53 protein-coding genes, 1 pseudogene and 1 riboswitch (2 of these 55 cut by a window edge) are annotated in these 57,671 nt (G+C 47.6%); of the genes and pseudogenes, 17 read left to right on the forward strand and 37 right to left on the reverse strand.

From position 1 onward, the window contains the following. Positions 1-430 carry the 5' portion of a sugar phosphate isomerase/epimerase family protein gene (locus tag DCC85_RS21910; RefSeq protein ID WP_108467474.1) on the reverse strand. The gene continues 398 nt to the left of window position 1, outside the view, so the window shows 430 of its 828 coding nt (coding positions 1-430); the start codon lies at positions 428-430; the stop codon falls past the left edge of the window. 283 nt (positions 431-713) lie between these two features. Between DCC85_RS21910 and DCC85_RS21915 the strand changes: the two genes are divergently transcribed. The 7 genes and pseudogenes from DCC85_RS21915 (at position 714) to DCC85_RS21945 (ending at position 3,929) form a co-directional block, all read left to right on the forward strand. Beyond that, positions 714-1,154: a GNAT family N-acetyltransferase gene (locus DCC85_RS21915; protein WP_108467475.1), complete on the forward strand. Its 441-nt coding sequence runs from the start codon at positions 714-716 to the stop codon at positions 1,152-1,154. A gap of 166 nt (positions 1,155-1,320) precedes the next feature. Continuing rightward, a pseudogene (locus tag DCC85_RS23505) lies at positions 1,321-1,500 on the forward strand (glycosyltransferase family 2 protein); the annotation flags it as partial. 110 nt (positions 1,501-1,610) lie between these two features. Further along, the gene (locus DCC85_RS21925; protein ID WP_108467476.1) at positions 1,611-1,856 is read left to right on the forward strand and encodes a spore gernimation protein GerQ; all 246 of its coding nucleotides are present in this window, start codon (positions 1,611-1,613) and stop codon (positions 1,854-1,856) included. 14 nt (positions 1,857-1,870) lie between these two features. Then, on the forward strand, positions 1,871-2,257 hold the full coding sequence (locus DCC85_RS21930; protein WP_108467477.1) for a spore coat protein: 387 nt from the start codon (positions 1,871-1,873) through the stop codon (positions 2,255-2,257). After that, the gene (locus DCC85_RS21935; protein WP_108467478.1) at positions 2,254-3,390 is read left to right on the forward strand and encodes a zinc-dependent alcohol dehydrogenase; all 1,137 of its coding nucleotides are present in this window, start codon (positions 2,254-2,256) and stop codon (positions 3,388-3,390) included. Before DCC85_RS21930 ends, DCC85_RS21935 begins: the two co-directional genes overlap by 4 nt. 31 nt (positions 3,391-3,421) lie before the next feature. Further along, positions 3,422-3,628: a hypothetical protein gene (locus tag DCC85_RS21940; protein WP_108467479.1), complete on the forward strand. Its 207-nt coding sequence runs from the start codon at positions 3,422-3,424 to the stop codon at positions 3,626-3,628. Positions 3,629-3,632: 4 nt separating this feature from the next. Next, complete coding sequence (locus DCC85_RS21945) at positions 3,633-3,929, forward strand: spore coat protein (protein ID WP_108467480.1); 297 nt, start codon at positions 3,633-3,635, stop codon at positions 3,927-3,929. A gap of 76 nt (positions 3,930-4,005) precedes the next feature. Here the strand turns inward: DCC85_RS21945 and DCC85_RS21950 are convergent, their stop codons facing one another. From DCC85_RS21950 to DCC85_RS21990, 9 genes are all read right to left on the reverse strand, one after another. Beyond that, positions 4,006-4,833: a TIGR02452 family protein gene (locus DCC85_RS21950; RefSeq protein ID WP_108467481.1), complete on the reverse strand. Its 828-nt coding sequence runs from the start codon at positions 4,831-4,833 to the stop codon at positions 4,006-4,008. Continuing rightward, positions 4,830-5,396, reverse strand: a complete 567-nt coding sequence (locus tag DCC85_RS21955; RefSeq protein ID WP_108467482.1) for a riboflavin biosynthesis intermediates N-glycosidase — start codon at positions 5,394-5,396, stop codon at positions 4,830-4,832. The genes DCC85_RS21950 and DCC85_RS21955 overlap by 4 nt, the downstream gene beginning before the upstream one ends. After that, on the reverse strand, positions 5,393-6,286 hold the full coding sequence (locus DCC85_RS21960; protein ID WP_108467483.1) for an NUDIX hydrolase: 894 nt from the start codon (positions 6,284-6,286) through the stop codon (positions 5,393-5,395). The genes DCC85_RS21955 and DCC85_RS21960 overlap by 4 nt, the downstream gene beginning before the upstream one ends. 189 nt (positions 6,287-6,475) lie before the next feature. Continuing rightward, on the reverse strand, positions 6,476-9,502 hold the full coding sequence (locus DCC85_RS21965) for an ATP-binding response regulator (RefSeq protein ID WP_234414273.1): 3,027 nt from the start codon (positions 9,500-9,502) through the stop codon (positions 6,476-6,478). A 353-nt stretch (positions 9,503-9,855) separates the two neighbouring features. Next, positions 9,856-11,178: a metal-dependent hydrolase family protein gene (locus tag DCC85_RS21970; protein WP_108467485.1), complete on the reverse strand. Its 1,323-nt coding sequence runs from the start codon at positions 11,176-11,178 to the stop codon at positions 9,856-9,858. 159 nt (positions 11,179-11,337) lie between these two features. Then, on the reverse strand, positions 11,338-11,946 hold the full coding sequence (locus DCC85_RS21975) for a TetR/AcrR family transcriptional regulator (RefSeq protein WP_234414274.1): 609 nt from the start codon (positions 11,944-11,946) through the stop codon (positions 11,338-11,340). A gap of 310 nt (positions 11,947-12,256) precedes the next feature. After that, on the reverse strand, positions 12,257-13,177 hold the full coding sequence (locus DCC85_RS21980; protein WP_108467487.1) for an SMI1/KNR4 family protein: 921 nt from the start codon (positions 13,175-13,177) through the stop codon (positions 12,257-12,259). A 64-nt stretch (positions 13,178-13,241) separates the two neighbouring features. After that, positions 13,242-13,544, reverse strand: a complete 303-nt coding sequence (locus tag DCC85_RS21985; RefSeq protein ID WP_108467488.1) for an ankyrin repeat domain-containing protein — start codon at positions 13,542-13,544, stop codon at positions 13,242-13,244. 5 nt (positions 13,545-13,549) lie between these two features. Then, the gene (locus DCC85_RS21990; protein WP_108467489.1) at positions 13,550-14,077 is read right to left on the reverse strand and encodes a GNAT family N-acetyltransferase; all 528 of its coding nucleotides are present in this window, start codon (positions 14,075-14,077) and stop codon (positions 13,550-13,552) included. Between the two features lie 291 nt (positions 14,078-14,368). On the opposite strand from DCC85_RS21990, the gene DCC85_RS21995 reads away from it, so the two are divergent. After that, positions 14,369-15,334, forward strand: coding sequence for a LacI family DNA-binding transcriptional regulator (locus tag DCC85_RS21995; RefSeq protein ID WP_108467490.1), 966 nt, complete (start codon positions 14,369-14,371; stop codon positions 15,332-15,334). A 74-nt stretch (positions 15,335-15,408) separates the two neighbouring features. Here DCC85_RS21995 and DCC85_RS22000 read toward each other — a convergent pair whose 3' ends face one another. Then, the gene (locus DCC85_RS22000; RefSeq protein ID WP_108467491.1) at positions 15,409-15,786 is read right to left on the reverse strand and encodes a DMT family transporter; all 378 of its coding nucleotides are present in this window, start codon (positions 15,784-15,786) and stop codon (positions 15,409-15,411) included. Next, positions 15,786-16,343 carry a TetR/AcrR family transcriptional regulator gene (locus DCC85_RS22005; RefSeq protein WP_234414493.1) on the reverse strand — a complete coding sequence of 186 codons (558 nt, stop codon included), beginning with the start codon at positions 16,341-16,343 and terminating at the stop codon, positions 15,786-15,788. The genes DCC85_RS22000 and DCC85_RS22005 overlap by 1 nt, the downstream gene beginning before the upstream one ends. A 140-nt stretch (positions 16,344-16,483) precedes the next feature. On the opposite strand from DCC85_RS22005, the gene DCC85_RS22010 reads away from it, so the two are divergent. Beyond that, on the forward strand, positions 16,484-17,989 hold the full coding sequence (locus DCC85_RS22010; protein WP_108467493.1) for an alpha/beta hydrolase family protein: 1,506 nt from the start codon (positions 16,484-16,486) through the stop codon (positions 17,987-17,989). 64 nt (positions 17,990-18,053) lie between these two features. Here the strand turns inward: DCC85_RS22010 and DCC85_RS22015 are convergent, their stop codons facing one another. The 4 genes from DCC85_RS22015 to DCC85_RS22030 form a co-directional block, all read right to left on the reverse strand. Next, on the reverse strand, positions 18,054-20,162 hold the full coding sequence (locus tag DCC85_RS22015; protein WP_108467494.1) for a TerD family protein: 2,109 nt from the start codon (positions 20,160-20,162) through the stop codon (positions 18,054-18,056). Positions 20,163-20,503: 341 nt separating this feature from the next. Continuing rightward, a complete protein-coding gene (locus DCC85_RS22020; RefSeq protein WP_108467495.1) occupies positions 20,504-21,214 on the reverse strand; it encodes an SDR family oxidoreductase in 711 nt (236 codons plus the stop codon). A 24-nt stretch (positions 21,215-21,238) separates the two neighbouring features. Next, positions 21,239-21,799 carry an NAD(P)H-dependent oxidoreductase gene (locus DCC85_RS22025; protein ID WP_108467496.1) on the reverse strand — a complete coding sequence of 187 codons (561 nt, stop codon included), beginning with the start codon at positions 21,797-21,799 and terminating at the stop codon, positions 21,239-21,241. A gap of 78 nt (positions 21,800-21,877) precedes the next feature. Further along, positions 21,878-22,456, reverse strand: coding sequence for a TetR/AcrR family transcriptional regulator (locus DCC85_RS22030; protein ID WP_108467497.1), 579 nt, complete (start codon positions 22,454-22,456; stop codon positions 21,878-21,880). Positions 22,457-22,573: 117 nt separating this feature from the next. Here DCC85_RS22030 and DCC85_RS22035 point away from each other — a divergent pair, with 117 nt between their 5' ends. The 3 genes from DCC85_RS22035 (at position 22,574) to DCC85_RS22045 (ending at position 25,611) form a co-directional block, all read left to right on the forward strand. After that, positions 22,574-23,461, forward strand: coding sequence for a LysR family transcriptional regulator (locus DCC85_RS22035; protein WP_108467498.1), 888 nt, complete (start codon positions 22,574-22,576; stop codon positions 23,459-23,461). A gap of 101 nt (positions 23,462-23,562) precedes the next feature. Beyond that, positions 23,563-24,504 (forward strand): NAD(P)H-binding protein, encoded by a 942-nt coding sequence (locus tag DCC85_RS22040; protein WP_108467499.1) that lies wholly within the window; start codon positions 23,563-23,565, stop codon positions 24,502-24,504. Positions 24,505-24,708: 204 nt separating this feature from the next. Beyond that, positions 24,709-25,611, forward strand: coding sequence for an AraC family transcriptional regulator (locus tag DCC85_RS22045; protein ID WP_108467500.1), 903 nt, complete (start codon positions 24,709-24,711; stop codon positions 25,609-25,611). 171 nt (positions 25,612-25,782) lie between these two features. Here the strand turns inward: DCC85_RS22045 and DCC85_RS22050 are convergent, their stop codons facing one another. Continuing rightward, positions 25,783-26,985 (reverse strand): oxalate decarboxylase family bicupin, encoded by a 1,203-nt coding sequence (locus DCC85_RS22050; protein WP_108467501.1) that lies wholly within the window; start codon positions 26,983-26,985, stop codon positions 25,783-25,785. Between the two features lie 189 nt (positions 26,986-27,174). Between DCC85_RS22050 and DCC85_RS22055 the strand changes: the two genes are divergently transcribed. After that, positions 27,175-28,053, forward strand: a complete 879-nt coding sequence (locus DCC85_RS22055) for a hypothetical protein (RefSeq protein WP_234414275.1) — start codon at positions 27,175-27,177, stop codon at positions 28,051-28,053. A gap of 295 nt (positions 28,054-28,348) precedes the next feature. Here the strand turns inward: DCC85_RS22055 and DCC85_RS22060 are convergent, their stop codons facing one another. The 7 genes from DCC85_RS22060 to DCC85_RS22090 all read right to left on the reverse strand — a co-directional run bounded on the left by DCC85_RS22060 (position 28,349) and on the right by DCC85_RS22090 (position 37,084). After that, the gene (locus DCC85_RS22060; protein WP_108467502.1) at positions 28,349-29,251 is read right to left on the reverse strand and encodes a methyl-accepting chemotaxis protein; all 903 of its coding nucleotides are present in this window, start codon (positions 29,249-29,251) and stop codon (positions 28,349-28,351) included. Positions 29,252-29,499: 248 nt separating this feature from the next. Further along, positions 29,500-30,135 (reverse strand): type 1 glutamine amidotransferase family protein, encoded by a 636-nt coding sequence (locus DCC85_RS22065; RefSeq protein WP_108467503.1) that lies wholly within the window; start codon positions 30,133-30,135, stop codon positions 29,500-29,502. A 74-nt stretch (positions 30,136-30,209) separates the two neighbouring features. Then, on the reverse strand, positions 30,210-31,172 hold the full coding sequence (locus tag DCC85_RS22070) for a helix-turn-helix transcriptional regulator (RefSeq protein WP_108467504.1): 963 nt from the start codon (positions 31,170-31,172) through the stop codon (positions 30,210-30,212). A 212-nt stretch (positions 31,173-31,384) separates the two neighbouring features. After that, positions 31,385-32,755 (reverse strand): amino acid permease, encoded by a 1,371-nt coding sequence (locus DCC85_RS22075; RefSeq protein WP_108467505.1) that lies wholly within the window; start codon positions 32,753-32,755, stop codon positions 31,385-31,387. A gap of 134 nt (positions 32,756-32,889) precedes the next feature. Further along, a riboswitch (glycine riboswitch) is annotated at positions 32,890-32,969 on the reverse strand. 339 nt (positions 32,970-33,308) lie between these two features. After that, positions 33,309-34,730: an L-arabinose isomerase gene (araA, locus tag DCC85_RS22080; RefSeq protein ID WP_108467506.1), complete on the reverse strand. Its 1,422-nt coding sequence runs from the start codon at positions 34,728-34,730 to the stop codon at positions 33,309-33,311. 40 nt (positions 34,731-34,770) lie between these two features. After that, positions 34,771-35,466 carry an L-ribulose-5-phosphate 4-epimerase gene (locus DCC85_RS22085; protein WP_108467507.1) on the reverse strand — a complete coding sequence of 232 codons (696 nt, stop codon included), beginning with the start codon at positions 35,464-35,466 and terminating at the stop codon, positions 34,771-34,773. Between the two features lies 1 nt (position 35,467). Further along, a complete protein-coding gene (locus DCC85_RS22090; RefSeq protein WP_108467508.1) occupies positions 35,468-37,084 on the reverse strand; it encodes a xylulokinase in 1,617 nt (538 codons plus the stop codon). Positions 37,085-37,521: 437 nt separating this feature from the next. Between DCC85_RS22090 and DCC85_RS22095 the strand changes: the two genes are divergently transcribed. Next, positions 37,522-38,610 (forward strand): GntR family transcriptional regulator, encoded by a 1,089-nt coding sequence (locus tag DCC85_RS22095; protein WP_108467509.1) that lies wholly within the window; start codon positions 37,522-37,524, stop codon positions 38,608-38,610. Between the two features lie 61 nt (positions 38,611-38,671). Here DCC85_RS22095 and DCC85_RS22100 read toward each other — a convergent pair whose 3' ends face one another. Continuing rightward, complete coding sequence (locus DCC85_RS22100; RefSeq protein ID WP_108467510.1) at positions 38,672-39,277, reverse strand: uracil-DNA glycosylase; 606 nt, start codon at positions 39,275-39,277, stop codon at positions 38,672-38,674. Between the two features lie 264 nt (positions 39,278-39,541). Here DCC85_RS22100 and DCC85_RS22105 point away from each other — a divergent pair, with 264 nt between their 5' ends. Beyond that, positions 39,542-40,327: a DUF817 domain-containing protein gene (locus tag DCC85_RS22105; RefSeq protein WP_108467511.1), complete on the forward strand. Its 786-nt coding sequence runs from the start codon at positions 39,542-39,544 to the stop codon at positions 40,325-40,327. A gap of 207 nt (positions 40,328-40,534) precedes the next feature. Here DCC85_RS22105 and DCC85_RS22110 read toward each other — a convergent pair whose 3' ends face one another. From DCC85_RS22110 to DCC85_RS22145, 8 genes are all read right to left on the reverse strand, one after another. Beyond that, positions 40,535-41,674 (reverse strand): 5-methyltetrahydropteroyltriglutamate--homocysteine S-methyltransferase, encoded by a 1,140-nt coding sequence (locus tag DCC85_RS22110; protein ID WP_108467512.1) that lies wholly within the window; start codon positions 41,672-41,674, stop codon positions 40,535-40,537. A gap of 227 nt (positions 41,675-41,901) precedes the next feature. Continuing rightward, positions 41,902-43,164, reverse strand: a complete 1,263-nt coding sequence (locus DCC85_RS22115; RefSeq protein WP_108467513.1) for a hypothetical protein — start codon at positions 43,162-43,164, stop codon at positions 41,902-41,904. Continuing rightward, positions 43,161-44,060: an ABC transporter ATP-binding protein gene (locus DCC85_RS22120; RefSeq protein WP_108467514.1), complete on the reverse strand. Its 900-nt coding sequence runs from the start codon at positions 44,058-44,060 to the stop codon at positions 43,161-43,163. The genes DCC85_RS22115 and DCC85_RS22120 overlap by 4 nt, the downstream gene beginning before the upstream one ends. A 28-nt stretch (positions 44,061-44,088) precedes the next feature. Continuing rightward, positions 44,089-44,895 carry a hypothetical protein gene (locus DCC85_RS22125; RefSeq protein ID WP_108467515.1) on the reverse strand — a complete coding sequence of 269 codons (807 nt, stop codon included), beginning with the start codon at positions 44,893-44,895 and terminating at the stop codon, positions 44,089-44,091. A 1-nt stretch (position 44,896) separates the two neighbouring features. Continuing rightward, positions 44,897-45,475, reverse strand: coding sequence for an RNA polymerase sigma factor (locus DCC85_RS22130; protein ID WP_159081951.1), 579 nt, complete (start codon positions 45,473-45,475; stop codon positions 44,897-44,899). 219 nt (positions 45,476-45,694) lie between these two features. Next, complete coding sequence (locus DCC85_RS22135; protein WP_108467517.1) at positions 45,695-46,873, reverse strand: aminotransferase-like domain-containing protein; 1,179 nt, start codon at positions 46,871-46,873, stop codon at positions 45,695-45,697. Positions 46,874-47,128: 255 nt separating this feature from the next. Next, the gene (locus DCC85_RS22140; protein ID WP_108467518.1) at positions 47,129-48,244 is read right to left on the reverse strand and encodes a hypothetical protein; all 1,116 of its coding nucleotides are present in this window, start codon (positions 48,242-48,244) and stop codon (positions 47,129-47,131) included. A 113-nt stretch (positions 48,245-48,357) separates the two neighbouring features. After that, entirely contained in the window at positions 48,358-49,137 is a 780-nt protein-coding gene (locus DCC85_RS22145) for a hypothetical protein (RefSeq protein WP_108467519.1), read from the reverse strand. 316 nt (positions 49,138-49,453) lie between these two features. Here DCC85_RS22145 and DCC85_RS22150 point away from each other — a divergent pair, with 316 nt between their 5' ends. Continuing rightward, positions 49,454-50,323 (forward strand): hypothetical protein, encoded by an 870-nt coding sequence (locus DCC85_RS22150; RefSeq protein ID WP_108467520.1) that lies wholly within the window; start codon positions 49,454-49,456, stop codon positions 50,321-50,323. A gap of 151 nt (positions 50,324-50,474) precedes the next feature. Here DCC85_RS22150 and DCC85_RS22155 read toward each other — a convergent pair whose 3' ends face one another. Beyond that, positions 50,475-51,002 carry a hypothetical protein gene (locus tag DCC85_RS22155; protein WP_108467521.1) on the reverse strand — a complete coding sequence of 176 codons (528 nt, stop codon included), beginning with the start codon at positions 51,000-51,002 and terminating at the stop codon, positions 50,475-50,477. Between the two features lie 320 nt (positions 51,003-51,322). Between DCC85_RS22155 and wsfD the strand changes: the two genes are divergently transcribed. Further along, positions 51,323-53,395, forward strand: coding sequence for a glycan biosynthesis hexose transferase WsfD (gene wsfD, locus DCC85_RS22160; RefSeq protein WP_108467522.1), 2,073 nt, complete (start codon positions 51,323-51,325; stop codon positions 53,393-53,395). Between the two features lie 88 nt (positions 53,396-53,483). On the opposite strand, the gene DCC85_RS22165 is transcribed toward wsfD, so the two are convergent. The 3 genes from DCC85_RS22165 to DCC85_RS22175 form a co-directional block, all read right to left on the reverse strand. Further along, the gene (locus DCC85_RS22165) at positions 53,484-55,709 is read right to left on the reverse strand and encodes a glycoside hydrolase family 3 protein (RefSeq protein WP_108467523.1); all 2,226 of its coding nucleotides are present in this window, start codon (positions 55,707-55,709) and stop codon (positions 53,484-53,486) included. Between the two features lie 16 nt (positions 55,710-55,725). After that, positions 55,726-57,009 (reverse strand): MFS transporter, encoded by a 1,284-nt coding sequence (locus DCC85_RS22170; protein WP_108467524.1) that lies wholly within the window; start codon positions 57,007-57,009, stop codon positions 55,726-55,728. A gap of 202 nt (positions 57,010-57,211) precedes the next feature. Further along, positions 57,212-57,671, reverse strand: the 3' end of a protein-coding gene (locus tag DCC85_RS22175) for a GH39 family glycosyl hydrolase (RefSeq protein ID WP_108467525.1). 2,075 nt of this gene lie beyond the right edge of the window; the window shows 460 of its 2,535 coding nt (coding positions 2,076-2,535); its start codon lies off the right edge, out of view — the gene reads right to left on this strand; the stop codon is at positions 57,212-57,214.

Raw genomic sequence — 57,671 nt, forward strand, 5'->3', positions numbered from 1 at the left:
TCACTCCCTCCTGCTGAGCCACCCGGGACAGCTGGTAGATAGAGTCGCTCGCATACTTCCAGGACTCCTCAGGAGACAGATGAAAGTCGCCTATACCGGAAGTCACCAACATCATGTCCGTATTAAGCTCCAAAGCGGCGTATAGATTTTCTATAAAATAATCAATGCTCTTCTGGCGCAGCTGCGGGTCCGACGATGCGATATTGTAAGGATACACGCACTGCTCGGGCGTATAGCAGACCACCCTCATGCCCCTTGCTTTAAGCTCTTGCTTTATTCGCCTTAACCGATTGAGACCCCCCCGGTACACATAGAAATGAGGCTCACCTGCCCACAGCTCAATCTGGTCAACTTCCAACCTTGTCATGGAATCGAGAAAATGCTCGAACGGAAAATACCTGTACGTAATATTCATACCTGCTATTTTCATCGTTTCACCCCCTCACATGAAAGCGCTTTTAATTGTTATGCCTTGTATTATAATTAAAGAATACAAAAAATTCAATTTATTTTTTTCTGACATCCCTGGGCCCATGCCCACACCTTTAACGCAAGAAGGGATTGAATGCATGAAAGCAAGGATGTTAGTCTATATTCATACGAGTCACGAAAGGAGAGATGTAGTATGAGCATGCGTCCAGGAAGATTATTAGAGAGGTCCAAAATGTAGGGAAGTCTATGTGGATTTCCCGGATCTGGGAGGAATCCAATAAGTGCTTACGCTTCAAACCATCAACCAAGCCAATTGGGAAGCCTGTGCCCGGCTTCAATTGAAACCAGAACAAAACGAGTACATGGTATCCAACCTTTATTCCATCGCGGAGTGTCAGTTTTTAGACGGATTTTTAGCTAAAGGTATTTACAATGACGATGTCATAATCGGTTTTACGATGTTCGGGGTAGACCCGGATGACGGGAATTACTGGATTTATCGGTTTATGATCGATGAGAGATTTCAAGGCCAAGGCCATGGCTACCGTGCTATGCTGCTGGTTATAGATGAAATTAGGAAAGCCTGTAATCGAACTGGTGTGATCAGGATTGGATATGATCCAGACAATGAACCCGCCAGGAAGCTATATCAGAAATCCGGCTTCATGGAAGATGGGATATCCCCTTGGGGAGAAATGCTTGCAACATATAGATTTGTCTAGTCAGTAAGTAACATAAAAATCCCGCTTACGCCTTCTCCTTTATAGGACCTGCGCTAAGCGGGATTTCCTGTGCAAAGATGCCGTTACCCTATCTCCCCGTTTACATATCATAGAGTAGGATCAATCTATCATCATAAATAAGGGGGAGAGGCGCTGTGATAAAAGACTCGCCAAATTCGATGATGACGATTATTATGATGCCCCCGGCTATCTGGCAGAGAGCTGAAGAACTATGAAGAAGACTCGTGCCGACATTGTAGGCAAGCGGGCCCGCTATATGTATTTGAGGCGCTCAAAACAGCTGCTTCTTCGTTATCCCCGTCAGGCCAATCGCTATGTCTGCTTGTTCATGTCCATCCTTTTGCGAGAGACCCCGCAGCCCCTTGAGCCTTCGCATAATTTATAATAGCTGGGAGAAGCTATCCCTAACCATAATACGAAAGGGGTTGTTTCCCTATGAACCCGCAATTGCTGGCACCCCATGAAGCGATGGACCTTCATGAAATACTTAATTTCAAGACGCTTTGTCTGGCTAAGTCCAAGCTGATGCAGGGCCTCGTGTTCGACCAGGATCTGAAGAACTTGATGCAAAAGGATGTTGAACAGTCGATTCAAGCCATTGCGGATCTCCAGGCAGTCTATGCAAAGGCGCCCTTCCATGCGCCCGTCCCTCAAAGCCGTCCAACGCCGATATTAAATTAAAGGGGAAGCTATAGATGAATAACGATTACCTAGATCCCATTAATGCGTTAAATATGCCTGAGCTAGCCGATACAACCCTTGCCATGGACTTTCTGATCCGTGCCAAAGAAGGGGTTAGAAATACAGCGATTGCCTTAACCGAAGCGGCTTCTCCGGATGCAAGAACCCTGCTGCGCAATCAGCTGAGACAGGGCATCCAGATGCATCAGGAAATCTCCGACCTCATGATGCGCAAGAAATGGTTCCATCCCTATGAGCTTCGTGAGCAGTACCAGCTGGATCAGCTCTCTGCGAAGAATACCGTCATGATCGCCCAGATGAATCTGTTCCCAGAAGATACGCGGCGCAAAGGGATGTTTGACCGGACACCAGATGAGCATAGGGAGGGAGCTGAAGCATGAAGGCAGTTACCTATCAGGGGATCAAGAATATTGCCGTTAAGGACGTGCCGGACCCTAAGATTAAGAAGCCGGACGACATGATTGTGAAATTGACCAGCACCGCAATTTGCGGTTCCGACCTTCACCTGATTCACGGCATGATCCCTAACCTTGGAGAGGATTATGTAATTGGGCATGAGCCCATGGGAATTGTAGAGGAAGTAGGCCCCGGTGTTACCAAGCTGAAGAAGGGCGACCGGGTCATCATTCCCTTCAATGTAGCCTGCGGTGAATGCTTCTACTGCAAGAATCAGCTGGAAAGCCAGTGTGAACATTCAAATGATAACGGGGAGATGGGCGGATTCTTCGGGTACTCGGGATCAACGGGCGGCTACCCTGGCGGGCAGGCCGAATATTTACGCGTCCCCTTCGCGAACTTCACCCACTTCAAAATTCCCGAGAGCTGTGAAGAACCGGATGAGAAGCTCTGCTTGATATCCGATGCGATGACGACCGCCTTCTGGTCCATTGATAACGCCGGAGTAAAAAAAGGAGATACGGTCATTGTACTAGGCTGCGGCCCGGTGGGGCTGCTGGCTCAGAAGTTCGCCTGGCTAAAGGGGGCCAAGCGGGTCATCGCTGTGGATTATGTAGATTACCGGCTTCAGCATGCAAAGCGTACGAACAACGTGGAGATCGTCAATTTTGAACAGCATGACCATACCGGGAACTACCTCAAGGAGATCACCAAGGGCGGGGCAGATGTCGTCATTGATGCCGTGGGCATGGATGGGAAAATGACCGACCTTGAATTCCTCGCCAGCGGCCTAAAGCTGCAAGGAGGCACGATGAGCCCAGTGGTCATCGCCTCCCAGGCGGTCCGCAAGGGGGGCACCATCCAAATTACCGGTGTATATGGCGGGCGATATAACGGATTTCCCCTGGGGGATATTATGCAGCGCAATATTAATATCCGTTCCGGACAAGCTCCGGTCATTCACTACATGCCGCACATGTATGAGCTGATCACCTCCGGCAAAGTCAACCCGGGCGATATCGTCACCCATGTCATTCCGCTTAGTGAAGCAGAGCGCGGTTATGAGGTGTTTGACACCAAGACGGACAATTGCATCAAGGTTATTCTTAAGCCATAAGAACGGATTGGACACTAGGAGGAACAAACCGATGAATACAAACTACGGCATGCATGAGACGCTGGAGGTTCATGAGATGGCCGCCTTCAAAACCGTCAGCATAACCAAATCCAAGACAATGCAAATCTTGGTATCAGACCCTGAGCTCAGGGACATCTTAAAGCATGACGTTCAGATATCCACCCAGCAGCTTCAGGAGCTGGGCCGGCTGCTATCTAACTCACAGCAAAGGGGATAAGCGAATGAACCCAATCCTGGAACGGCTCACAGGAGTAAATACACTAACAGATGAGGTCATAGCGATGGACTTTCTGCTGAATGCCAAGAGCGGGGTTAGAAATTACGCCATGGCCGTCACAGAATGTGCATCGCCTGAAATTAAGCAAGTGCTGGTCAAACAGCTGGAGGAGGCGATCGACTCCCACGAAATGATAACCGCCTATTTGGAGAAGCGGGGACTATATCACCCGTATCACATCAACGAACAAATTCAGTTGGATCTGCAAAATATACAAACCGCGCTGAATATTCCATCCTGAATGCAGTTAATCCTGCACTGGACAGCTGCTCCCTATCTTGATCAGGGAGCGGCTTATATTATCCAAAACGACTGCTTTATCCTTGGAACACCTGATTAAAGGCACGGATGGTTTTACCGTCCTTGGAAGTATCCAATACCGCAAACTTGACCTCCCCAAATAAGGCTCCCATGCCTTCTTCCTCTAGCAGCTCCTTCCACCACCCGGCCACCTTCACCGGATCATTGCGGAACACCCCACAACCGTATGCCCCCAAGATGAGATGCTTGTCACCCTTCTGTGCAAACAGAGCAAGAGCCAGACGCATCCGGTCCTTCATCACCCGCTCAGCCTGCTTCGGGTCTTCTCCTTTGAGCAGCACCTGTCCATAGTTCACAGCAGGCAGCGTCAATACAGAGGCCGTAACCGGCTCTGGCAGGAGGGCGAATTTCTCATCGCGAAAAAAAACGACGTCCGGCGAATAGATCGCATGATCGGTATACATCATGGAACGGCAAGCACGGTTAGCCTTATAGTAGCGCTCATTGAGCAGCTGCGTGTTATAAAGGCCACTGGAGGCGGCAAGGCTTTCCTCCTGGGCCATAGCTCCGTTCAGGAATCCGCCGCCCGGATTTTTGGCACTCGCAAAGTTCAGTACTCCAACCTGCTGTTTACCCGCCTTTGCGAAATCGAGAATCGCCTTGACCGTGGCCTCATTAGCCACAGCATATCCTGCCTTAAGCTCGGATTGAGGCCACTCAGGCCACTTCCGCACCAGCGCCTCCCCTTGCTCTGGCGTAAACAGCTGGCTGCCCTCTTCCGATCGCTGCTGCGCCTCTGCAATACTCACTCTTCGCCCCATATATTCATAGAAGCCTTGCTGCTGAATCCGCAAAGTCTCCTGTGCAATTTCCTTCCGATTCATTGCTCCTTCTCTCCTCTCATTAGCAGCTCGTCACGTGCTTCCGTAAGCGCGAATCCGAGCAAATTGCGCCCCCGCCATTTCATCGGATTCTCTGCATCGGGATTCGCCCCGCCCATCCCAATGCCCCAGATGCGGTCCCGAGGGCTAGCCTCGACAAGAATCCGTTTCTTCGTCGACCTCAGAAACTCCCCAAGCTGCGTGTTCTGCGAGAACTTCGCCAGGCTGGCTCGCTTCACAATTCCATAGCATTCCTTCTGCCAGATGGCCTGGTCAAAGTTCTTGACCGCACGGCCGAAGGCCTTCATCTGCTTGGGGTGCTTCGCCGCCAAAATCTCGGTCAGCATCTCCCCGTCCCCGAAAAGGCGCGCCTTCTCAGCCATCATAAATTGCTCCGCGCAAGAGTACTCTACGCCTTCAATCACAAACGGGCTCATCCACCACTGGCTGAGACAGCTCTTACCGATGCTCCCGTCGCTTGCCGGAGTATGACCCCAGAAGAACAGAAACTTGAACGTCTGCCCCCCTTGGTATGCCTTGCGTAAATCTTCAAGATTATAGATCATCCGTATACCTCCAAATTCCTCCGATACAAGCGGGAAGGGCGATGGCCCGCATTCTCGGTATAATGATCGGTTTCCTTGACCAAATCAGCCACCTTACGCCGAAAAGCTGCCTTCAGCAGCTCCCTATCCAGAATCACCTCGTAAACCTGCTGCAGTTCTGTCAAAGTGAACAGCTTCGGCATCAAGTGAAGCGCGATGTCGGTATAGTTCACCTTCCCCCGCAGCCGCTCTATGGCATATGCGATGATCTTCGCATGATCAAAGGCCAGCCCGTCATTGGATACAATAGTGTAGGCTGCCGATGTCAAGCTTTGCTTCACCGTCATCGTTCGCTCTACCACTGCCGTCAGCTCTTCGTGTTCAGAGCTCAGCTTCAGCTCATACTCCAGCTTCTTGATATAGCCGTCCTCATCCAGCTCCTTCAGCTCCCGCAGCAGCCGGAAGGATACCTTGAACCAGGCGGCCTCAGCCGCATCATCCCCCGCCTTCACCTGCACATCCTTGCTGTTAATCAGCGCCATGTAGCTGCAGCTCATGACCCAGGTGCGGGGATCGCGCCCAATGTCACTGAACGTATAAAGCTGTTCCAGATAGACGTTATCCACGCCGGTCTCCTCCCGCAGCTCTCTGGCTGCGGCCTGCTCGGTTGTCTCATCCGGCCGGACGAACCCGCCCGGCAGCGCCCACTTGCCCAGGAAGGGGTGCCCTCCCCGCCGGATGAGCAGCATGCGCAGCTCCTTCTCCGGGAGCTTCCGGTAATTGTCCTCATCTGCATCCGTCACTGTGAAAATGACCATATCTGTGGCCACCGAAGGCCGCTCATAATCTCCTGGCTGGTACCGCTCCAGGAACTCGCGTTCTGTTAATCCGTCCCGATCCTGCATATCCACCTTAATTACCACCAACCTATCTATCTAATCTTAGTATTATTATGATAATAACAATTTGTTAATATCAAATTATCAGAAAAGGATGCAGAAAGCAAGGAATATCAGCCTGTAATTAAAAAAATAGGAAAGAAAGCCCAAGTTCCCCGTCCGAAGCCGGGAATATTGGGCTTTCCTCAAAACGATCCTTTTTTATTCGGTTGTCCCCTTACGCGGGATGACGAAGGACACGGTTGTCCCTTCCCCTGGGCTGCTTATAATAGACAGGCCTTGACCATACAGCTGCTGTATTCTCCGGTTCGTGTTGGCCAGTCCAATGCCGCCTTTTCCTCTCAGTGAAGGGTCTAAGCAACGAGCAACCTGCGTCGGGTCCATCCCCTTGCCATTATCACTAACTTCCACTAATATATGCCCGTCCTGCCGGGTAATCGTTAGACGAACCGTGCCGCCCTTAGTCTTGCTTAACAGTCCATGCTTCACAGCATTCTCCACCAAGGGTTGAATGGAGAGCGGGGGAAGCAGCAGCCTTAAATCAGGCTCTACATCCCACACCACGGACAACCGCTGGCCGAACCGCACCTTCTCAATATACAGATAAGCTTCAACGAGCTCGAGCTCATGGGACAAATCAACCAACTCGCCCGTATTCAGGTAATCGAAGCTAATCCGTAAGAAGGATGTAAATGCCTCGCCCAGCTTACGCATGCTCTCCGTATCAATATCACTCAAAGCCATTAATGAATTCAGCGTATTGAACAGAAAATGAGGCTGAATTTGCGCCTGCAAATAAGCAGCTTCAATACGCAGGCGCTCATTCATAGATTGCTTCATATTGACTAACGCCGCAATTCGATATTTTAACTCAAGGGCATCAACAGGCTTCGTGACATAGTCGTTCGCTCCTGCAGAGAACCCGGTGTATATATCGATCGGCTGACTGCGCGCAGTCAGCAGCAATACGGGCAGCTCCGACATCGAATACTGCTCTCTTACTCTTTGGGTTAACTCATATCCCGACATATTCGGCATCATTACATCCGCTATAAGCAAATCCCACTGCTGGGTCTCAAGCAGCTCCAGTGCTTCTCCGCCCGACTGAGCCGTAATCACGGTGTAAGGCTCACTGGAGAGAATGCTGACCAGCACCTTCAGGTTAATTGGGTCATCGTCCACGGCAAGAATCCTTGCCTGGCCGTCTTCCAGAAGCGGAGGAATTGCCGCAGCTGCTGCTTCCATGTTTCCCGTAGAGAATGTGGAATAAACTAATCCACCTAAGTCATCCTTCGCTGCCTTTACTTCTTCCTGCACCATAGGAGCCGAGGACGAGTCGCTAGCTGGATCGCTGCCTGCTAAGGGTAAATTGAAGCTGAATACTGAGCCCTCTCCTAAGGTGGAATGAGCCACTAAGGTTCCCCCATGCAATTCAACGAGCTGTTTACAGATGCTAAGCCCAAGTCCAATTCCCTGCCCATCATTAAGACCATAGCTTCCTTGTTCATATGGAAGAAATACTCGCTCCAGCGTAGCCTTGTCCATGCCAACCCCAGTATCGGCAACATGGATATAGGCTTGACCTTGCCGAAGTTCCATCGATACTGAGATCGTCCCCTCCTCCGTATATTTAAGCGCATTGTGCAGCAGATTATACAGAATTTGTACAAGTCTTTTCTCATCTGCCCATACAGGAGGCGTTGTTTCAGCAATATCCATCTGCAAGTTAACGGCTTTATGATCCGTCATAAATTGCAGCATTGCGATAATCCCGGGCACGATAGACTGAACCTGAAGAGGACTTTGCTGCAGCTGGATGCGATGCTCCTGCAGCCGAACAACATCCAGGAGATCACCAATCAGATAGGACATCCGCCTGCTGATCGTAATCAGCAGCTGCATCTCCTCCAGACTGCTCTTTTGCAGCTTATCCTTCTCTTTAGCTACCACATTATAAGCAATATTCATAATCCCATGCAGGGGGGTCTGAAGCTCATGTGACGTATTAGCTAGGAACTCGTCCTTAATCTTATCTGCCTTCTGCAGCTGATGGTTCAGCTCCACGTTCTCTCTTGAATTCTGGAAATATCTCTTAAACCAATAGGAAGAGAAGCCGGTTATGGCCACTACAAGATCAATCGGATAATAGACCGTCGTTACATCGTTAGAAGACTCTGCAATCCCCCATATAAAATTGGAGCAATAGCCTGCAGATGTCACCAGCAGGAACGAGACGCCGCGTTCGAGCTGCTTCCCAAAAATAATAGATCCGGACAAATATAGGAACCAACCAAAAGATAAATAATTTACAAGGTCGAATAGATATATATGTACAATTTCATTCACTAGAGAAACCGGTACAACCATTAGCAGCACTGTAAAAGCAGCAACCAACCAAGTATACCTCCGTAGCCATCTTTGCTGTGAGGACGACGGGATAAACTTCAAAAACAGCATTAGAATCAGCAGATTCTGCCATAGGAGGCTAATCAGCTTAATCTTGATTGCCCATGTATAATTGATCGGCAGCCAAAGCAAAAGTACGTTATCGTGATTGATGAGCGTAGATATACTGATCATTAGCAGCAGCAGCATGGTGATCAACAGGATGCGCTCTTTCGGATTGAAGAAATAGAGAATGCAGGCATAGATTCCATGCAGCAGCAGCACTAGAAATATGAATAGCTGAAATCCGATAGAATACCAGCGCACATAGTCAATCGATGCCTGCGAGCCAAAGCGCACAGGCGTTACAATGCCGCCCTTGTAGGGGCTGTCAAAATTCGCTGCCCGGACCAACAGTTCAATTTCAGAAGTCCCTACTTTATCATAGGAGGCTGTATATGAGGAACTACTAGGTTTATATCCCTGATCCTTAGGGGCAACCTTTCCTTGGCCTCCCATAGGTTCTCCGTTAATTTCAATGTCTGAGGACGCCTGTAAACCCTTGAACCAAAAGGCAACTGGCTCCTTTAAAGGGTCTATGAGTACACGTATTCGATATGTTCCGTACCCATAAGAGTTGCCGGGTACCTGATTGAGTTCGCTTCCCCAGCCTCCCGGAACTTGAATGGTCCGGGACTCGCTCTGCTTCTGAGAAATCTCCTGCCGGGTAATGAGCTCATTCGGGTAGAATTCCCACTCCCCATTCACATAGAAGGCCGGAGAATTCTCAAGGTCCGTGCCGCGAAGATTCAAAACACCGCCGACGGCATGAGGCTGGTTCATTATAGGGAACATTTGAGACCAGACCCATCTCATGCCAGTCAAAGCCCCTAGAACCACCAGCAGTAGGATTACATATTTGTATCGCCTTATAAAATGAATTCGCCTAGTTATCTCCCTGTTAGACATAATACGAGGTTCCTTTGGTCGTTAGAATGATGTTGTCTTTATTGTGACTAAGCTCACACAGCCGCAATTCGTCCTCAAATTGTACCAGGGTTTGGGCGAATATTATACCTCTTAAAGAATAAAAATAGGCAAAAGCAGAGCCGGCACATATTTAATACTTTAATATCTGTTATTTTCAGAACAAGCGACGAGAAGATGATGACCAATCATTCACTTCACCCCTACATTTACCAGACCGAATTTAGAATATCATCTACTTCTTTTATTCTAGTGACAGAGGGGGTCTCGATGAGATTTCCGTTGACCATAACCATCTTCACATCCGATAAGGCTTCAATGTTCTCAAGCGGATTCTGCTCCAAGACGATCAGATCCGCGTTCTTCCCCATATCCACAGTACCTGTCATATGATCGATTCCTAAAATCTCCGCGTTGGATTTGGTTACAAAATGAATGACCTGCTTCGTATTTAAGGAGGTCTGTCTAAGATAATGATCCAACTCCCGCCATATGTCATAGTGAGTCACGAGTGACATGGCGGCATCGGTGCCTATCCCTATTTTGATATTATGTTCAATGGCTTGTCGGAGGCCCTTCAACATAGATCCATACACAAGTCTGGAATTCTCCTTCACCGTGCTGTTGACCTTCGATACACTGGTGTCCAAGGCGACCAATGGATAAGCGGCTTGCAAGGTTGGGATGAGCGCCGTATAGCCATTCAGGGCATTAGGGTTATTTTTGAACAAGCTGATGATTTCCTCATCCATTTCGGAACCATGCTCGATCGTATCAACCCCTCCCTTAAGAGCGACTCTTACGCCTTCGGTGCTTTCCACATGGGCGGCCACGCGCATCCCAATCTTATGGGCTTCATCACAAATCGCTGCGACCTCTTCCACCGTCATCTGCAAGCGGCCAGCTTCGCCGACCATCTTGGCATCGGTAATTCCACCAGTCACGCAGATCTTGATCAGATCGACCCCGTTTTTTACATTGATGCGCACATTTCTTCGTGCTTCCCAAGGGGAGTCTCCCACTAAAGCGAGGAATGGGGCGCCGTGCCCGCCGGTTACGCTCAGGAAATACCCGGATACAAGAAGATTCGGGCCTATAAAGGCGTCCGCCTTAATTTCATCCCGCAGTTGAACATCCAAATGGAAAAATTCCCCGACACTGCGCATTGTGGTCACACCAGCATGCAGCGCAGTAAGCGCATTTCTCTTCATACGTTTCTTCAGTATGCTTCTGCCGAATCTAGTATCAAGCAGCCAGTTAAAGGCAAACTTCAGTGTGTTCTCACTTGCAGACAAAGTGAACGGTTTACCATCGGCAAAAAGATGGACGTGAGCATTGATCAGTCCCGGCATAACGAATTTGCCCGTTAAGTCGAGGACTTGAACGCCTTGCGGAAGCGTGATCTCGTGGTCTTTCCCAATCTCCTGAATGAGCCCCTTCTCGTTTACCACGATTGTCATGTTGCTTTCCGGATTTCGGTTCATGTCCCCATGAATTACTGTGCAGTTTCGCAGCGCATATCCTGAATTCATTGTAAATTCCTCCTTATGATGAATAAGTGTTTTAATACTGAATTAACGATTCATTTTTGGGTCAAAAAAATTTTACTTGGCTATTTCTTTTATTTTTTTGCGTACAAACCAAGTCCGGTAAACCTGATTTGCACGCTTGTTACCCTGCGAAAGAGTCCGCTACTCATTCAAGCTCTTCACACCATAGAGTCTGTAAACGTTCAACGCCTCAAATATTCGTCTTCGACTCTCCTCGCTCATGTCCCTCTTCAGCAAATCCAGGATCATGTCGATAAGGCTCGTCGATATAATGTTCGACAGTATGATGTTTTCCTCGGCCCCAATTTCGTACCTTTTGTAATGATCCTTCAGATACGGCCTCTTGGTCTCAACCATTAAAGCAATGAGCTCTTCTTTGGCGTGACTGTAAGTGGTTCCCTTACTTTTCTCGAAAATAATAACAATCTGCTTGCTGTACTTTGTCAGTAGGTCAATCTGCTCCTGTAACAAAGCGGAATTCTTCTCGCTATCCGTCTCGTCGAAAAAGGTCTGATTGCTAAAGTGAATCGACTCGACTAGGAGATTTTTTAAGTAATCCACCAGAGATGGCGGTACGACAGCGTAGAACAACTCATTCTTGTTTTTAAAATAGGTATAGATGTTGCCTACAGAAATGTTGATTTCATTTGCGATATCGCTCATCTTGGCATCCAGGTAGCCTTTCTCAAAGAAAACCTTCAAAGCCGCATATTCAATTTTTCTTCTGACCTCATCCTTTTTGGCCTGCAATGGGAACGACTCCTCAATATTGAATGAACAATTCATTATTAATTTATTCTTATTCGGTATGTTTGTCAACCCGGTCAAAGCATGACCAAACCATCGCCTTAAGTGATGCGCTCGAAAATATCAATTTCTCTGTACTACGGAAGCAATACTCCCGATTAGGGCCTTACCTAGGGCAGCTTTAAGACCACCTGATCAAGCATCGTGACAGGTGGTCTTTGACTTATAGCCGCATGGCGGAGGCAGCATCTTTGCCCCTGCGTCTATGCACGTTTCTTTTACCATATTTGATCTGCCAGAGGACTAAGACAGACTATGCCTTCTCTTCCACCAATCCGTGAATAAAGGCGCCGAAGCTTGTGGCAAGCTTTGTCACTTGCTGGTTCTTACTCTTGTCTACGTGAACCACCTCGGGCTCGCCGTCATTTCCAGCCGGCCGGTAATCCAGCATAACCACCTCTGAAGCTGAAGGACATTCACAGATTACTACACCAAATTCAGGGAAGTCCCCGTTCTCAATGATGGCGCGGCTTCCCGCTTCTCCACACAGCGACTTGCGCTTCTCTCTTCCAATCCCTAAGATGCTAGAAATCTCGACATAAGCTCCTTCTCCGGTAGGGAAATATCTCTTGCGGGGAATCCCTCCGTTATGCTGTTTCATCATATCAATATAGGAAGCTGGGAGCTTGAACACCAAGGACTCCTGCACTGCATCAATAAGCTCCTCGGTCGGCGGACTAAAGACATACTGCTCTAATGCCTCCGCGCTATCCTCCCAGAAACCTGTGGGATCTAGGTCGGCGGCGGACGTGGCTGATCTTGGCGCCTGCTCTGGCTGGGCCTGAGGCTCTACACTTGCTGGCTCTGCAGAGGGCTCTGGCTGAGGCATTTTACTGCGGATGTCCTCCAGAAACTCCAGGGTATCCTCATCCCCGGGTTCCAGCTTGTCCGCCATTTCAAATGCCCTTAAAGCATCCTCATAGCGTTCCAAATAGTAATAAGCAAGCCCTATGCGGTAGTGCCATAGTGGGTCGTCCTTGCCCTCTTCGGCGATCGTCAGGAACTGCTCGACTGCCTCATCGTACCGTTCAAGATTATTCAAAGCTCTGCCCAGATGGCTGTTCAGCACATAATCCCTGTCTACTGCCAGGATCTCCTTGATGGCATCTACGATCTGTTCGAATTCATCTTCTTCATGCCACTTTTCCAGCTGATTCAACAGCTCCTCTTGCATGTATGCCGCCTCCCACTTTTAACCTTTTTGGGAATTATACCATGTATGAGGAGGAGGTTGAAAATCACAAAGATCCCATCAGCTGGAGAATCCCCTTATTCGCACAGCCTGCTGCTAACTCCAGCGGCGTCCTGCCGTCTCTGTCTTGTGCATGAATACTGGCTCCATGCTGATTTCTGCCATCCGGGTTCGCTCCATGATTGAGTAGAAACTCGATACCGACAGCATTGCCGTAATCGGCAAAGCTGTGCAGGGGTGGGAAGGCCGTTCCTTCCTCTTTCACCCCTTCAGCCCTGCTCCAAAATGCCAGCTCCAGCGGAGTTTGCAATAGCGCACGCTTCCCTACGCTGGCGCCCTTCTCTGCCAAATAAGTCAGTTTTCCTCGGTTTGCTTTGCCTTCCAGTCTGAAGCCAGAATCCCCATAAAGTAGGTATTATGATAATTCCCTTCAAGGAAGGCATGCTGCCTTAACTGACCTTCCACGATAAATCCAACCTTTTTATACAAACTAATCGCTCGTTCGTTTATACCTCTTGTTGTTAAATATATTTTATTTAGGCGCAGTTGCTTGAAACCAATGTCAATCACCTGTTCCAAAGCAGATTTACCATAACCTTGACCACGAGCTTCAGGTGCTAACAAGATGCCAAGACTTGCCCTACCATGTTCATATTCTATATCTTGAAGGAAAACCCAACCGATCAGCCGCTTTTCTTTATTTTTAATGGCTAACACAAGGTCTCCGTTTTGCCGTTTTTCCTCCACATGATTTACAGTTTGTTCATAGGTTAATGGAGTTCTTCCAACCATTGAAATGGAGACAGGGTCGTTCAACCAGCCATGAAGTTCCTTAACATATTCCATTTCAAATGCATGCAGCGTTACTTCTTTATCCATCATTTTAGCCCTCTTTCTTCATTTATTTATAGTAAATGCTTTATTCATTATAAACATCAAATAAATAGTCAAAAGGATCGCTTTCCCTTTCTGCTAACTTCTTTTGATCATATAGTGAAATGGCAAACGATGCTGATATTATAATAGTAGTACACATCAAGATTAAGCTCAGTATGCCCCATAAAAAAAACATCCAAGTTCCTCCTCCTTTTTTCTTGCTCTCTCTAATGAAAGCTTAATGTATGGAAAGCATTTCAGAGCAAACCTAAAATTTTGGAGAGGAGAAAGGAAGTCATGGCAAACATAAAAGATATAGCAAAGATGGCCGGAGTTTCAGTTACAACTGTATCTCGTGTAATAAATAATCAGCCCTATGTAAGTTTGGAAAAAAGGGAGGCCGTTCTGCGGGCCATTGAGGCTAGCAAATATGAAAAAAATATAAATGCTGTCCATTTGATAAAAGGGAAAACCTTTCTTATAGGTGTTGCTATCCCATTTTCAAACCATCCATATTTTGCTTTGATTGTCGAGGGAATCGCAAATGAGGCATTGAAGAATAACTATAAGCTGGTCCTTTTCCAAACAAATTACGAAGAATATAGAGAAAAAGAAGCATTAGATATGTTAAAACAAAAACAAATCGATGCTTTAATTATTTGTTCAAGAATTTGTCAATGGGACACCATAGATGCTTATATAGATTACGGCCCAATCATCTTTTGTGAAGATACAACAGATAAGAAAGCATCTTCAGTTTATATGAATCATTATAAAAGTTTCACCAAAGCTTTAGATTATTTGCATTATAAAGGTCATAAGAAGATTGGCATCTGCGTAGGAAGAAGAAATGGAACCAACGGAGAACAGAGACTATTAGCCTACAGAGATTTTTTGAATAAAATCAACGAACCTTTTGAATCTAAATATATTTTCTCTGGTTATTATGATTTCGAAGACGGGGAAGAGATTGTGCAAGGATTAATATCTATGAATAATCCCCCTTCAGCCCTTTTGGTTTCAAGTGACCAAGTAGCTGCAGGCATCGTTACATGTAGTAAGGAAAGAGGAATTTCAATACCGCATGAACTAGCCATTATAGGATTTGATAATCAGCCAATAGCTAAAGTGATGAATATTACTACAATTGAAGTTCCTTTAGTGGAGATGGGCAGAAAACTGTTCCTTCGCGCCATCAGCAATCAGAAAAGTATTTCATATGAAGAAATAACCGTGAAATTAGTTGAACGATCAACGGTATAGTAAAAATGGAGGAATAAATCAGCCCCTTGCGAATAAGAGGCTGGCTGTTTCCTCCGTAGTCAATCTGTGTTCGGTCAAATTCCCTTCACTTCCGCAGCGCTGGGGGCCTCCCCAGCATCACTTGCTTCCCCGTGTCCGGCACCGAACAGGTTCAGCACGACAACTCCAATCACAATGAGAGCGATACCGATGATGCTGCCTGTGTTGATCTTCTCCTTCCAGATCATGACCGAGATGATCGTGGTGGCTACCGCACCTACGCCGGACCAAATCGCGTAAGTCATATTCAACGGAAGGGTCTTCATCGTCAGTGAAATAAAGAAGAACGAAATGATGAACGCAACGATCGTAAACAGGCTTGGATACAGCCGGGTAAAGCCCTCCGAAGCCTTAAGCATCGAGGTTCCAATCAATTCACTAATGATGGATATGGCCAGGAATAGGTATGCCATTATTCATTCTCCTCCAATCTTCTCTTTAGTTCCTCAACAATCTTCTGTCTGAGCTCTGGATGAGGCGGGGCTAGCCCAAACATCTCTGCGAACCAAAGTCCGTCCAAGGCCAGCCGGATCATCGTAGATTTAACAGGGTCTATTGCATCATCTTCAATCAGGGCTTGCATCTTGAAATACTGCTCCTGAAGCACTTGCAGCAGCTCCGGGTTCGCAAAATGCGCAGCCGAGAGGGCGGTATACAGATCACCCACCTCAGAATCGCAGGATAGAGACGCGTCCATATACGCCCTCGTCCATTTTCCCATCGTACGGGGATCTTCCTCCGCCTTCTGGTGAAATTCCTCTAAGAAGCGATTCGACAAGTGTTCAACCATCCCTTGAAGAAGGGCCTCCTTGCTTGGGAAATGATACAGCAATCCTCCCTTGCTGATTCCCGCCTTCTTAGCCACAGCCTCCAGCGTTAACTTCTCCACGCCCTCTTCATGGACAATTTGGGAGACAGCCTTCAGGATGAGCTCCTTCTTTATCTCTGCTTTGGTTGAGCTCACATTCATCACCACCTTGATCTTATTGTACCGTCTGGACGGTTTTATTTGCAAGCTAGTTTAAACCAAACTTAAACAGAACCTCCCGTTCGATTTAACCTTAGCCCCTTATGATGAAGGAAACTAAAGAGAACAAGGGAGAGAAACACATGAGGACATTAGAAATACTGCTCGTTGCTTCCTGCATTGCCTTACTGGCTGTATTGTTGATTCGCAAGGAGGCGAATCGGATTGCCGGTGTAGCTGCCGGTGTCGCCTGCGGCGGGCTGCTTGCCGGACAGCTGCTGATTGAGGGATACAGGTGGAAGATGATTCCGGCTTATCTTGTAGCCTTTCTGCTAATCATCACTGCCCTATTCAGGCGTAGAAGGGCCCGGAAACCGCTTCGCTACACGATCACAGGGGTCCTAGTTCTGCTGTTAACTGGATCGGTGGCTTTATCGATGGTGCTGCCGGTCTTTAATCTGCCAAAGCCTTCGGGGGAATTCAAGGTAGGAACGGAAGCGTTCCATTTCATGGACACCAGCCGGGATGAGACGTATACAGAGGACAAGAACGACAAACGTGAGCTTATCGTTCAAATATGGTACCCTGCCGCAAAGTCTGGCGGAAGCGCCGAAGAAAGCACTCTGTTCCCTCAGGATCAGAAGCTCTTTCAGGCTTATATGCAGGCTTATTCCAGCTATTTTGGCCTTCCTGCCCCTTTGCTTGATTATTGGAAATACAACCGTTCGAGTTCGTATGAAGGCGCAGATGTGCTGCCCGCAAAGTCACCTTACCCGGTTGTGCTGTTGTCGCACGGCATGGGAGTCGGCCGGATCTTGCATACATCCCAGGCCGAGAATCTTGCCAGTCACGGGTATATCGTGGTCGCTGTAGATCATACCTACAGCACCCTCGCTACCGCATTCCCGGACGGCCGGGTGACCGGACTTCTTACGAAGCCGTCCCAGGATCAGCTGTATGAAGACAGCCGATCTATTCTGCAGATGTGGAACAAGGATATCTCCTTTGTCGTCGATCAGCTGGAGAAGATAAATGGAGGAATCATCGCAAGCAGGTTCAAGGGAAAGCTGGATATGAACCATATCGGCATCATGGGCCATTCCTTTGGAGGAGCGGCAGCCTTTGAAGCTGTGAATTCGGACCCGAGAATCAAGGCCGGGGTGAATATGGACGGGACGCTGTATGAATCCGGAGACCGGAGCCCTCTTAAGAAACCGTTCATGTTTATGGAATCGGAAGAGTTCATGAAGGTTAACGAGGATCAGGCTAAATACCGCAAGACCCCGATCACGGATGAGGAATTACAGAAACTCAAATTTACGCGCCAGCAATTCAGCACTGTCTTAGCCCACCGGGAAAGGGAGCTAAAGGTCATGGATCACGTCATGCAGCAGGAAGGCAGCGCGGTTATTTATATCGAAGGGGCCAAGCACTTTAATTTCACCGATCTCCAGCTGTACTCCCCGCTGATCAATCTTACCGGGATGACAGGCAGCATCCAGGGAACAAGAGGGGCCGAGGTCGTCAACCGTTATGTGCTGGAGTTCTTCAATGAACATTTGCGGGGTATGAAGAGCAAGCTTCTACGTGGCCCGAGCGGGGATTACCCAGAGGTCAAATATCCGGGTAACCCGATCTTCCAGGACTGAATAGCAATATCAAAAAGGAGCAGCACGAAGCTGCTCCTTGTCCATGTGCAAATAACCTATGCGCTCACACCAAATATTCGGCCAAAATCTGCTCGATATCGAAGGGAGTCACTCCTTGTTCCACGGAGAACACAGACTCTGCCTGATCCGCTGTCTCTACAAGCTCGCCTCTTGCCTTGGCATGAAGGAGGAACAGCTCATAGAGATCCGGCTTCCGCAAGGCTGTCATAGCCTTGCCCATTAAGACCATCCCCTTCTGGTTGCCCTCCACATTATTGTAATAGTGAGGATGTCTCGTCAAAGAAAGGTCTGTCCAGATGATCGTGCGTTCCACGAGATCAAGGATCACGGGGATCGCAATCTGCGTATCGGCAGTAACATCGATTTTATTCTCCACGGTCGAAGGCTCGAAGATCTCGCCGGAACCGGGCTTCTTACGCATCATCCACCCCACAAAGCACTCCGGCAGATCGCAGTATGGCTGAGTGGTGTAGGACAGAAGGGATGCCACAATATAACGGCCTCCGTAGTCAACAATCGAAGGAAGATGCAGATCAATGAACTCGCACGCCCCATATGGAGCGGCTACGATATCTCCACTGTGCACGGCCTTGTACTTGGAGGACCTCAAGTTGGTATAAGAAATATGCTCTACATACTGCCAGTTCGCATCATACATCACGGCAGACAGATCAATATCGACCCGTCCTGTAGACTTGCCGTCAACCATTCCTTCCTTCCACCAGCTGAAGAACCGGATGGTATCCCCTTCCGGCATGGGCAGCCGGCTTCCCCGGGCAAGGGTACGCAGCGCCTTGCTTGCCGATCTCTGGGAGAACGGAACCAAGTAACGCTTCAAGCGGGTATCGATGTAAGTCTTCCCTAGCGAGGGAAGTGCCGAGAATCTCCGGACCAGCACTTCGTCGCAAAGCTCCACCACACTTTGGCAGACCGCTGCATCGACCTTTGGCAGTGTATTCGGAATGGCGAACGCCTTGGCGACATTGCCTTTAGGGAAAAAGACCCTCAGATCATCCGCCTCCTGTCGGCGGGCAAAATGCTCCTTCACCTGCAGCAGCACAGGCGTCGATACCTGGTCCGCGACCTCGCCAAATGCCAGCACTACATATTCTGCGTCCTCAGTCGAGCGCAGCAGCTGATCCAGTCTCCTTGCAAATTCGCCCGGACGCTGTGCCAGCAAATCCATCAAGGCCCAGGTATTGTTGTACTTGAAGGCGAGCTCGACGCTGCCATTAAAGGTCGTAAGCGGCTTACGATTGCGCAGAATATCGAAGGCTTCCTCACAGCGCTTATACCGCTGTCCGTATTCAGAAGGATGCAGAATCTCACCGAGCCTGATCCAGCGCCCCCTATATCTCAGCATATCTTCTGTGATCGGATAGCACTGCTCCAAGAGTCCAAGCAGCAGCCGTCTCTCCGGACGCTTAAATTTGCGGAAGCGCACCGCCTCAGCCAAGCTCACATCGCCGCCCGACCAGGCGGCAGCCAGACGAAGCACATCCGTTGCGGTGTTGAAGTACCGCCCAATCAGTGCCATATTGGCCTTACCGTGCTTCAATAATGAACCCACCACGAACCCCACATTCTCCTTGAACGGAATCTCTGAAGGGAGAATCTCATGAAGCAAATCCGGATCACAAGCCTCGATGGCCGCATCAATATCATTCTTATCCGTCTCTGAGATCGAGCCCTTAGCCTCGATAAGCCGCCCGATCAAGATACGGAACTCTGCCTCCGTTCCCAGATCAATTACTTTGAGGTTGAGGTTGGCCCGGTCCGGCAACGGAGGTCTGTCTGCCGCCTTCTGCTCAGGCAGCTCCAGCGTGAGATAGTGATAGATCGCATTCAAATAAAGGTCTACATCCTCTTCCTGCATCACCTGCAGCGGGAAATCAGGATACATCGGCTCATACTTCACATGAGCGCCTACCATCACCTTCAGATCAGATACCAGCTGTCCATACATGGCCTCGAACTGTTCCCTGGATAAGGTGCGGACAGCATGCATCAAGGCGTGTGAGAAGGTGTAGCCAAGCTGCTCTATATTTTTTAGGGCTGTAGCCAAATAAGCGCGTGAGATCCTTCCACCGCCCTGCCCTGGATCTACAACCAGCTTATTTGCTCTTCTTATAAAAATCGTGTTCATCATCATAAAGACTCCAGGAAAGCAATATCCCTATTCTTGGAATAGTGGTTAGAAGGAAGGAATATTATAGCCTGGATGCCTCCTCTCATGGATAGACATCCCTCAGGAAAGCTGCGACCCTAAGTTCGCCAGTTTGAGTTAGAAGGAAGGATCGCAAGTAGTAGCCTGAAGGTGAAGGTTCAGCGTTCATCATTCGTTGTGCGGCTGAACCTTTGATGTGTCTATCTTCTCACGCCCGCCAGCTAGCGAACAGGGCAGAAGTATTACGAACTGGTAAAATGTTCATTAGGGGAAGGCGTGTCGCTTATCTCAAGTATTCAATTATAAATGAATTATGAACGATCTCATTACCACGGAAGCTGGTCATCCATGTAATAAAAGCCGCCTGTAGGGCCATCTGCAGGCAGGGTCGCCAGGCGAACCGCTGTTACCGCCCCTTCTTCGGCAGACAGTTCTGCCCGTTCTCCTCCCATCCGGGTTCGGACAAGCCCGGGATGTACGGAATTTACCTTCAGATTCGTTCCTGCTGCTCTTTGCGCCCAGTAGGCCGTCAGCATATTTAAGGCCGCCTTGGAAGCAGCATAAGCCGGGGTAGCAATTCGCTGAGCCTGCTCATTAGATAGCTGGAACTGGATAGATCCCAGGGCGCTGCTCTGATTGACAATTCTGCCCGCTTCACTCTTCAGAAGCAGCGGCAGTAGCGTTTCTGTAATGAAGAAGGGCGCGAACGTATTCACCTCAAACGTGTCTCTGAAAACATCGCCATCATAGTCGGATTTCTCGGCCCAAATCCCTGCATTGTTAACTAGAATATCCAATCGGCCATAGGTATCCTCGATGAATTCAGCCGCTGCTGTAACATGCGCCGCGTTCGTCACCTCAAGCTCTACACCGCTCGCCTGAATCCCTTCCTGCCGCAGCTTGGCTGCGGCTTCATCAGCCGCTGCCTTTGTACGCGCAGCCACCAGCACCGTAATGCCTTTCTGTCCCAATTGTCTAGCCACTTCAAGCCCGATGCCTTTACTTGCACCCGTTATCAAAGCAATTTGGTCTGTCATCGCTTCACACCTCCATATTGTTAGTTATTTGTTAATCGTAATCAGATCGGCCGTCTGAACATGCCGTACAGCTGCTAAATGCTGAACATATGCTGCTTTGCTCTCGGCGATTTGCTCATCTGTAATGTGGTTCGCATTATGGACGGCGAAGGGCGGAAGGTAATGTGCACTTACATAGTTGGCAAGGGCCTCCATCGGCTTCGCAATATCCCGGATCGTGAACAGGTTGAAGCCACCGGGCTGATAGGAGGCCGCAGTGCCTGCCGTCGAGATCGCAATGCCGATCTCCTTGCCTTGCAAATGCTCCCCGCCGGGTCCATAAGCCCAGCCGTAGGCCAACACCTCGTCGAACCACTGCTTGAGAAGAGGCGGTGTGCTGTACCAGTACAACGGATATTGAAAAATAATGCGATCATGCTCATCCAACAGCTGCTGCTCACGGGTGATATCTATTCCCTTGTCCGGATACACCTCATACAGCACATGTACCGTTGTGTCCGGCCGCCCCTTCATGCTTTCTGCCAAAGCCCGGTTGATTCGTGAGCTCTGTAAATCAGGATGAGCCACAATAATAAGAGTTTTCATACAAATCTCTCCTTTAAATAATTGTTATTTGTTATATATGAGAATGATCATTCTAAAATAACGAAAAAAATTTGTTTTTTATCTATCTAGCATACGCAGCGTTAATTGGACAACCCGCTCAAGCTTATCCTTCTTAACTGAAGTCCGAGCCATCGCCCTGATCCCTGCCGAGACGCTGTGGAGATACTCCGCAAGCTCCCTGGCCTCGTACTCCGTGGTGAATTCGCCGCTTTCCTGTCCCCACACTACAATCTCTGTGAACAGTTCTTCCAGCTGGGTAAAGGACCCTGTAGCCTTGGCATCTACCTCTTCATCCCGAGCCGCCAGTTCAACGGCTGAATTGATGAACATACAGCCGGGCGGACCGCCCTGTTCACCGTTGATATTGAAGTTGAAAACAAACCGTAGCGCTTCTGCAGCTGTCTGGGAATGCTTAACCCCTGCCGCTAGTTTGGCGTTCATCCGGTCCCCGAATCGGTCAATCGTCTTGAGGAACAAGGTGTGCTTATCGGTAAAAGTATCATACAGGCTTCTCCGATGAATCCCCATATGCTCAACAAGCTCATTCATTGAAGTCTTCTCATACCCTTGCTCCCAGAACAGCTTCATGGCCTTATCCAGTACTTCGTTCTCTTCAAATTCTTTGCTTCTGGCCATATACATTCCCTCCTGAGCCCATGATAGCATAATTGAGAACGATCAGTAAAGAATTGTTTTTACCAATCATTCTCATTTGCGCTATAATAAGAACAAGCTATTTCCCCGGAGGTTAAGATGAATATTAAGCGGGTCAAATACTTTATTGATCTAGTAGAATGCAAAAATTTCACAGAGACCGCCAGAAAGAATTACGTATCGCAGACGACCATCAGCCAGCAAATTGCTGCACTCGAAAGTGAGTTCGGCATTCAGCTGATCGACAGAAAGCAAATTCCTATTGAGCCGACCAAAGCCGGCTGGCTGTTCTATGGTGAAGCCATTGTGCTTTGGAAGCAGTATAATCATATGCAATCGAGCATAGAGAATTTTCAGAAAAATAACACCCAAACCTTGAATATCGAATATGCCGGCATGACAGACCTTCAAAGCCTGCTCAAATTAATCCCTGCATTCAAAGAAAATCACCCAAATATCAAGCTCGAATTAAATAAAGTGCTGCTGAAGGATATCGCAGAATATCTTCAGAAAAGAGTCTATGATGTGGCCATCGCCTTCGACTCGGAGTTTCAAGGGAAGGAAGACATATCAACCTATACCCTATACAGTGGACGATACTGCGCGGTTGTAAGCCACCAGCATCCCCTCTATCGCCAAGAATCCATTTCCAAGGATGAATTATATAAATATCCGCTTGTTATGCTGAACCCTACGGTTATTGGCAGCTCCTATCATCTAATGATTGAGCATGCGATTGCTGATGGCTATCAGCCGAACATCCTCCGAACCGCGGACGATATCGAGACAGAGCTGTTCTATATCATGACAGAGGATTTGATCGGCTTTTTCCCGGATAACTATCATCTCACCCATCTGAGGGAAGAAATCCGGCTCATTCCGATCGAGGACTCACATCATACCTTTAAAATTGAAGCCGGTTTTTTGAAGAGCAATACCAATCCGGCCCTGCAATCCTTTCTTCATCAGCTGCGAAATTCGATTTAGCAATGGTCCATAAGTTATATGCATTAGATTTTGTTATTTATTTCACATATTATATAGATGTAATCATTATGCGATAGATTCTAGCAAGGAGTGAAAATGTCATGGGTAAATTATTGTTAACAGGTGTAGACGGTAATCTGGGTCAGCAAGCGGCAAAATATTTGTTAGAACTCGTGGATAAAGACCAAATTATTTTCTGTGCCTATGATCCAGCATCCCTTAAAGAGTATGCAGACCAAGGAATTGAGACGCATGTGACCAATTTTAACTCGATAGACGGTCTTGCTGAAGCCTTTGCCAAGGCGGACAAGCTTGCTTTAATCTCCATGCCTTTTGTGGGTGCCAAGCGTCAAAATGCCCATAAAAACGTAGTAGATGCTGCCAAACAGGCCGGTGTTAAGCAGATCATCTATACTTCCCTGGTCAACGCTGCCGATGAATCCAATCCGAGCGTCGAGAAGCTCGACCATGTTTTTACGGAAGAGTATATCCAAAGTGCCCAATTAGACTATATTTTCCTTCGCAACTCCCAATACGCAGAAGCCATGATTACAAATTACTTCACCTATGTGAAGGGTGACGGCGTGTTAAAGAACAACCAAGGCGACGGGAAGATGGCCTATATCTCGCGGAAAGACTGCGCCAAGGCCGTTGCTTATGCCCTGGCATCGAGCGATTATCATGCATCCATCTTGAATATCAATGGTCCTGAACTCATGACGATTGCTGATTTTATTGAGATTGGCAACAAGGTTACGGGCAACCATGTCACCTACAGAGCGATTACGGATGATGAGAACTACGCCGTATTTGATGCGATGGGAGTTCCTAGAACAACAGACGGCAAGTTTAAGGAGGGCTCCGAGGCGCCTTTCTCCTCAGAGGGCATGGTTACATTCGGCCAAGCCATCCGTTTGGGCAAAATGGACAACTTCACCGATGACTTCAAGAAGCTGACGGGTCAAGATCCTCTGACCGTGAAATATATGTTTGAGCATGCCGATGATTTCCAAGTTGGCGAACGCCACTCCAAAGATAACTAATTCCTAGCAGCAAGCTGCCCTTCTGTGGTTAGATAAGACTAACCAGGAGGTGCAGCTTTTTTATGTACAGCTAGAGCAAAGTCTGGCTCTCCACGAATTAAGAACCTGCCGGGTGGGTGATCTGACGCAGGTAAAAAATGCAACTCAGATCAAGTCTACGGGAAAGCGCTTTGATATGATCAAGTCGAAAGGAGGAGAGCTTTCATGTACGAATGGAATGAACTGGTGCAGCATATGGTCGACTGGGTGGAAGCCAATCTGTTCGAAACCGCGTCTCTGCTGAAAATGTCCGATCAGCTAGGCTACTCGCCCTACTATTGCTCTAGACAATTTAACGAGCTGACGGGGGTGACCCTGCGGGAATACATCTGGACGCGAAAGATCAGCCGTGCTGCCTTGGAGCTCCGCGACACGGATGATCGCGTGTTGGACATTGCCGTGAAGTACGGTTTCTCATCACAGGAGGCTTTTACAAGAGCCTTTGTGAAGGCCTTCAAGGTTACCCCGGCAGCTTACCGAAGAGCACCCCGGCCTATTCCACTAGCCATTCGGCAGGAAGTGTTCTCGCCTTATCACTACTGGATCAAGGAGCGTGGTAAGATGGACAGAATGAAATTGCAGCCCGCAGAGGTCAAGGTGGAGTTCATTCCAGCACATAAATTCATCGGCATTTGGGATTTAGGCTCTCAAAACTACGGAAGCTTCTGGAACAATGGGCATGATTGCGATGAGATCAGCGGAACTCTGGAGAGCATGTCCAACCTGGCACTCCCCGGTCAATTGGGGCAGACTGCCGGATGGTTCTATCAGGACGGGCAAAAGGGATACTTGTACGGAATCCCCGTGGCCCCTGATTATAATGGACCTATTCCGGAAGGAATGGAGTGCCGGGAGATCCCGGAATCCGAGTACCTGGTGTTTTTCCATCCTCCCTTTGATTATCTCAAGGATAATGGTGCTGTCATGAGAACGGTGGAGGATTTAGCCTGGGGCTTCTCCCCTGAGACGATGGGGTACGCCTGGGATGAGGAGACCAAGCAGGACTATCAGCGGCATTTCCCTGAAGGATATGGCTATGCCGTGCTGCGTCCGGTGAAAAAGCTATAATGCGGTGTTAAATGATGGGCCCCGCCCAGCCTCCAAAAGGAACTAACTAGGCCTAGTTAACTTGGCTGTCCCTAGCCGATCCTATAAACACAGTACCAACCTTTCGCTCCTAGGTGATGCGGTTCCCCGTACACCTAGGAGCGAATTGCTGTTGCCCCGGTGGAAGAACGTTCAAGGACAGTAAGGGGGCATCCCTGAATACCTTACAACCGGCCACTTCTCCTTCCGCAGAGCGTTCATAACTTCCGCCCCTACTTGAAGATTATCCTGTACTAATTGATGGGGCGTGAGCGCCATCCATTGATTCAGGGATACATCTTCGAAGCGGTCGCTCTTAAACATCTCCAGAAACCACAAGCTTTGGTCGCCTGTGTTCTGAATGTAATGTCCGTAAGCAAACGGGACATAACCCACGTCCCCGGCACGATAATCAAAGGTCCGGGCCGTACCGTTCGCTGCAAACACCGTCATGCGCCCCATCCCGGAGAGGTAATACTGCCACTCATCATTGTTGGGATGCCAGTGCATTTCTCTCATTCCGCCCGGCTTGATCTCAACCAAGGCAGCAGCGATCTGGGTTGAAATAGGGAAGTTCGTAGAATCAACGATCCGCACCGTCCCGCCCGGAGTGACGATCGGCTTCTGGGCGAACAGCCGGTGGGAGAAGGTTCTCGGTACCGTACCATAGGGGTCCGGGACTTGCTGGCTCTCAAGCGGACCAGGCACATCTGCCTGAAATATATACCGCTGCTCTAAAGGAATATGAGCAAATGCCCCTTCAGGCACACCAAAGTTGGCCGCTAATACATCCTTCGGCGTATGTGCGAACCAGTCAGAGATAGATAGAGTATTAAGGTCTGAGAAGCTGCCATCATCAAAAACAAGCAAAAATTCGCAGCCCTCTTCCAAGCCCTGAATCGAATGTGGGACACCAGGAGGAAAATACCACAGATCGCCAACGCCAACATCGGCTATAAAGTTCCGTCCATTCTGGTCAACAGCCGTAATCCGCGCCTTACCCACAAGCATGATGGACCATTCCGCTTGCTGGTGCCAATGCAGCTCACGTACTCCCCCAGGCGTAAGCGCCATGTTCACCCCGGCCAGCGTAGTTGCCGTAGGAAGCTCTCTAACGGTAACCTCCCGCGACCAGCCGCCATGATTCAGCTGCATATGAGCATCGGAGAATGAGAACTTCAAGTTGGGGATCATCCCCGCATCCGTAGGGGGAGGAACCAGTAAATCCGGGTTCTCACGATCTCTGATCATGTCACGCGGGCCCAGGTCCCACCATCCAGCACCATCCTTCCTGATGGGTTGCGGTATATCTCCATATGCAGCTTGATTATAATTATACGGCCTCTTCTCCACCATATTACCTCCTCCTTCTTCCTTAAGCCCTAATCTAAATTATGCGATGTGTACCTTGTCTTAGGCATTTAGAAGAAGACAGGATTGCCTAGAATTTCATAAGCAGGAGTTTTTTCGAGGAATATAGTGGCAGAGGATAACACGCACAGTCTATACTCATAAGAAATACATATGGAGCGAGGACCAGACTATATGGAATTTCAGCTTCTTTATCACGAGTACCTAAATTTAAAATTTAACCGGGGGCTACCCTCTCTTCAAACCGATCCCTTTGAGTACTGCTACTACGAGGATGACCGCGCAGAGCTGTTCTTTGCCGGCCGGGAGGATGAGTCCTTTCCAGAGTGGACATATGAGCTGCAGCCCAGGGATCCTAATTACATCCTTCATCCGGACTGGCAGCCTGTCCTGTCTGCTTCTTTTAAAAATATGGATGTATATGATGAATTGATCCTGTACTACCTGCTGTTCACCATCAATACGACGACGTCCATCGTTAACGTCAATCCCTATAATGCCATGAACGACTTTATGAAGAACTATTGCTTTTTTCAGCTTGCTCAGCTGACCTCTAGCGCCAGACTGAATGATGAACAGAAGCAGCAATTAAGAGAGTTTTTCTTCTTTTTCTACCTTTATACGCATCCGGTGAATGAAGAGACCCTCTATTCCTTCTCCTTTAGCGGGCAAGACTTGATCCATACGAAGACCCATATCCATGTTGAGCATTATTTCTCTGCATATCATGACCACTATAAGGCGAATTGCAAGAAGTACAGCGATAAGCTGCAAATATCGCCGGAGGAGATCGATGCCTGCAAGCATCTCACCCTTGCGCTGTTAAGAACAATAGAAGGCAAATCCGCCAGACTGGTCATGCCTCCGGAAGAAGGATTAGAAGCTGTATTGCAGCTGATTAATGACGTGGATACCCTGTTAAGTATTTACTTTGAAAATAAAACAGCTCTGTTTGAGCTGATAAGGGGCTTCCTCTCTAACAATCGCTCTAATCCCTATCACGAACATTGCTTCCGCACTTTGCTGCAAAATTACGTTTGTTACATAGATTGAACTAAAGTTTTACATTGATCTTTCTGTATTTAACGGCCTAATACGGCCCTATAACATTCATTTCTTTAGTTCATTCTATATACATCCTTTACTTTCATTTTGATGAAATCAATGCATTGGTGGATTATTTTATGGACACTCCTGAATGGTGTGCGGAGATCATCAATCAGATCTTTATGGAGACTATCTTTATTCAGAAGATTATAAGGCAGAACCAGATAGACCTTGGTGAGTATACGGAGGTTGTTGAATTCTTTAATGAGGAGGCCAGGGGGGTCTATCTATCATCTTAAGATCAAATATTTAATGCTACGTTTTGGGCCTGCTCCTCCAGCTTCTGGGCAAAGTCAGCAATGCTGTTAAAGTCCTCTATAGTCACACGGATCTGCTGCTGGCCCTCCTCAACAGAAGACTGAACACGGCTGACACCGTCTGAAATCTCGGTAATCTCCTTAGTAATGCCATTAATAGTATTCTGAACCTTCATGATGGACTCCGACACCTCGTTGGACAACTTACGCACTTCCGAAGCGACTACATCGAACCCTCTGCCATATGGGCCCGCATGTGCTGCCTCGATAGCTGCATTCAAAGCCAGCAGATGAGTCTGGGATGCAATATCACGAATCGTCTGCACAATCCCTTGGATCGACTTCGCCTGTTCCTGCAGCTCCTTAAGGGTATGCGTATTATTCTCCGAGACCTCAACAATCCGGTCGACACTAAGCAGCAGCTTCTGGCTTTGGCTGATTCCCTCTTCTGCCCGGCGGTTTAGTCCTTGGGAGGTGGCCCCCAGCTCTTTGACCACTGTACTTAGACCGAATTGGCGTTCGGTAATATCGGTTGCAATTTTGGACACACCAATGACCTCAGTCTCCTGCTCATTAAATATCGGCATATAAGTGGCCTCCAGCCACACCGATTCACCGCGGACATTCTTCCGCTCTATCTTATCCTGAAAGCTGTGCCCTGACAGGAGTGCCTGCCAGAACTGCTCATAAACCGGCGAGCTCACAAAGGAGTCGAAGCAGAAGTCCTCATGCTTCATTCTCATAATATCCTCAATGGAATAACCCATTGTATCCGCAAATACCCCATTTACATAAGCAACTCTTCGATCAATATCAAAACGAATCATAGCCAAATTCTTCTCCAGCGCCCTAACGACCAATTCGTCTGTAACCGCTTGTTTATTCATAACTAAAGTTGTCAACCTCCAAGATATATTAAGAAGCGTGATCTGCCTCATGCTTTACATCCTGCACAATTTTTGCAACATTCTAATACATCAGTTTAACAACTATAGCTATACAATAAATATACATATGCTAATGCCTGAGTCCTCTTGATCTGCGTACATTCTAAGCACTTCAGCAGATATAACAAATCACCAAGTCCAGTATAAACTTGGTGATTTGATCCGTTCTGTTTCTATTGCTGAAGCTGCTACTTCGATCCGATAGAATTCATCAACTCAAAGAAATATGTTGGCTCATGGGTCTGATAAAGATTGAACCATGCTTGCAAGGTTTGCGGGGCAAATACATCCAGCTCCTTCATTACATGCATCGCAAATTGTAGCGGGGCTATGCCGGATGCAGTAATTAAATTCCCGTCCGTTACTGCTGGCTCCTCCTCATAATATTTTTCGCCTATGTAATGGGGACAGACCATCTTCAGGTATTCCAGATTGTTGCTGGTATGCCTTCTTGCGTCTAGCAACCCGACCTTGGCAAGTCCCATTGTTGCACCACAAATCGCCGCAACCACTGTGCCACTATTTAAAGCTGCTGCGGCTTTTGTCAGCATAGGCTCGTGAACGGCTTCCAACCAAGTTTCTCCCCCTGGAAGAATTAAGACATCTGTACTTTTAAGCGTACACTCCTCCAAAGAAAGACTAGGCAGTATGCTCAATCCTCCCATAGTCGTAACAGGACTTCTATCGACGCCTATTGCAACCACTTCTAAGGGCGCTATGCCTGGCTTGAAATACCTCCCCGAATTCAGCTCCGCGATTAAATAACCGGTCTCCCAGTCTGCCATCGTATCAAACACATAAAGGTACACTTTTCTCGTATGCATCATATACACTCCTATCTAAGTGATGTATCCCATTATAAAAAAACTTCACTGACAGCCTCCGTCAGTGAAGTTTCCTAAGCTTGATAAAAATCTATTAACTCATATAGAACTTCAATTAGTTTCTGCTTCAAGCTTATAGGTTCAATGACTTGAACCGATTTGCCATAGGGTAATAGCAGATACGGCACATACCTATGAAGGGCCTCTTCTTCCATTAGAAATGTCACCTTCCCAGAAGTCCGCTCATTGAAATGATGCCCTAGAAACCAATGCTGGCACAGGTCATCCAGTGCACTTGCCTTACCAGCTACAACCAAAGAGATAAGTGCTCGCTGATCCTTTGCTTCTGGAAGCAGGCCTTTCCTAAGAAACTCACCCGCCGAAAAGGACTTTGGACGAAGAAAGGTTATCTCTGTCTGAATAATATAGTTAATCCGTTCCACTCTAAAATTGCGGATTTCCTTCCTTAAATGACACCATCCAATGACGTACCAGTTATGATTCCAATGAACCAATCCATAAGGATCAACAAGCCTGCGCCTAGTTTGCTCATCACGACTTGCACGGTATTCAATCTCTACAGACAATTCGTCTACTATACTCTGCTGCAGCTTCTTAAGTAGAGGCTCCACAGATGGGTTTCCGCTTGGGCTAATCACTTCAAGCCCTTCTAAATGCTGACTGATCCTTCTCTCCTGCTCTTGATTTGAGTACATCCTTAGCTTTGATGTTGCTCTGTGTAATGCTTCCCCGGAATAGTATCCAGCTTCTTCTGCAAAAATAGCAGCGTGAAGCAAGGCGGTTTGCTCCTCCACATCAAAAACAAGAGGACTTTCAATAAAGTGATTCAGCAGGGTGTACCCACCATGATGACCTGTGTCCGATATGATCGGCACACCACTGGCAGAAAGGGCGTCCATATAACGGTAAACCGTCCTTATATTCATCTCTAGCTTTTCAGAAATTTGCTTTGCAGTAACTTTCCTGCCCGAATGCAGCATCCATAGAATTGCCATCATATTATCCATTTTAGACATTATGTTTTACCTCAGTAGTCTGTTATGCACTCCTATCAGAGTGTCAATACAGTGATTAGCTCGTCGCCTATAACTTCAACGTTGTCGCGGAATCCGAAGCTCTATTACAAAAAACAACCGTTCCCCGATCAACCCCCGAGGAACGGCTGCTGCGTAATCGTGTATTTTAGCTTCTGACGCCCGGCAACGGATACCAATCCGCTCGGGTGCTCTTAAATCTTCGCAGATTTATTGTTATTCTTATTCACTCGTCTTCTGCTCGAGTACAAGACAAATAATAAAATAAACCAGAGTGGGGTCAACAACAGCGCCGGACGAGTCTCTTCAGCAAACAGCATAATAATAAGAATGATTGCAAACAACGCCAGGACAACATAATTGATAAATGGTGTGAACGGTGCTTTGAATTTTGACTTTTCGTGTAAATGCGGCTGTGTCTTCTTATACTTCACATGGCAGACGAGAATGACACCCCATACCCATATGAAGCAAATGGCGCTAATGGTGGTCACAATGCCAAAAGCTTGCTCCGGAATCAGCTTGCTCAGCAGCGCCCCTACCGATAGAACAAGGGTGGATACCAGCAACGCATTACCAGGTACATGATTCTTATTCAATTTTGCTAAAGATGCTGGAGCCTGGTTGTTCCTGCTTAAATTATATAGGCTCCGGCTTGTTGAGAACAATCCGCTGTTACTAGCGGAAGCGGCCGAGGTTAATACAACAAAGTTAATGATGCCTGCGGCAATCGGAATCCCCACCAGACTGAACGTTTTTACAAAAGGACTTTCAGCCGGACTTAGCTCTGTCCATGGATTAATGCATAACAGGACAATCAGTGCACCAATGTAGAAGAATAGAATTCTTAATGGAATTTTATTAATAGCCGACGGGATATTCTTCTCCGGACTGGATGTTTCTGCGGCCGATACCCCCACCAGTTCTACACCGACATAGGCGAACACCACCATTTGGAACGAAAGCAAGAAACCCGAGATCCCGTTCGGAAACATTCCGCCATGCGCCCAGATATTCTTTAAAGTGACCTCTCCTGTATCCGTTTTGAACCCTACCACCAGCAAAATCACGCCAATGGCAATCAGGGCGAGAATCGTCACTACCTTGATTAAGGCAAACCAAAACTCCAATTCCCCGAAATTTTTAACCGTTAATAGGTTGAGCCCTAATAGGACGATTAAGCAGATGACTGCAGGGACCCATTGCGGAATATCGAACCAATATTGTGTATATACCCCGACAGCAATAACGTCAGCCATGGCCGTCATAATCCAGCAGAACCAATAGGTCCATCCGGTTACGAACGCTGCACGCGGTCCAAGATAGTCTTCGGCAATGTCTGTAAACGATTGATAACCGGCCTTGGACAGCAGAAGCTCTCCCAGCGCTCTCATCACAAAGAAAACGGCCATCCCTACGATGAGATAAGCAAAGATGATGGAGGGCCCTGCCAGCTGTATGGCTTTGCCTGATCCTAAGAACAACCCGGTACCAATAGTACCGCCAATAGCAATGAGCTGCACGTGCCGATTTTTTAAATTTCTCTGTAATTCTTGATGTGCCACACGAACTCCCCCTTATCAAAGCGAATGAAATGCAATAAAAAAAGAGATTGGATGCGCTCCAATCTCCTGGTCCATAAGAATAATAAATAAAGGTTTGCTATGTCCAAATAAGAAAGTCATAACAAAAAATTATTTAATACTCTTCTGTCCTTTTGCCTGAGATTGTGAACCCTTCGGCGCTGCGGAACCCCGCAGTCTCTCCAGAAGCTGCTCCTGCTATAGTGTGATCCATAGCAATCATAGCTTGTAATCATATTCAATTTTAAATTTTACCGGCTTGCAAATATTTTTATTAATACTAATCCTGGTCAAATATTTTGTCAACAGTAATAAATGCCACTGATTTCAATTCGGCACTCACCTATTAATCATGACAGACATCACGAAGAACAAATCACGAAGCATCTCAAGCTTACAACACAGCAGCCGTCTCAAAATTCATAAAGCAATGGCTCTCGTCTATAGTAGGAGTAGGAAAAGGCCGGAGTAAGAACCCCGGCCTCAAATCGTATAGGCAAATCAAAAGGCTTAGGTTTACGCCCAGATAGCTGCCTTACTTAATCACTACGTATTCCAGATTAACCAGCTTTGCATAGGTCACAATTTGATCTGTTGTCAGGTTCAGTGAGACTACGGTATGGTGACCGCCGCCGTTCTCAATCCAGGCTTTTACTCCATCCTGGAAGTTTGGCTTCACTTCCCAAAGCACGCGGGCCACTGGCAATTTTGGTGCTGGAACGGTTGGTTCAAATGCAGTAACTTCGTTGATCAACAGCTTGTAATGCGTGCCGAAGTCAGCCATGGATACCACTACACCGTCTCCTGCTTTACCGTCAAAGACCAGACGCGCTGGGTCTTCGCGGTCGCCGATTCCTAGTGGAGATACGATGATTTTGGGTTTGTTGCTAGCCAAGCTTGGGTCCACTTCGAGCATATGGGATTGCAGGATAGCTTCCTGACCTGCAGCTAACTCATAAGTGTAATCCTCCATGAAGCCCGTGGACTCATTATGGCTCATCACCTTCAGCAGGCGGTCGAGAGCTGCCGTCTTCCAGTCCCCTTCACCCGCAAAGCCGTATCCTTGTGCCATCAGACGTTGAACAGCAAGACCCGGAAGCTGCTTCATACCATGCAAATCTTCGAAGTTTGAGGTGAAGGCATTATAACCGCCCTCATCAAGGAAGCGTTTAAGCGCAATTTCATAGCTTGCTTGTACTTTTACGCTGGCTTCCCATGCTTCTTTGCTGTAAGTACCGTAATCAAATTCGTAGAGCTTCGCATATTCTGCGAACAATGCGTCGATTTCCTCGTTCTTAACCGCGTTCACGTACTCAACGAGATCCCCAATTCCAAAGTAATCTACGGTCCATCCGAATTGAATTTGAGCCTCAACCTTATCCCCTTCGGTAACGCCAACGTTGCGCATGTTGTCTCCAAAGCGGGCAACTTTGATGTTGAAGCTTTCGTTATAAGCAACCGCCACGTCCATCCAGTCTGCAATTTGCTGACGTACTTCAGGACGTTCCCAGTAACCTACTACCACTTTATTTTGTTTGTTCAGGCGGGCATTGATAAAGCCATACTCACGGTCACCGTGAGCCGCTTGGTTCAGGTTCATGAAGTCCATATCGATCGTTGCCCAAGGAATGCTCTCATTGTATTGAGTTGCTAGATGAAGCAGCGGCTTTTGCAGCAATTTCGTTCCGCGAATCCACATTTTTGCTGGCGAGAAAGTATGCATCCAAGTGATGACACCGGCAACTTCATCCCGATAGTTGACTTCCTTCATAATGCTTGTGATTTTGTCTGCACTCACAGCCAAATCCTGAAGTTCCAGCGGATAAGGCAGAACGCCGCTATTATTGAGCGCATCAGTCATCGTCTGAGCATGGGCTTTAACCTCTGCCAATGCCTCTTCTCCATAAAGATGTTGGGAACCTACGACAAACCAAAACACTTTTTTATTTGTTGTCATTTAAGATCATCCTCTTTTCTTAATTTATAAGTAGAATGGATTATTTCTGACCGTAATAAGCGTTCTTCCCGTGCTTCCGCAAATAGTGCTTGTCGAGAATGCGCTGCGGCAATTCTTCAGCAAAATGATTGAGCTCTCTTGCAAATAAGTTCATCTTCGCAACTTCTTCCAGCACGACACTGTTCATTACTGCTGACTTGGCATCCTTGCCCCAGGTAAAGGGTCCATGGCCCTTTAGCAAGACACCGGGCACGGCTAAAATGTCTAACCCGCGCTCTTCAAAGGTTTCGATAATTACACGGCCTGTCTCTGCTTCATAGCCGCGATCGATCTCCTCTTGAGTCAAGAAACGGGCACAAGGTACAGAACCGTAGAAAGTGTCTGCATGCGTAGTTCCCATTACGGGCACATCAAGACCGGCTTGAGCCCATATCGTTGCCCAAGTTGAATGCGTGTGCACGATGCCGCCAATCTCGGAGTAATGCTTATAAAGTACGGCATGTGTCGGAGTATCCGATGAAGGTCTCAGCTCTCCTTCAACCACATTTCCATCAAAGTCAACGACTACCATATCGCTAGCTTTCATCGTTTCATAGCTTACACCGCTAGGTTTGATGACGAACAAGCTGCTCTCACGGTCAACCGCACTTACATTTCCCCATGTGTATTTGATGAGTCCATGCTTGGGTAAGTCCAAATTTGCTTGAAGCACTTCTTCCTTCAGTTGTTCTAACACGTCAGTCCCTCCATTTCTCCACTAAGTGGTCTACAGCAGCCTGCTCAATGGCTAAGCCCTTCTTATACCGCTCGATGAACACTTCGAATCCTTGCACATCAGATTGATCTGGCTGAACTTCCTGTCCCTCAGCATCCTTAAAGACCTTGTGATCCAGGAAGTCTTCCAACGCTTCTTGTTGATCTTTGTTGATCATATAAGAAGCTAGAATCGCCATGCCCCATGCTCCGCCTTCCCCGGCTGTTGCCATGACGGAAACCGGAACGTTCATAGCCGCTGCAACAATCTTCTGTCCGACTACTGGGGTCTTAAATAAGCCGCCGTGAGCCAGGATGCCATCAATAGCGACATGTTCATTCTTCGTCAAAATGTCCATCCCGATCTTGAGCGCTCCAAAGGCGGTGAACAGATGCGTCCGCATGAAATTCGCTAAATTGAAATTGCTCTCAGGGGAGCGGACAAACAGCGGCCGGCCTTTCTCAATTCCCGTAATATTCTCGCCTGAGAAATAACCATAGCTGAGCAATCCGCCGCCATCCGGGTCCGCTTCCAAGGCCTTGTTGAACATCACACTGAATAATTGTTGGGTGTCCACCTTCTGCCCCATGGCTTCGGAGAACTCCCGGAACAAGCCGAGCCAAGCATTGATATCACTTGAACAATTGTTGGCATGAACCATCCCGACCGGACTACCGTTTGGCGTCGTAACCAGATCAATCTCCGGATAGACATTAGTGAGCTCTTTCTCTAGTACGATCATGGCAAAAACGGAAGTCCCTACAGAGACGTTCCCTGTGCGTTTCCTAACGCTATTCGTAGCAACCATTCCTGTTCCGGCATCACCCTCCGGAGGGCAAAGCGGAATGCCTGGCTGCAGGGTCTGTGATATATCCAGCATTTTGGCTCCAGCCTCGGTTAATACCCCTGCTTGGTCGCCTGCGTTATAGACTTTGGGAAGGATACTCTTAAGCTTCCAAGGGTAGCCCTTGGCCGCAACGAGCTCATCAAACTGCTTGATCATCGATTCATGATAATCGTGGGTAGCCTCATCAATAGGGAACATGCCCGATGCATCCCCAATGCCCAGCGCTTTATTACCCGTCAATAGCCAGTGAATAAATCCGGATAAAGTAGTTATAAAATCAACACGGGGCACATGCTCTTCTTCGTTCAATATCGCTTGATAGAGATGCGCGATGCTCCAGCGTTCAGGGATGTTGAATTGGAACTTATCCGTTAATTCTCTTGCTGCAGCCCCGGTTGTCGCATTGCGCCAAGTCCGAAATGGAACCAGCAGCTCGCCTGTGCTGTCAAAAGCCATATATCCGTGCATCATTGCAGAGAAGCCTATGGAACCGATCGTGTCGAGGGTGACCTCATACTTGCGCTCAACCTCTTGCTTCATTTCACGATAAGCTTCCTGCATACCGGTGATGATATCTGTCAAGTTGTACGTCCAATATCCGTCTTTCAAGAGGTTTTCCCATTCATAACTTCCAGATGCGATCGTTTCAAATCGCTCATCAATCAACACCGCTTTGATCCGTGTCGATCCGAATTCGATACCCAGGGAAGTCTTCCCCGCAGTAATCGCCTGCTTCATGTCTACATGATTCATGATCACGTATGTCCCCTCTCTGATAGCGGTTTTCATAATTTAAAATCCAAAGAAGGCGCTTTCCTTCGCTGACAGCCTTAGTATATTTTTTGTACGTACACTTGTCAATAATTTTATTATTTATACATACAAATGTTGCAAAAATCCCTCTAGTATTCTCCCCTTAGTGCCTTTACTATGGTATTTATATAGATTGAACTAAAGTTTTACATTGAATTTTCTGTTATCACGACCTAATACGGTCCTATAACGTTCATCTCTTTAGTTCATTCTATCTATATGACATGACATTTAATTATAATTACAATAATCTATACAAGTTGTACTTAAAAAGGATAGAACATTTTCATTCATTTAGAATCATGCTAAAATATGTACACACAAAAATGTCAGAAAAATAAATTGGTATGCGAACAACTATGAAAGAAGTGGGTTAATTGAGGCCAAAGTATCAGGTCATTATTGATGATATAAAAAGCAATATTCTCTCAGGAGGTTACAGTGTAGGAGAACAAATCCCTACAGAGTCCGCTTTGCAGGACAAATACAAAGTTAGCCGCCAAACGGTGCGGAAGGCCATACTGGAGCTATCGAACGAGGGTTTCTTAAGAAGCGAGAAGGGATCTGGCACTTATGTCAGCAGCCAATATCGGTCAAGATCCGGCACAAACTCCAAGCGAACCATCGGTGTGATCACCACCTACATCTCTGATTACATCTTCCCCTCGATCATCCGCGGCATTGAAGGCAGACTGAACGAAGATAACTACTCGCTGCTGTTAGCCAGTACGAATAATGATGTCGCCCAAGAGAAGAAAGCGCTAGAGATGATGCTGTCCTTCGGGGTGGACGGTTTGATTATTGAACCCACGAAGAGCAATCTGTACAATCCGAATATCGCCTACTACCTGTCGTTCAAGGAGCAGGACGTCCCAATCATTATGATCAATGCCTATTATGAGGAATTAGAGGTTCCTTTTTTCTGTCTGGATGACGTGCAGTCCAGCTATCTTGCCACCAAAGAGCTGATCTCCAAAGGGCATACTCAAATCGGAATTATCTCCAAAATGGACGATTTACAGGGGAAATATCGGATGAAGGGATATATCAAGGCTCTCGGTGAAGCCAAGTTACGCTTTCACCCGGACCAAGTGCTCTCCTACGATACCGAGACAAAGCCGGACCTGTCTGACAGCTTGAGAGAGTTCTTAAGTGACAATAGAGACGATTTAACGGCCATTGTCTGCTACAACGACGAGGTAGGCCTAGAAGTCGTAAATGTATGCCGGCAGCTTGGCATATCTGTTCCGGACGAGTTATCCATCATTGGTCAGGACAATTCTTATATAGCCAAGAATGCCAATATCAAGCTGACAACCCTGACGCATCCCCAAGAGCAAATGGGGCGGGATGCCGCGGATTGGGTGATCAAGAAACTGCAAGGTAAGAAGGACTTGCCGAACGATACCTATTATCAGCCCGTGTTAATCGAAGGGGAGACGGTGAAAGAGATCGAGGTACAGTAGCTCTGATGTGACTTGACAATTGCAGGGATATATTAAAAAACAATCATTGAGGACCCCCAGGTCATCCATGGTTGTTTGAGCTGCTTTTATCCGCTGCTCTTTCCCTCCACTTTTCCTTCAAAGCTGCCAAATCGTCTATGAAAAACCTAAGTAAGTTGGGCCGCCTTCTTACAGCAAGCGGATGATAGGTAAAGCCGATAGGCATGCCCCTGAACTCCTGCCAGCTGCCCCGCAATTCCTTAACACTGATATTCTCCTGCTGCGGGAATAGGGCCTCTGCCACAACATTACCAAATCCAAATAGTACAAGCGGCTGCTTCTCACCAAGCTGCAGCTGCAGATGGGGAAAACATGCGGCTCTTGCTGTGGGCTTATCGTATGCACGCACCGGACGGCATTTGAGCAAGTAGGTGACATAAACCGAGTCTATCTCTATCCCCGCTTCCCTCAAACCCAGCTGGAGGGTTTCCCGGGTACCGCACAGAAATGAGTTCCCCTCCCGGTCCTCTCGTGCCCCCGGATTATCCAGAATTAGCATCAGCGGGGCATTCGGGTTCCCCTCACCCCAGATGACGCGGTGTCTCTGCCTGGATAGTTCGCAAAGCTCACAGTGCTGAATACCCTTAGGGGTTTGTTCTTCTGGCAAAATAACGAAGGAATGATCCATTATGGTGTCAGCAGCTCCTTTCTTGTAAGACGCAATGACTCCATTATGCCCATCCCGAATAAATATCTTGCCGTATGGGGAATACCGTTGGTGTTCGGACCAAGAACATGATTATTAAACAATTATAAAACAATAATTAAATCATATTTATTAATAATTATTTATTGCAAAACAATAAATTATAGTTTAAATTTAGGCTCATCATGGTGGGAACCCTTTTCCTAAAGGGTGTTGTTCTGCTTATAGGTAAAGGGGGAAGCGCTAATGAAAAGAAAACTCTGGCACGCCCTGCAGCAGCTGGTTCGCTTCGGCTGGCAGCAGGCGCTGTCCTGCGTATTTCCCGTAGTGATCTTTGCCTCACTGGCGCTGACCAAGCTGATCCCCCTTCCATGGCTGCACCGTTATGACTGGCTGCTAATCATCTGTCTGGCCATGCAGGTAGGTATGCTGCGCTCCGGGCTTGAGACTCGTGACGAACTGAAGGTGATCACCGTCTTTCACCTCATCGGCTTGGCCCTGGAAATGTTCAAGGTTCACATGGGATCTTGGTCTTACCCGGAGGAGGGCTGGACCAAGATTAACGGAGTCCCTCTCTACAGCGGATTCATGTATGCCAGTGTGGCCAGTTACTTGTGCCAGGCCTGGCGGCGTCTCAAGGTAGATCTTGTTCACATGCCTCCGATCTGGCTCGTTGTCCCGCTGGCGGCTTCCATCTACCTGAATTTCTTCACCCACCATTACTGGATCGACATCCGCTGGTGGCTGTCCGCCCTGGTGGTGATCGTATTCTGGCGAACATGGGTCACCTATGAGGTGGGCCAGCGCTGCTACAAGATGCCGCTTGCCCTCTCCTTCGTGCTGATCGGCTTCTTCATCTGGATTGCGGAGAATGTCGCTACCTTCTTCAACGCATGGGAGTACCCGGATCAATCTGAAACTTGGCATTTTGTCCATTTCAGTAAGGTCGGCTCCTGGCTTCTGCTTGTCATCGTTAGCTTTCTAATCGTTGCCGCGTTGAAGCAGGTTAAGAGGCAGCGGCCTCCCGGCTGAGGGGGATAGAGGCAGGTGCAGCTGGCTGCTATTTCAAGACCTCCTAACATCCGCTGTGACACTTTGTTATACGATCAAGGCAACCGCTTTGCGGGCAATTGGCTAAAGCCGCTAACAAACCTAAAGCCGTACGGATGATCATCCGTACGGCTTATCTATCGGCTGGCTCTATTATTGCCTCGCCTCGTCTTGCCTTAAGGCTATGGATTATTTCCAGATCTCTTCAGCAATTTCCTTAATAAAAGCAATTTTGCGCCATTGCTGCTCCTCAGTCAGGTGGTTGCCTTCTTCCGTGGAAGCAAAACCGCACTGCGGGCTCAGGCAAATCCGGTTCAGATCAACGTATTGCTTCGCTTCCTCGATGCGCTTCAGAATATCTTCCTTGTTCTCCAATTCGCCAAATTTGGAAGAGAACAGACCGAGCACAACCTGCTGATTGTCCTTCAGGAAGCGGAGCGGCTTGAAATCGCCGGCCCGTTCGGTATCAAACTCCAGATAGAAGCCGGAGTAGTTATCGATGCTCAGAAGCGTCTGTGCGATCGGCTCATAGCCTCCGCCTACCCCTGCATAAGTGGAAACATAGTTGCCTCGGCATACATGTGTCGTGACAACAAGATCGTCCGGCAATCCGGATACAACCGCCTCATTCAGCTTCGCGAACTCCTTCGCGTATTCGGCTACACTTACACCGGCCTTCTCCATAATAGCCATGAACTGCTCGTCGCACAGCGCTCCCCATGTGCAATCATCAATTTGGAGGCTGCGGCAGCCTGCATCATAGAGGGCAAGAATTACGGCTTTGTACGCTTTGACGATATCCGACAGAAGCTCTTCCCGATCCGGGTAGATCGCCTTTGTGCTATCCTGGTTCTCGGCCCGGTCCAGTTCAAAGAGGAACTGTGCCGCCGCAGGAATTGACTGGCGTGCAACAACGCCCTCGCCTGCAGCTCCTTTTAAAAAGGTATAATGCGATACGAACGGATGGCTGCTGTAGCCGATTTTGCCAGTCAGGCGGGCTGTCTCAGGTCTCGACTCCGCGCCGTTGAACCGGTAGCCTTGATCAATGATGGTCCGCTTCACCCCATCCAGTCCCCAGAAAAAGTCGAGGTGCCACCAGGAGCGGCGGAATTCGCCGTCCGTTACAGCTTGAAGGCCAACCTCTTTTTGCTTCTGGACAAGCTTAACGATTTCTGCGTTCTCTACTTCTTTCAATTGTTCGGCGGTAATTTCGCCATTCTGGAATTTCAATCTAGCCTCTTTCAGCTCGCGAGGACGCAAAAAGCTGCCAACGATATCATATCGAAACGGAGTAACGGTGCGATGTTTAGGTTCGGCTTGTGTGCTCATTCGGTAATCTCCTCGGAAATTCATTTTAAAAACACTATAGCACATCCTACTTGCTATAACGTTCTATGAATGAGTTATAGCTGGATATAGCCAATAGCTATAACTAGTGGGATTTCAATGACACGAATCTCCTTTCAACTGAACCTCCAGGGATAGAAGTAATTTCACCAAGAGCTGAGGTGGATGGATAAGGAATGCTATGGATCACAAGTGAATTGCTTTGCCTATTAAACAACCTGATACTTGCGAAAGCCCCGGTACGCAAACGGGACAACGAGGAGCGCAACCAAGACAGCGACGGCTCCGATCATGTACGGCTGCGGAACTCGCCAGCCGAAGAGATGGTAAAGCTCATAACCCCGAAAGGCATCGATGTTTCTCACTTGTTTACCAGGAAGGAGAGCGAGCAGATGATTGAAGAGCCGACTCGTCTTGCTTTCGGAGATGAACATCGGTCCGAACAAGAGAACAACCGTGCAGACAATAACCGAAAAGGGCGACTTCATCCGAGAGGAGAACAGCAGCGTCAATCCGGTCATCATAAGACTGCCCAGATAGCCGAGTAGAGACAACCACAGATAAGTCTCCAGGGCGGTAAGCGGAAATGGCGAGAGTAGGTAACTTCGGCCTACCGTTTGCAGAGAGGCATTCCAACCCGAAACTCCGTATACGGCAAATACGGACGCGGTAAAGGCAAGCCAGCCGAACAGAAACATCCCGGTTGCAAAGGTAAAAGCCGCCTTCAGCTTGGCGTAAATAGCTTTGCCTCGTCCGTGGCGCGTCGAGAGCACGATGGCTGCTACGCCGGTCTGGTATTCGGAGGCAAATACAGGAGCGGTGCAGACGCAGATCACGAACGTGGCGATCATGAAGATGAAGGAAGAATTTCTAAAAAGAGTCTGCCAACCCCCGGTGTAGTCTACCCGGAAGGGGGTGCTTATCTTCGCATTCATGTTCTCATAGTACACTTTGTCTGCTGCGGAATAATTGCCGTAGGCATAATCCTTGCTGAGATAAGCACGAACCCGCTCCATCCGCTTTTCATAGAAGTGATTTAGACTTTCTGGCGATAGGTTGTCGACGATGTAGTAATTATGTTGACCAAAGGGGGAATATACTTCGCGAATGAAGTCGAGTATGAAATCGTACGGATAAACCTTATAGAATGCTTCATCTGTAAGTACCCTTCCCCCGATATCGGGACGATAGACACCCAGATTGGCGGGATCATCACGAATGGCACGAAAGCCCTGGAGCGCATTTTCAAATACCTTCGGCGTAAGCGGGCCTGCGAAAGCTTGGACATGCTTCTTCTCCAGGGGAATGACTGCCATTCCATTCACTTCCCCATGATTATCGTATGAAGGTCCATCCTGAAGGGCTTCAACCACGGAGCCGTACAGAGCGAACAATAGCATCGCGAGCAAGCCAAACAAGGCAGATTTGCGTCGCATTAGCTTGCGGAGTTCAAATTGGGTTAAAGCACTCATAAGTGAGCCTCCCTCTGTCCAAGAGATGGAACGGCAGAGTCGCTGAAATGATACAAGTACAGATCTTCCAGGGTAGGGACGGCAGGCGTTGCATCTGCCGCAGGCTGCGAAGCCGAGATAACACGCAGTTCGACATAGGGGCCGTCATGCTTCAGATTACTGATCACAACGTCGCCTCCTACCCGCTCCACTTCGTCTGGTGTAAGTCGGTAGTTCCAGACGCAACCTACCATTGAGGAGGTTAATTCCTGTGCGGTACCGCTCATGAGGAAGCGGCCTTTCTTCATGATGAGGATCTGATCGGCGATGGATTCGACATCGGGTACGATATGCGTGGAGAGAAGAATAATCTTATCCTTCGCCAGATTGGCGATCATGTTGCGGAAGCGAACCCGTTCCTTCGGATCAAGTCCGGCTGTCGGTTCGTCCAGCACGAGGATGCGGGGATCATTCAGCAGCGCCTGGGCGATGCCGAGGCGCTGTTTCATGCCGCCGGAGAAGGTGCGGATTTTCTTGCGGGCCGACTCCGTCAAGGCTACCTGTTCCAGTAGCTCCCGGCTCTTGCGTTTGGCTGCGGTGTTTGACAGTCCCTTGAGGGCTGCGACATATAGCAGGAATTCCTCGGCAGAGAAATTGGGATAATACCCGAAATCTTGAGGCAGATACCCGAGCAGGTTCCGGTATCGTTCACCAAGCGCGGCAATGTCCTGTCCGTCCAGGCTTACCCGTCCGGACGTCGGATTCAGAATGCCGCATATCATGCGCATGAGCGTGGTCTTCCCCGCTCCATTAGCGCCGAGCAGGCCATAGACTCCTGTGTGCATTCGGGCGGATACGCCGTCAACGGCAGTGAAGCCGGTAAATCGTTTGCTGATATCTTCAAGTGTGAGTTCCAACGGATAAAGCCTCCTTTGTATAAGCGGGCTACAACGAGCTAACGAATTCCATTCGACGGCAGGTATTCAGCAGCTTGTGCAGCTCGCGAATCAACGCGAGCAAGGATAGTAGCAGCACGCCCACCCATAGACCGGTGGAGGAGCTTTCATAGACCAGAGCGTTCAGCCCAGTCTGGTTCTCAGTCCGTAAGGTGCAGGCGATTTGCAAAGCCAGGAGGAGCAGGATATACGCGGTACAGGCGAAGCCTTTATCCCGGATACGAGAACAATTGAGCAGCCATAGACAGCCGACGCAGGCCACCGTAAACGGGGTAAACAGGTAGAGCAGCATGCGGCCCAGCTCCTGCCCCCACTCAAGGCTGAACATCCCGGCGAGAATGCCAAGTCCTGCGATGTCGATAAGCGCAAGCAGACTCAGGCGGACTAAGAACAATCGTTCCAGGGAGTACAGGGTACTCATCTCAAGCTCCAGCATTCGACTGCCGATAGAGCGAGTAAGAGCTTGGATTCCAATGAGCACGAGCAGCGGTGCGGCAGTGGAGAACAAAGCAAGCAGCTGCAAGCGACCGCCGGATGAAGCTCCGGGAATCTGGTGAATCAGTACAGCAGTAATCACGAGGACCGCCACATGGAGGAGCCACACTCGCATTCCGATAAAGCGCAGCTGACGAATGTAAAATTGCTTAAACGAGATGCGTCGCCCTTCGTCTCGCTGTATGCTCTCTTCCAGGATCAGACGGGAACGTTTAATGGTTTCCGCGATCCGTTCCGGGTCATGGCCGGGAACAGGAGGGAGCGGGAGGCTGGCGGGCAGATGGCTTTTCCGATGCTTCATCTTAGGATTCTTCCTCCTTGTGCATGATCTTCTTCAGGGCGGCCAGTCCACGCTTCACTCGGTATTGCGCGGTGTAGAGGGTTACGCCCGTAATGTCGGCAATTTCTCGGAAGCGCAGCCCGTAGCTATAGCGCAGGATGACCGCTTCCTGCAGCTCGTCCGGTAGATGGGTCAGCCACCGCACGAGCTCACGGCTCTGCCAATCCCGTTCTGCCGTTTCCTCGGCTGAAGGCGCTGTTCCGAGAGCCGTCTCGGCGATTTGGTCCAGCGCGATCTGGGGCAGTCCCTTGCGGGCATCGCTCACGAGCCTGCGGGCAATCGTATACAGATAGGCCCGGCATTTGCCGGTATGGATGTAGCGATCCAGGGAACGAAAGAAACGATAGAATGTTTCCTGAGTGAGATCCTGCGCCAATGCCGCATTAGCGGTTTTCCAATAGCAGTACCGACTGATGCTGTCATAATGGCGTTCGATCAATTGGTTCAGTGCTTCCAAGTCCCCGTCATGAATCCGTTTGAGCAGTTCGGCATCGTCCAAGGGTTCTTCTCCTTCCACTTGGTATAACTGGGCAAAGCTCAATTTTGAGAAGATTAGATGTGTCTATATTGTGAATACCACAACGAGAGTGTAAGGGCCGTGGGGCTGCTCATTCTATTTTGCAACAGATAGGAATGTAGAGACTGTGAATTTAAATGAAAAAGAGGCCGTTCCTAAGGTCATCTGTGACGACTTTGGAACAGCCTCTTTTGTTTTTTTCCTAAGCAAGAGCGCCTTTACGGTTCACCTCAGGAAATAATTCTATTTTCCTACATTGCCTAAAACCTCAGACAGACGCATCATTCCGAGCTTTAATTTATCAGGTGTAGAATGAGTAAAGTTCAGACGGAACGTATTTTCTTGAGGGTTTGCAACATAAAAAGGTGCTCCTGGAACATAAGCCACACCATGTCTCACGGCTTCAGGAAGCAACCCTGTCATGTCTAGTTGTTTATCCGCCTTGACCCAGAAGAACATTCCCCCCTTTGGTTCTGTAAAGCTAAACCCTTCTAGATTATTTAAATAATCGCGCATCACAATCATGCGCTGATAATATTCCCGGCGAAGAAGGGCAATATGGCTGTTTAGATCGAAATCACGCATCAGAAAATATAGAGCTTGCTGATCTATAGAACTTGAATGAAGATCAGATGATTGCTTGGCCTGCGCCATCATGCCGATAACCTCTTTAGGCCCTGTGATCCAACCACAGCGAAGAGCGGGAACCACGGTTTTAGAAAATGTACTTGTGTACAATACATGAGTTCGTTCCTGATCCAAGCTGGCAAGGGATGGGTAGGTTTCCCCCTCGTCGAACTGAATTTCACCATACGGGTCATCCTCAAAAACCAGAACGTTATATTTTTTGGCCAATTCAACTAAGGCTGTTCTGCGCTCCAGACTCCACACCTTACCTTCAGGATTCGAAAAAGTAGGAACCACATAGATGAATTTGGGCTTCAACGTCTGAATTTTATGTTCTAAATCCTGCGGATCCATGCCGTATTCGTCCCCTTGAACAGAGTATACCTGTCCTTCATAGGCTTTAAATACCTGCAAGGCTGCTAGATAAGTAGGGTCTTCAGTCAGCACGATATCATTAGGTGAAAGCATGATTTTACTAAAAAGGTCGATCGCCTGCTGCGATCCTGTCGTCATCATGATGGCTTCCGGATCAGAGTGAATCCCCTTCGTCTTCATTCTTTCTTGGAGCAAGCCACGCAGGGGCAGAAAACCCTCCGTAACCCCATATTGCAATGCACCCGTACCCGATGCAAAGACCTTCTCATAAGCTAACCGAACTTGTTCTACAGGAAAGAATTCCTCAGAAGGAAGCCCGCCGGCAAAAGAAATGACATTTCCTTGCTGAGTCACAGCTAAAATATCTCGAACGGCTGAAGATGTAAAATTTCTAGTTCTGTCTGCAAAATGATAATTCACGATTTCTTCCCCCTAATTATTTGTAGATCTAGTAGACTTGCTAGCGGCCTAAATAATAACGGGAAAAAGCCGTTGATCCTTCAACTAGATTTGACTCATCATAACACGTGCAAAAAAAGCCACACAATATTAAAATTGCATGGCAAACAAGATTAGCGCTCTCATTTAGGGGGGATTTCCCTATTATTCCGAGGACTAAAACAAGCTGAAAGGGTACACTGCGGCACCTGCTTTCAATAGATGAGCATAGCTTCATTAAGCCCTGCTGATGTAAAATGACTCAAATTCGGCAACAGAGCCAAACCGGTTCAGAGGCACACCTTCTGCTTTCAGGTGATTCTCCAACTTTTCTATAAGCTGCAGAACGGCTAACCGCAACGGTTCAAAGTCTGTCTGATCCAGCAGCGCGACAAGATCCGGATATCCGTAACGAACATAAAGTTCTCGATGCTCGCCTAAGTCAGCAATCCCCGGCCAGCGCCCTTTTTCCGCCGCATACAGAGTTCGGGCTATCCCGTCTTGTAAGCGAATAGCAACGAAAAACGCTGTTTCGTAATGACCTTTCTCGCACGCGGTTAGAAGTTTGTTCATCATCCCCAATTCCTCTTCAAAGTACCCCTTCATCCACCTTTTATAAGAGCGAGTTTCCACTTGACTGCTTTGTCGCTCTGATATAAGGCCAAGTGTATCTGCAATCAGTTTCTCGCATGCTGACATGATTTCACTCGGAGTAACGCTGAACATAATGGTATCAAGATAATGATCCAGTTGGTCCGGCTTGATGGGGAGATTTCTGACTTGCTCACGATAGTGGCCCCACATGCGCTTATAGTAGGTTTGGTTCAAGAACCCAAGAGACTTGAAGATGTCTGTCACAATCTCATAAGCCTGGGTTCGACAATAGGATAGCTCCTTGGAGCTTTCAGCAAGCCGCATTTTAGCCATGCCGGCAAGGCAATCCTTCAGTACTGATTCGGCTTTGCCGATCAAATCAGGCGCTCTCGACTCGCTGCCCATGTTGGAAATGGTCTCCCGAAGCCCCATGAACCTCGCAAGATCATCTTCCGACCGAACATATAACAGCTCACAGTCTGCTATGATCGTCGTATTCCACTCCTCAGATGCTGCCATTCCCTCAGCACGCTCCCACCCAATCGGCCAGAAATCAAAACTGATGCCATCGATAATAAACTGGCACTCCACTTGTCTTCCTCTAGCCGTGGCCGGAATGAAGAAGAAGTCCAAATCCGAGCGTTCCGTCGCTCGCCCCTGCAAATAGGATCCGTAATATCCGACAATAGCGACATCTTGAGGGTAGTGGGTTCTAATGTGTTTTACAATAATGTCAGCTACAGCAAAAACATCAACCATTAGGGCAACCCCCCTTATTATCCTTGAAGTCTAGAACTGTGCCTGTACTTCAAGTTTAGGGAGTCTTCCCGCAGAAGTAAAAGGAAAAGATAATTAAAAACAAACTACTCATATTACAAGCCTTCTGCCAACCGTCTAATCTCCTTACTCATTCTGGCATTGACGGGATATACCTCTTCCAGGTAACGAAGAATATGCAGCGCCGACTCCGGGGTCCGCTCGTATCCCAGTATCATATCGCCCACCCGTTCTGCAAAGGAAGGATACCTCTTCTCCAGCCGCCGCTCCTCTCCAAACACATCCGGGAAGTACGCCTCCTCCTTCTCAAGTAAATGCAAAGCTGAGAGGATATTGTCCACGGCATAGCTCTGGACGAACCTCGCCGCAGAGAGCTTCTCCCCCCGGGCATAGCGGCATAGTCCTACATATAAGTTGGTCAAAGCCTCATTCAGCGGGAAATCCAGTCCCTCTCTGCGCTGCGTCTCCGTTCTCCTTCCGCCCTTAGCGATCTCTGTGATCTCCGGATTCGCATAAGACGGATTCCTCCAAACGATTCTTCCCTCCGAATATGCGACATGCTCCATTTCCTCCTCCTCAAACACCGCATATTCCCCATAGATCCCGTCCTCGAACAGGATCTTGTATCCATCCACCGTATTTCGGAAGGTATATGATAGCGGGTATACTTCCTCCAGCCAATCCAGCTGCTCAATATACGCTTGTTTATATCCCGGCTTCACAATTACAAAAAAGTCCAAGTCCGAATATTCATCAATTCGCGCTGTTTCTACTCCTACCGATCCGACACCCAACAGCAGCAGCGCCTCACCTCTCCGCTCCAGTGAACCTCCAATTTCATCAAGCCTTCTAAGAAGCTGTTCCTTCGTGGCCATCGTAAATCCCCTCCATTAGATCATAAAAAAAAGCCCAACCCCAGCTGCAGCGAGGTTGAACCTTTCGGTTACATTGCCTTTAATTTATTTTCACATTAATGGGAGAATGCAGCGTTGTCAAGATCATATCAACGAGAAGAATACCTGGCCTATTTAAGATAACTGATATAACGTGGGTGGTTTATTTTTCCGATATATACAAATAAGGGTTTTTACCTTATTGGACTATAACTATAGCCCTTTATGTAAAATGATACCTCTATGAAGATTCCAGCATGATGCCCTTACAAAATTATAGGTGTGAGGAGAATTTGTCATGAGAATTTCGATTCATTCAGGCAACGAGCAGATTTCACGAAATTTAAAAGTCCAAGTATCGACGGGAGTCTCGCTTCAAACTGGCGATGCGCAAAAAGTGATGAAGCAGGACAAGCTATCGATAAGCCAGCGAGCGAATAACCTATGGAGTCAAAATGTTGGTAAAAAATCTGCTACTGAACAATTAATGGAGCAAATCCAACAAATCACAGAGCGCAGAAGTCAGTACATGTCAAATGCCATGGAAAAAGGGGTTAGCACGGAAGTCATGAAATTGGAGCTGGCGGATTTTGATGCACAAATCGAAGAGGTCGAGACTCAAATCCGAAAGATCAAGCTTGAAGAGCAACAAAAAGCAACAGGGATGGATAAAGAAAATCAAAAAGAAGAGAACGATGAAAAGGAAGTCCTGGAGCGCGGTTCAATAGATTCCGGACAAGTAGAGGATCCCCTTGCATCCAACACAATGGGGGCATTGGTATCGGCAAGCAACAAAATGAACCAAATCAGCAAAGTGAAGATGGCGCAAATTACATTAAATAGTGAATCTAAAGCCTTGGAGAATAGCGACCCCGCTCGCTCTAAGGCACTTAAAAGCAAAGCTGATGGGTTGAACGGCAAAATGATGGAAATAACAAATGATGCAACTAGCGAGATCTCTCAGGCTATCAAGAAAGACAACAAAGAGAGCCTCCAACAACACCAAGTCGAGAACGAGGGTATCGATATCACCGAACAAGAGCCTTCGAGCAAGACTATAGTGCAAGATGGAGAAAATCCATCTCATGCACAGGAATTAACAACTTCCTCGGAGCCTAGTAATGGCAAAGATAAAACCAGAGTGAATTCGATTGATCAAAGGATCTAAACCCAAGCACGGCGCTGAAATCAATGGGTCTCAGTCTTATCTTCTGTGCATAAGAATCTGCGTTCACCACTTGCTGATAAAACATATATCATTGTTTGTTAATAAGCCCCCTTTGACCACTCAAAGGGGGCTTAAAGTCATAGATAAACGATTATTCATTATCCGGCGTGGCCGGATTGGCCTGGGGCATCAAACCCTGAACGGCGCCGATAAACGGGCGAATGGACTTGATCATACCGTAGCCCATCCTCACAACGGGGACAAATTTCTGGATCATGCCGAACAGCCGCAAGCCCCCGCCGAGCATGCCGCCAAGTCCCCCTGCGCCAGCCGTGCCGCCACCCAGGCCGCCGAACAGCGATCCCATCATCGGCAGTAACGCTGATACCTTGGCGTCCGGCTTACGGGGGCGCGGACGGCCAGACGGTTTACGTGCACCGCTTCTCCGGTTGCCAAGACGGGCGCCCGGATCATGCGCACCAGCTCTGCGTTTGAGAGATCGGGAATCTTGCTTCCCGGAAGAAGCGCGTGGGGGGACTCCTGCGCTGGCAAGTACCAACTCGCCGCGATTAACGTCGGTGATGTAACCGACGTAAGTCTCTCCGCTGTGCAGGGTGACACAGACTGGACGGCCCTGAAGCTTCTTAGCCCGTGCACGCATCTCTTTCGATTGTGCCATGGAAGTTCACCTCGCTCACTGATTATAATTCAGTTTACGCCGGGGGCGGGCTCCCTGCTTGTGCGAATGGGACATATGCACGCCAATAATCGCTTGATGAATGCTCATTCACCCTAGGCCGAGTAATTTGGTAAACAGAGTTGATCCATGGTATATTGAATGTACAAAGAAACCCCTCCTTTTGGGTAATGGTTGGTGGTACTTCCATTTCACCAAAGAGCGGTTTCTTTTTGTTTGACGACCGAAAAGTGTATTCAACAATTCGCTCGACAGTTTATGAATAACACCTTTCACTTTAAAGCCATTAAGGAGCGATTTTTTTGCTTAAATCCAACGTCACTCGCAACTTGCTTCTCTATATTTCCATTGTGATCGTCATTTCCATATTGATTTATGTACCCGTGACCATCGGGCTTGCCGATAATTCCGACTTCAACCGGACAATGAACGCGTTTGGGCTGTCATCCAGCAGTGGGATCAAGTATTGGAGTGCTGACTATTTGTACAAATTATCCGACCCCGCTAGTGTTACTCAGTATTTCAAAAATATATTTCTGCCTGTTAGAGACAACCCTTCGGAATATTACTCAACGCAATTCATATTTACGAAGATAGCGCTATTCTTTAACGCCTTAGTGGGCAATCTTTTACATCATGCCCCCAACTTGTTTCACCTATTTTTTCAAACCGTACAGTATATCCTCATTTACGCCTTTGCCTTATTCTTGTTTTTCAAGAAAAGGTGGAAAGACAATAAATATGCTGATATTGCGGTTAAAGCTGTTTTTGCTTTGATCTTTTTAGATTGCGGCTACCTGGTTTATTTCAACTCTTTTTATGGGGAATCAACGACGCTTATTTTCTTGATTTTATCCTTTGTCCTACTGCTGTATCTTGAAAAAAATAAGAACAGCTACTGGGTCTATATCGGCTTGATCCTGTCTCTTTTTATTTTTTCCGGATCCAAATCAGCCAACTTTCCTTCAACTTTGCTGTTGTGTGTTCCCCTGGTATACTACGCGATCAAAAATGAAGGCATGAAGAAGAGAATCACAATCTGCAGTCTAGTTGTTGTTATGCTTATTGGATCCTACGGCTACGTGAAGTTAATCCCGGAATGGATGAAGAGTAATACCACCTTTCAATCTGTTTTTTTCGGTGTTCTATACGATAATCCATCGCCTGAGAAAGCCGCTCAAGATTTGGGTTTATCTCCGGAGCTGTCCAGGTTCGAATCTATGAACGCTTACAATTGGCAATCCTTAAGTTCGGATAGAAAGAATATCGATTTTCAAACTGAGTTTTATGATCGCACAAGCCAAATCGGAAATTTGAAATATTACTTAACGCACCCTGCCTTTTTCGCGAAGAAACTGGATATAAGCGCCGAGGCGGCTTTGCCCCTTAGGCCCACTTATTTAGCCAACATTCATTCATCTTCCCAGCAGGCGGATCTGCTAATCGATCATCGAATGAATATTTGGGAGAGCCTCAGGAAGAGCTTCTCAGGCTTTGCCTCTCTAGTTCTATGTCTGATCCTGGTCCTGTCTATAGCAAATGTGATTGCCTTATTCAGGAGAAAAGCCAGCTTATACAGCATCTTGCTGCGGTTGGTACTAATGGGTGCAGCAGCGGGGCAATTCATTGTCCCCATCCTAAGCAACGGTAACGCCGATTTGCAGAAGCATATGTTCTTATTCAATGTGCATTTGGATATCCTGATCATCGTTTTGCTGCTGGACAACCTTGATTTTAGGAGTCGTATATTTAGACGTGTAGGCATGGTCACCGCTGCTTTTTTAATGGTGATTGCCTTCTATCCGAGCAGACCGGAAACGCTAACGCTTGGCCATATAGATGGCAAACCCATTCAGTGGTATGTTTTGGAGCAGGATAAGGATTGGGTAAAGGTGATCGCTAAAGATGCTTTATATCGCAGCGCGTATGATGAAGTCTCTAGCGATTATACGAAAGCAAGCATTCATGAACGTTTGAACACCCATGATATGGATCAATGGTTTACGCAAGACGAGCGGAGCCGCATTCGAAATGCAGAATATTACGCGATAAGTAACGAAGGCAATTCGCAGCAGGCAGATGCGGGGGACCGGCCCCATTACTGGTTTTCATCCATAAAATATGCAGCCCAAGACAGTGATCGGGCATTTCGGCAAAAATACTCAGCTTATTTAACTTTGCCGTCAATAGATGATGTGCAGCATCTTTTTAACCTGTCTAAGACCGCTTCTGTATTACCCCATGATTATTGGCTCTCCACCCCTTATTACAGCAGCACCGACAAATCGCGAGTCGTTTCTTCCGATTACCAGGTGTATTATCGCAAGGTGGACACGGTACTGGGGGTGCGGCCGGTCATGTGGGTTAGGCGCTGAGCCAACCAAGCAAAGCTAAACGGCCTTTAGGGTCCAATGGAACTCAGGACTTAAGGCCGTTTAACTTTTCATGCTTTAGGTGATTCTCTTATTTTGATCCTGTTTTCTTATACTTTTTTGTCCGTTCATCCTCAATCGGACCGTCCCAGTTCAGCCCATAAGCAAAGTCGTAGACATGCCCTACTGCATCCGTATGACACTGCATATCGTGTGCCACGTCTTCGAATTGCTGCTCTACCGTCTGCATATTAGCTGGCATTTGGAAAGGGAGTAATCCGGTAGGCTCTGCTTTGCCGCTGATGATATCGAGCAGTGCTTGATCCTGCACCCCAAAGTTTACAAGAAGGCCGTCAACCTGGCTTTCAAACTCTGAAACCACAATAGGATTAGTCAAGAGCAGGGATACAATAACGGGTTTGCCTTTCATGAGTTCCTTTGTATTCAAAATCAAATCCAAGTCGCATTCGTTAGTTGTCCTAATCGTTTTTCCCTTGTAGGAGCGGTCACTGGCCAAGCTTTGCTCTCTTGCGAACTTTGCTTCATAAGGACGATACTGCAAGCTAATAGGAACAAAGCCGTTTCCGCCAACTGCTGCATCTTCATTGCTGTATCCAATTCCAGAATCAGGCCCGGATATGAAGACGAGCGCACAATCAGCTTCTTCCGGATTTTCAGTTACCTTGAAATACCTATGAACAAGATCCATATTTACAGGGGAGTCGAGTCGCTCTGGGATGGAGTTGCCGAACCAATCTTTTCTTTCCGGATAAAGCCGCTTTGGAACATAAACCGTCGTTTGAGGCTTTAACGGCAACACCTGATTTTGATTCTTTAATAAGACAACTGATTTAAGTTGTACTTTAAAACCTGCCTCCATAAATTCAGGGCATCCTACTGTGGCGACGGTTTCTCCCACATCTAAATAAGGATTCTCAAACAGCCCCAATCTGAAAATATTAATTAGCAAACGGACAGCCGATTGCTCCATTCTCTCGCGCATGAAGGCCTCTCCATGCTCCTTAACACCTATTCTATAAGCCTCTAAAATAGGCTCCATTTCATTATTGCCGCCAAATTGGTCGACACCGGCCATGATCAGTTTATAATGACGTTCAGCAACAGTTAGCTCCTCAACTCCCCATGGTTTCCCATCAATAAAGACATCCATTTTTCCGGAAAAGTCATGGGTAATATTCCAATCTGTACAAACCACGCCATCGTAGTTGTATTTGTTTCTCAACAGATCGTGAATGATGTATTTGTTGTAGGAATTCCCGACATTTTCACCACTCGGATCCTGATTATACGAAATGGTGTAGTACGGCATAACAGCTGATGCTTTTCCCGTTTTACCTTCAAGTTTGAAGGCTCCTTCTGTAAAAGGGATAAGGTGTTCGTCAAAGTTATCCCCCGGGTAAACGGCATACTTACCGGCACCGTAGTGAGCATCTCTTCCCGCTTCACCCGATCCGCCGCCAGGCCAGTGCTTAACCATAGCATTTACACTATGATAACCCCAGCCCTCAGCTATTTCAGCATCCCCATCGGAAGTTTGGAAGCCGTCTATATAAGCCCTGCCTATATCAGCCGAGAGTTTGGCATCTTCACCAAAGGTGCCGTTAAACCGGAACCAGCGGGGATCGGTGGCAATATCCACTTGTGGGGACAATGCCGTCGTTATTCCGAGTGCCCGGTACTCTCTTGCGGCAATCTCCCCAAACTTCTTAACGGCTTCCGGGTCAAAGGTGGCTGCTAACCCAAGGGGCTCCGGCCACATGGAAATATGGCCGCCCGCACCTTCATTAAATTCTTTACTGGAGTCTGAAGAATGACGGGGATCCGAGCTATTATTAACGGGGATTCCGAAACCCACTCCTTCTACAAATGCCTGCATTTCATTATTCCATTTCGCCGCAATTTCCGGTGTCTCTACTGAAGTTACCAGAACATGGCGCAAATGATCATTTTTCAAAAATTCAATCTGTTGGTCGGACAGCTCCCACGGTTTTGCACCGCTTTCGGCAAATGATCTGCCCCCATACGTACCGGATCGAAAGCCGCGGTCTGCAGCAGGAACAGACTGGTGTGAGCTGTATAACATTAAACCTGCGATTTGTTCCAGGCTCATTTTTGAGGCAAGGTCCTTCGCTCTCTCTTTGGGAGATAAACGCCAGTCTTTGTACTTTTCAAGTTTTCCGCTCTTGTTCAGATCTTTAAAGGCCAAACCGTCCTGATAGATGATCTCCACACCAGATGTTGTAGAAAGCCCGAGTGTCGGACCATTTGGGTTGCTAGTATATTTAATCAATTTCATCACCTTAGTTTCAAAATTAGTCGACAGAGAGGCCGAGATCGGATACTTCGGAAATTTTCGCCTTGTTATCCTGACCTAATTCAGGTACAGGAAGAATCGTAAGCCCGCCGAAGATTCCGACAATCCCTAAGAAAGTAAACATAAAGCTGTATCCGCCAATGGAAAGTAAGATCGGAGCGATCGCCGGAACAATGGATTGCGGCAAAGCATTAGCAATATTGATAATGCCTAAATCCTTGGCTGCTGTATCCTTTGAAGGAAGAACCCGTGTCACAAGCGCAATATCAACGGCCCAATAAACTCCCGCACCAATCCCATATAGAGCGTTTGCAAAAATCAATACATTAAAATGATAGCTGAAAGCGATTACAATTAAAGCAACAGCCATTAATAAACCGGATCCAAGTACAAATGGTTTTTGGATTTTTAATTTATCCGAGAGTTTACCGCATACAATGCTGGATACTACGATACAAATGGTTGAGACAAAGGTTAAGATCAGCATTTTCCCACTCAGATCTTCAGCTTTAATCCCGAATCTTTGCGTTAACAGGACTGAATTATAGTTTGTAGAGGCGATGCCCATCATGACCAGGAAGCGGGAAATCCAAGCCCACATGAACGGACGATGCTTTCTAGGGTCAGGGAAGACACTCCAGATGCTAAATTTTGTTTTAACGCTGCTGCTGGATTTCTTCTTAACCATATACTTACCTTCGCGAATCAGCATAAGAGCAACAACCGCAGCTACAACCCCAAATATAGCGAGAACCGAGAATTTGGATAAGTTCGATTGTTTGGACATGGCTGTCATAAGAAGCATGCCGAGCAAAATCGTTAAATTCTGCGTCATCCCCATCATGCCCGAGATGCTGCCTTTTTTGGAATCATCAACTTGTTCAGCAACCAACGCCATATTGGCCGACAGGGTAAAGTTATAAAAGCCTTGAGCACAGCACCAGAATAGGACAATTTGCCAAACTTGATTGGATAAGCCAATGCCTACTAAGGAGAGCCCGCCAAATACCAGACCAAATAAGATCCATGTCCGCCGGCGGCCTAACTTGAAGGTTGTGCGGTCACTGATAAATCCGGCTATCGGGTTGAAAATCAAAGCAAAGAAAGCACCAATGCCTGTAACATAACTTAGATTTGTTGCAACATGATCCGGGTCCAGGAAAGTTAACTTTAGGGTCAGCAGCACAACGATCGGCGTAAATAAAGCCAGATTGGCAGCAAAGTTCGATAACGTTAGACCTGTCATCAATCTTTTCAAAGGGGTTTGTACCTGTAAGTCCATTTGTCATTCCTTCTTTCATTAAAAATTAGGACTGCCACTATTCATTATCCGCCTCGATAAAAGTAAGCGTTTTCCTTGATGATTAAATTATATTAAAGGAGCCTATCCGCAGATAGGCTTCTTCTTACTTACTTCATGAGTTCATTTTAAGTTGTTTTGTAACCGCTTACCTTTATCTGCCATTTAAACCTTAAAAATTAACCTAATAAATCGGAAGAAGTTCCACTAAGGAAATCGCATGGGGCTCCAATGTTGAATTGTATGTCCATTTATCCTCGATTTTAAGGGTATGAACTTCACGCTTCGGTATGGAAATCGCCTTTAAATATTGAATATCATCCTGCTCAAGAGCTGCCGGAGCCCCCATCCTCACCCATTCATCAAAGCTGCTTCCATGTTCCCGATTTACGGTATAAGTGATAATCCGGTAATTTCCTGATGGGATTCCCTTCAGATCAATCTCCAGCCTCATCGTCTTCTCCTCTTTAAAGGCATTATAGCGATGCTTGTCACTAATAAAAGAGGCATCCCCTATAGCATATAGGTCATCAAAATGACAATAGTTATAGGTAAGGATCTGATAGCCCCTGTCATCTGACGTTACGACATACCCATCCCCTTGCCCCATCAAGGTATCCCCTAATTTGGCTAGCAGTTCATAA

The sequence above is a fragment of the Paenibacillus sp. CAA11 genome (assembly GCF_003060825.1).
Classification (GTDB): domain Bacteria; phylum Bacillota; class Bacilli; order Paenibacillales; family Paenibacillaceae; genus Fontibacillus.

Excerpts from the sequence above, each read along its gene's own strand:
- DCC85_RS21925 (WP_108467476.1), top strand. The coding sequence starts at position 1,611 with ATGAACCCGCAATTGCTGGCACCCCATGAAGCGATGGACCTTCATGAA.
- DCC85_RS21930 (WP_108467477.1), top strand. The coding sequence starts at position 1,871 with ATGAATAACGATTACCTAGATCCCATTAATGCGTTAAATATGCCTGAG.
- DCC85_RS21935 (WP_108467478.1), top strand. The coding sequence starts at position 2,254 with ATGAAGGCAGTTACCTATCAGGGGATCAAGAATATTGCCGTTAAGGAC.
- DCC85_RS21940 (WP_108467479.1), top strand. The coding sequence starts at position 3,422 with ATGAATACAAACTACGGCATGCATGAGACGCTGGAGGTTCATGAGATG.
- DCC85_RS21945 (WP_108467480.1), top strand. The coding sequence starts at position 3,633 with ATGAACCCAATCCTGGAACGGCTCACAGGAGTAAATACACTAACAGAT.
- DCC85_RS21950 (WP_108467481.1), bottom strand. The coding sequence starts at position 4,833 with ATGAATCGGAAGGAAATTGCACAGGAGACTTTGCGGATTCAGCAGCAA.
- DCC85_RS21955 (WP_108467482.1), bottom strand. The coding sequence starts at position 5,396 with ATGATCTATAATCTTGAAGATTTACGCAAGGCATACCAAGGGGGGCAG.
- DCC85_RS21965 (WP_234414273.1), bottom strand. The coding sequence starts at position 9,502 with ATGAACCAGCCTCATGCCGTCGGCGGTGTTTTGAATCTTCGCGGCACG.
- DCC85_RS21970 (WP_108467485.1), bottom strand. The coding sequence starts at position 11,178 with ATGAATTCAGGATATGCGCTGCGAAACTGCACAGTAATTCATGGGGAC.
- DCC85_RS21980 (WP_108467487.1), bottom strand. The coding sequence starts at position 13,177 with ATGCAAGAGGAGCTGTTGAATCAGCTGGAAAAGTGGCATGAAGAAGAT.
- DCC85_RS21990 (WP_108467489.1), bottom strand. The coding sequence starts at position 14,077 with ATGATGGATAAAGAAGTAACGCTGCATGCATTTGAAATGGAATATGTT.
- DCC85_RS21995 (WP_108467490.1), top strand. The coding sequence starts at position 14,369 with ATGGCAAACATAAAAGATATAGCAAAGATGGCCGGAGTTTCAGTTACA.
- DCC85_RS22000 (WP_108467491.1), bottom strand. The coding sequence starts at position 15,786 with ATGGCATACCTATTCCTGGCCATATCCATCATTAGTGAATTGATTGGA.
- DCC85_RS22005 (WP_234414493.1), bottom strand. The coding sequence starts at position 16,343 with ATGAATGTGAGCTCAACCAAAGCAGAGATAAAGAAGGAGCTCATCCTG.
- DCC85_RS22010 (WP_108467493.1), top strand. The coding sequence starts at position 16,484 with ATGAGGACATTAGAAATACTGCTCGTTGCTTCCTGCATTGCCTTACTG.
- DCC85_RS22015 (WP_108467494.1), bottom strand. The coding sequence starts at position 20,162 with ATGATGATGAACACGATTTTTATAAGAAGAGCAAATAAGCTGGTTGTA.
- DCC85_RS22020 (WP_108467495.1), bottom strand. The coding sequence starts at position 21,214 with ATGACAGACCAAATTGCTTTGATAACGGGTGCAAGTAAAGGCATCGGG.
- DCC85_RS22025 (WP_108467496.1), bottom strand. The coding sequence starts at position 21,799 with ATGAAAACTCTTATTATTGTGGCTCATCCTGATTTACAGAGCTCACGA.
- DCC85_RS22030 (WP_108467497.1), bottom strand. The coding sequence starts at position 22,456 with ATGGCCAGAAGCAAAGAATTTGAAGAGAACGAAGTACTGGATAAGGCC.
- DCC85_RS22035 (WP_108467498.1), top strand. The coding sequence starts at position 22,574 with ATGAATATTAAGCGGGTCAAATACTTTATTGATCTAGTAGAATGCAAA.
- DCC85_RS22040 (WP_108467499.1), top strand. The coding sequence starts at position 23,563 with ATGGGTAAATTATTGTTAACAGGTGTAGACGGTAATCTGGGTCAGCAA.
- DCC85_RS22045 (WP_108467500.1), top strand. The coding sequence starts at position 24,709 with ATGTACGAATGGAATGAACTGGTGCAGCATATGGTCGACTGGGTGGAA.
- DCC85_RS22050 (WP_108467501.1), bottom strand. The coding sequence starts at position 26,985 with ATGGTGGAGAAGAGGCCGTATAATTATAATCAAGCTGCATATGGAGAT.
- DCC85_RS22055 (WP_234414275.1), top strand. The coding sequence starts at position 27,175 with ATGGAATTTCAGCTTCTTTATCACGAGTACCTAAATTTAAAATTTAAC.
- DCC85_RS22060 (WP_108467502.1), bottom strand. The coding sequence starts at position 29,251 with ATGAATAAACAAGCGGTTACAGACGAATTGGTCGTTAGGGCGCTGGAG.
- DCC85_RS22065 (WP_108467503.1), bottom strand. The coding sequence starts at position 30,135 with ATGCATACGAGAAAAGTGTACCTTTATGTGTTTGATACGATGGCAGAC.
- DCC85_RS22070 (WP_108467504.1), bottom strand. The coding sequence starts at position 31,172 with ATGTCTAAAATGGATAATATGATGGCAATTCTATGGATGCTGCATTCG.
- araA (WP_108467506.1), bottom strand. The coding sequence starts at position 34,730 with ATGACAACAAATAAAAAAGTGTTTTGGTTTGTCGTAGGTTCCCAACAT.
- DCC85_RS22090 (WP_108467508.1), bottom strand. The coding sequence starts at position 37,084 with ATGAATCATGTAGACATGAAGCAGGCGATTACTGCGGGGAAGACTTCC.
- DCC85_RS22100 (WP_108467510.1), bottom strand. The coding sequence starts at position 39,277 with ATGGATCATTCCTTCGTTATTTTGCCAGAAGAACAAACCCCTAAGGGT.
- DCC85_RS22105 (WP_108467511.1), top strand. The coding sequence starts at position 39,542 with ATGAAAAGAAAACTCTGGCACGCCCTGCAGCAGCTGGTTCGCTTCGGC.
- DCC85_RS22110 (WP_108467512.1), bottom strand. The coding sequence starts at position 41,674 with ATGAGCACACAAGCCGAACCTAAACATCGCACCGTTACTCCGTTTCGA.
- DCC85_RS22115 (WP_108467513.1), bottom strand. The coding sequence starts at position 43,164 with ATGAGTGCTTTAACCCAATTTGAACTCCGCAAGCTAATGCGACGCAAA.
- DCC85_RS22125 (WP_108467515.1), bottom strand. The coding sequence starts at position 44,895 with ATGAAGCATCGGAAAAGCCATCTGCCCGCCAGCCTCCCGCTCCCTCCT.
- DCC85_RS22140 (WP_108467518.1), bottom strand. The coding sequence starts at position 48,244 with ATGGTTGATGTTTTTGCTGTAGCTGACATTATTGTAAAACACATTAGA.
- DCC85_RS22145 (WP_108467519.1), bottom strand. The coding sequence starts at position 49,137 with ATGGCCACGAAGGAACAGCTTCTTAGAAGGCTTGATGAAATTGGAGGT.
- DCC85_RS22150 (WP_108467520.1), top strand. The coding sequence starts at position 49,454 with ATGAGAATTTCGATTCATTCAGGCAACGAGCAGATTTCACGAAATTTA.
- DCC85_RS22155 (WP_108467521.1), bottom strand. The coding sequence starts at position 51,002 with ATGGCACAATCGAAAGAGATGCGTGCACGGGCTAAGAAGCTTCAGGGC.
- DCC85_RS22165 (WP_108467523.1), bottom strand. The coding sequence starts at position 55,709 with ATGAAATTGATTAAATATACTAGCAACCCAAATGGTCCGACACTCGGG.
- DCC85_RS22170 (WP_108467524.1), bottom strand. The coding sequence starts at position 57,009 with ATGGACTTACAGGTACAAACCCCTTTGAAAAGATTGATGACAGGTCTA.